At 69.6% G+C, this 54,026-nt stretch carries 65 protein-coding genes; 56 read left to right on the top strand and 9 right to left on the bottom strand.

Translation table 11 applies throughout. From position 1 onward, the window contains the following. Window positions 1-171 precede the first annotated feature (171 nt). The 10 genes from ABFJ78_RS41235 (at window position 172) to ABFJ78_RS41190 (ending at window position 11,288) form a co-directional block, all read left to right on the top strand. Window positions 172-840, top strand: a complete 669-nt coding sequence (locus tag ABFJ78_RS41235; RefSeq protein ID WP_436392890.1) for a Crp/Fnr family transcriptional regulator — start codon at window positions 172-174, stop codon at window positions 838-840. A gap of 140 nt (window positions 841-980) precedes the next feature. Further along, window positions 981-1,670: a hypothetical protein gene (locus tag ABFJ78_RS41230; protein ID WP_436392889.1), complete on the top strand. Its 690-nt coding sequence runs from the start codon at window positions 981-983 to the stop codon at window positions 1,668-1,670. Then, on the top strand, window positions 1,670-3,691 hold the full coding sequence (locus tag ABFJ78_RS41225; RefSeq protein ID WP_436392888.1) for a hypothetical protein: 2,022 nt from the start codon (window positions 1,670-1,672) through the stop codon (window positions 3,689-3,691). The genes ABFJ78_RS41230 and ABFJ78_RS41225 overlap by 1 nt, the downstream gene beginning before the upstream one ends. Then, entirely contained in the window at window positions 3,688-5,079 is a 1,392-nt protein-coding gene (locus ABFJ78_RS41220; protein ID WP_436392887.1) for a hypothetical protein, read from the top strand. Before ABFJ78_RS41225 ends, ABFJ78_RS41220 begins: the two co-directional genes overlap by 4 nt. Continuing rightward, window positions 5,069-6,409, top strand: a complete 1,341-nt coding sequence (locus ABFJ78_RS41215; RefSeq protein WP_436392886.1) for a DUF4407 domain-containing protein — start codon at window positions 5,069-5,071, stop codon at window positions 6,407-6,409. Before ABFJ78_RS41220 ends, ABFJ78_RS41215 begins: the two co-directional genes overlap by 11 nt. A gap of 310 nt (window positions 6,410-6,719) precedes the next feature. Then, the gene (locus ABFJ78_RS41210; RefSeq protein WP_436392885.1) at window positions 6,720-8,567 is read left to right on the top strand and encodes a hypothetical protein; all 1,848 of its coding nucleotides are present in this window, start codon (window positions 6,720-6,722) and stop codon (window positions 8,565-8,567) included. A 54-nt stretch (window positions 8,568-8,621) separates the two neighbouring features. Next, window positions 8,622-10,307, top strand: a complete 1,686-nt coding sequence (locus ABFJ78_RS41205) for a hypothetical protein (protein ID WP_436392884.1) — start codon at window positions 8,622-8,624, stop codon at window positions 10,305-10,307. Between the two features lie 26 nt (window positions 10,308-10,333). Beyond that, a complete protein-coding gene (locus tag ABFJ78_RS41200) occupies window positions 10,334-10,540 on the top strand; it encodes a hypothetical protein (RefSeq protein WP_360768190.1) in 207 nt (68 codons plus the stop codon). Window positions 10,541-10,554: 14 nt separating this feature from the next. Continuing rightward, complete coding sequence (locus ABFJ78_RS41195) at window positions 10,555-10,773, top strand: hypothetical protein (protein ID WP_436392883.1); 219 nt, start codon at window positions 10,555-10,557, stop codon at window positions 10,771-10,773. A 56-nt stretch (window positions 10,774-10,829) separates the two neighbouring features. Beyond that, window positions 10,830-11,288, top strand: coding sequence for a hypothetical protein (locus ABFJ78_RS41190; protein WP_436392882.1), 459 nt, complete (start codon window positions 10,830-10,832; stop codon window positions 11,286-11,288). Here the strand turns inward: ABFJ78_RS41190 and ABFJ78_RS41185 are convergent. Beyond that, entirely contained in the window at window positions 11,281-11,760 is a 480-nt protein-coding gene (locus ABFJ78_RS41185; RefSeq protein ID WP_436392881.1) for a GNAT family N-acetyltransferase, read from the bottom strand. The genes ABFJ78_RS41190 and ABFJ78_RS41185 overlap by 8 nt on opposite strands. A 58-nt stretch (window positions 11,761-11,818) precedes the next feature. On the opposite strand from ABFJ78_RS41185, the gene ABFJ78_RS41180 reads away from it, so the two are divergent. Further along, complete coding sequence (locus ABFJ78_RS41180; RefSeq protein ID WP_436392880.1) at window positions 11,819-12,043, top strand: hypothetical protein; 225 nt, start codon at window positions 11,819-11,821, stop codon at window positions 12,041-12,043. Here the strand turns inward: ABFJ78_RS41180 and ABFJ78_RS41175 are convergent. Genes ABFJ78_RS41175 through ABFJ78_RS41160 form a run of 4 tightly spaced genes read right to left on the bottom strand, consistent with a single transcriptional unit; the run spans window position 12,024 to window position 14,726 of the window. After that, on the bottom strand, window positions 12,024-12,638 hold the full coding sequence (locus ABFJ78_RS41175) for a hypothetical protein (RefSeq protein WP_436392879.1): 615 nt from the start codon (window positions 12,636-12,638) through the stop codon (window positions 12,024-12,026). The two genes, ABFJ78_RS41180 and ABFJ78_RS41175, sit on opposite strands and share 20 nt — an antisense overlap. After that, window positions 12,638-13,828: a hypothetical protein gene (locus tag ABFJ78_RS41170; protein ID WP_436392878.1), complete on the bottom strand. Its 1,191-nt coding sequence runs from the start codon at window positions 13,826-13,828 to the stop codon at window positions 12,638-12,640. Before ABFJ78_RS41170 ends, ABFJ78_RS41175 begins: the two co-directional genes overlap by 1 nt. Window positions 13,829-13,836: 8 nt before the next feature. Further along, the gene (locus tag ABFJ78_RS41165; protein WP_436392877.1) at window positions 13,837-14,178 is read right to left on the bottom strand and encodes an ESX-1 secretion-associated protein; all 342 of its coding nucleotides are present in this window, start codon (window positions 14,176-14,178) and stop codon (window positions 13,837-13,839) included. Further along, entirely contained in the window at window positions 14,178-14,726 is a 549-nt protein-coding gene (locus ABFJ78_RS41160) for a YbaB/EbfC family nucleoid-associated protein (protein ID WP_436392876.1), read from the bottom strand. The genes ABFJ78_RS41165 and ABFJ78_RS41160 overlap by 1 nt, the downstream gene beginning before the upstream one ends. Before the next feature lie 153 nt (window positions 14,727-14,879). On the opposite strand from ABFJ78_RS41160, the gene ABFJ78_RS41155 reads away from it, so the two are divergent. From ABFJ78_RS41155 to truA, 41 genes are all read left to right on the top strand, one after another. Next, the gene (locus tag ABFJ78_RS41155) at window positions 14,880-15,035 is read left to right on the top strand and encodes a hypothetical protein (RefSeq protein ID WP_086675507.1); all 156 of its coding nucleotides are present in this window, start codon (window positions 14,880-14,882) and stop codon (window positions 15,033-15,035) included. 588 nt (window positions 15,036-15,623) lie between these two features. After that, complete coding sequence (gene rpsL / locus ABFJ78_RS41150; protein WP_003102113.1) at window positions 15,624-15,998, top strand: 30S ribosomal protein S12; 375 nt, start codon at window positions 15,624-15,626, stop codon at window positions 15,996-15,998. Continuing rightward, complete coding sequence (gene rpsG, locus ABFJ78_RS41145) at window positions 15,998-16,468, top strand: 30S ribosomal protein S7 (protein ID WP_003102106.1); 471 nt, start codon at window positions 15,998-16,000, stop codon at window positions 16,466-16,468. The genes rpsL and rpsG overlap by 1 nt, the downstream gene beginning before the upstream one ends. A gap of 63 nt (window positions 16,469-16,531) precedes the next feature. Then, a complete protein-coding gene (fusA, locus tag ABFJ78_RS41140; protein WP_436392875.1) occupies window positions 16,532-18,631 on the top strand; it encodes an elongation factor G in 2,100 nt (699 codons plus the stop codon). A gap of 131 nt (window positions 18,632-18,762) precedes the next feature. After that, on the top strand, window positions 18,763-19,956 hold the full coding sequence (tuf, locus tag ABFJ78_RS41135; protein ID WP_360597555.1) for an elongation factor Tu: 1,194 nt from the start codon (window positions 18,763-18,765) through the stop codon (window positions 19,954-19,956). Window positions 19,957-20,366: 410 nt separating this feature from the next. Continuing rightward, window positions 20,367-20,672, top strand: coding sequence for a 30S ribosomal protein S10 (rpsJ, locus tag ABFJ78_RS41130; protein WP_003102098.1), 306 nt, complete (start codon window positions 20,367-20,369; stop codon window positions 20,670-20,672). A 31-nt stretch (window positions 20,673-20,703) separates the two neighbouring features. Further along, window positions 20,704-21,360 (top strand): 50S ribosomal protein L3, encoded by a 657-nt coding sequence (gene rplC, locus ABFJ78_RS41125; RefSeq protein WP_410574183.1) that lies wholly within the window; start codon window positions 20,704-20,706, stop codon window positions 21,358-21,360. After that, on the top strand, window positions 21,357-22,046 hold the full coding sequence (gene rplD, locus ABFJ78_RS41120; RefSeq protein WP_436392874.1) for a 50S ribosomal protein L4: 690 nt from the start codon (window positions 21,357-21,359) through the stop codon (window positions 22,044-22,046). Before rplC ends, rplD begins: the two co-directional genes overlap by 4 nt. Beyond that, window positions 22,043-22,354: a 50S ribosomal protein L23 gene (gene rplW / locus ABFJ78_RS41115; protein WP_003102087.1), complete on the top strand. Its 312-nt coding sequence runs from the start codon at window positions 22,043-22,045 to the stop codon at window positions 22,352-22,354. Before rplD ends, rplW begins: the two co-directional genes overlap by 4 nt. Window positions 22,355-22,369: 15 nt before the next feature. Then, window positions 22,370-23,203, top strand: a complete 834-nt coding sequence (gene rplB / locus ABFJ78_RS41110; RefSeq protein WP_257921854.1) for a 50S ribosomal protein L2 — start codon at window positions 22,370-22,372, stop codon at window positions 23,201-23,203. 18 nt (window positions 23,204-23,221) lie between these two features. Then, window positions 23,222-23,503, top strand: a complete 282-nt coding sequence (gene rpsS / locus ABFJ78_RS41105) for a 30S ribosomal protein S19 (protein WP_003102083.1) — start codon at window positions 23,222-23,224, stop codon at window positions 23,501-23,503. Between the two features lie 31 nt (window positions 23,504-23,534). Further along, window positions 23,535-23,951: a 50S ribosomal protein L22 gene (gene rplV / locus ABFJ78_RS41100; RefSeq protein ID WP_372671243.1), complete on the top strand. Its 417-nt coding sequence runs from the start codon at window positions 23,535-23,537 to the stop codon at window positions 23,949-23,951. Next, entirely contained in the window at window positions 23,951-24,778 is an 828-nt protein-coding gene (rpsC, locus tag ABFJ78_RS41095) for a 30S ribosomal protein S3 (protein ID WP_086842942.1), read from the top strand. Before rplV ends, rpsC begins: the two co-directional genes overlap by 1 nt. 3 nt (window positions 24,779-24,781) lie before the next feature. Then, window positions 24,782-25,201 (top strand): 50S ribosomal protein L16, encoded by a 420-nt coding sequence (gene rplP / locus ABFJ78_RS41090; RefSeq protein WP_004558864.1) that lies wholly within the window; start codon window positions 24,782-24,784, stop codon window positions 25,199-25,201. Next, window positions 25,201-25,446, top strand: a complete 246-nt coding sequence (gene rpmC / locus ABFJ78_RS41085) for a 50S ribosomal protein L29 (RefSeq protein WP_125306113.1) — start codon at window positions 25,201-25,203, stop codon at window positions 25,444-25,446. The genes rplP and rpmC overlap by 1 nt, the downstream gene beginning before the upstream one ends. Next, window positions 25,443-25,721, top strand: a complete 279-nt coding sequence (gene rpsQ, locus ABFJ78_RS41080; RefSeq protein ID WP_372671242.1) for a 30S ribosomal protein S17 — start codon at window positions 25,443-25,445, stop codon at window positions 25,719-25,721. Before rpmC ends, rpsQ begins: the two co-directional genes overlap by 4 nt. 89 nt (window positions 25,722-25,810) lie before the next feature. Continuing rightward, window positions 25,811-26,179 (top strand): 50S ribosomal protein L14, encoded by a 369-nt coding sequence (rplN, locus tag ABFJ78_RS41075; protein ID WP_004558867.1) that lies wholly within the window; start codon window positions 25,811-25,813, stop codon window positions 26,177-26,179. Then, window positions 26,179-26,493, top strand: coding sequence for a 50S ribosomal protein L24 (gene rplX / locus ABFJ78_RS41070; protein ID WP_086675498.1), 315 nt, complete (start codon window positions 26,179-26,181; stop codon window positions 26,491-26,493). The genes rplN and rplX overlap by 1 nt, the downstream gene beginning before the upstream one ends. After that, window positions 26,493-27,056, top strand: a complete 564-nt coding sequence (rplE, locus tag ABFJ78_RS41065) for a 50S ribosomal protein L5 (protein ID WP_125306115.1) — start codon at window positions 26,493-26,495, stop codon at window positions 27,054-27,056. Before rplX ends, rplE begins: the two co-directional genes overlap by 1 nt. Before the next feature lie 4 nt (window positions 27,057-27,060). Next, window positions 27,061-27,246: a type Z 30S ribosomal protein S14 gene (locus tag ABFJ78_RS41060; RefSeq protein WP_004558870.1), complete on the top strand. Its 186-nt coding sequence runs from the start codon at window positions 27,061-27,063 to the stop codon at window positions 27,244-27,246. Between the two features lie 86 nt (window positions 27,247-27,332). Then, window positions 27,333-27,731, top strand: a complete 399-nt coding sequence (gene rpsH / locus ABFJ78_RS41055) for a 30S ribosomal protein S8 (RefSeq protein WP_004558871.1) — start codon at window positions 27,333-27,335, stop codon at window positions 27,729-27,731. A gap of 16 nt (window positions 27,732-27,747) precedes the next feature. Then, on the top strand, window positions 27,748-28,287 hold the full coding sequence (rplF, locus tag ABFJ78_RS41050) for a 50S ribosomal protein L6 (RefSeq protein ID WP_436392873.1): 540 nt from the start codon (window positions 27,748-27,750) through the stop codon (window positions 28,285-28,287). 2 nt (window positions 28,288-28,289) lie between these two features. Further along, window positions 28,290-28,688, top strand: coding sequence for a 50S ribosomal protein L18 (gene rplR / locus ABFJ78_RS41045; protein WP_167379724.1), 399 nt, complete (start codon window positions 28,290-28,292; stop codon window positions 28,686-28,688). Between the two features lie 34 nt (window positions 28,689-28,722). Then, window positions 28,723-29,367, top strand: coding sequence for a 30S ribosomal protein S5 (rpsE, locus tag ABFJ78_RS41040; protein ID WP_004558874.1), 645 nt, complete (start codon window positions 28,723-28,725; stop codon window positions 29,365-29,367). Window position 29,368: 1 nt separating this feature from the next. Then, a complete protein-coding gene (gene rpmD / locus ABFJ78_RS41035) occupies window positions 29,369-29,554 on the top strand; it encodes a 50S ribosomal protein L30 (RefSeq protein ID WP_033291195.1) in 186 nt (61 codons plus the stop codon). Beyond that, entirely contained in the window at window positions 29,551-29,997 is a 447-nt protein-coding gene (rplO, locus tag ABFJ78_RS41030; protein WP_372671240.1) for a 50S ribosomal protein L15, read from the top strand. Before rpmD ends, rplO begins: the two co-directional genes overlap by 4 nt. Before the next feature lie 69 nt (window positions 29,998-30,066). Further along, window positions 30,067-30,609 (top strand): hypothetical protein, encoded by a 543-nt coding sequence (locus tag ABFJ78_RS41025; RefSeq protein ID WP_436392872.1) that lies wholly within the window; start codon window positions 30,067-30,069, stop codon window positions 30,607-30,609. Window positions 30,610-30,657: 48 nt separating this feature from the next. Then, window positions 30,658-31,680, top strand: a complete 1,023-nt coding sequence (locus ABFJ78_RS41020; protein ID WP_436392871.1) for a hypothetical protein — start codon at window positions 30,658-30,660, stop codon at window positions 31,678-31,680. Window positions 31,681-31,702: 22 nt separating this feature from the next. After that, window positions 31,703-32,326 (top strand): LysE family translocator, encoded by a 624-nt coding sequence (locus tag ABFJ78_RS41015; RefSeq protein WP_436392870.1) that lies wholly within the window; start codon window positions 31,703-31,705, stop codon window positions 32,324-32,326. 256 nt (window positions 32,327-32,582) lie between these two features. Beyond that, window positions 32,583-33,890 carry a preprotein translocase subunit SecY gene (gene secY / locus ABFJ78_RS41010; protein WP_436392869.1) on the top strand — a complete coding sequence of 436 codons (1,308 nt, stop codon included), beginning with the start codon at window positions 32,583-32,585 and terminating at the stop codon, window positions 33,888-33,890. Then, entirely contained in the window at window positions 33,887-34,441 is a 555-nt protein-coding gene (locus ABFJ78_RS41005; protein ID WP_086681357.1) for an adenylate kinase, read from the top strand. The genes secY and ABFJ78_RS41005 overlap by 4 nt, the downstream gene beginning before the upstream one ends. 44 nt (window positions 34,442-34,485) lie before the next feature. Beyond that, window positions 34,486-35,262, top strand: a complete 777-nt coding sequence (gene map, locus ABFJ78_RS41000) for a type I methionyl aminopeptidase (RefSeq protein WP_436392868.1) — start codon at window positions 34,486-34,488, stop codon at window positions 35,260-35,262. 265 nt (window positions 35,263-35,527) lie between these two features. Further along, entirely contained in the window at window positions 35,528-35,749 is a 222-nt protein-coding gene (infA, locus tag ABFJ78_RS40995; RefSeq protein WP_004558881.1) for a translation initiation factor IF-1, read from the top strand. Between the two features lie 33 nt (window positions 35,750-35,782). Next, a complete protein-coding gene (rpmJ, locus tag ABFJ78_RS40990) occupies window positions 35,783-35,896 on the top strand; it encodes a 50S ribosomal protein L36 (RefSeq protein WP_004558882.1) in 114 nt (37 codons plus the stop codon). A gap of 206 nt (window positions 35,897-36,102) precedes the next feature. After that, window positions 36,103-36,483: a 30S ribosomal protein S13 gene (gene rpsM, locus ABFJ78_RS40985; RefSeq protein WP_004558883.1), complete on the top strand. Its 381-nt coding sequence runs from the start codon at window positions 36,103-36,105 to the stop codon at window positions 36,481-36,483. Continuing rightward, a complete protein-coding gene (locus tag ABFJ78_RS40980; RefSeq protein WP_013222623.1) occupies window positions 36,480-36,665 on the top strand; it encodes a hypothetical protein in 186 nt (61 codons plus the stop codon). The genes rpsM and ABFJ78_RS40980 overlap by 4 nt, the downstream gene beginning before the upstream one ends. A gap of 18 nt (window positions 36,666-36,683) precedes the next feature. Further along, complete coding sequence (gene rpsK, locus ABFJ78_RS40975) at window positions 36,684-37,091, top strand: 30S ribosomal protein S11 (protein WP_004558885.1); 408 nt, start codon at window positions 36,684-36,686, stop codon at window positions 37,089-37,091. Window positions 37,092-37,114: 23 nt separating this feature from the next. Further along, window positions 37,115-37,720, top strand: coding sequence for a 30S ribosomal protein S4 (rpsD, locus tag ABFJ78_RS40970; RefSeq protein ID WP_013222624.1), 606 nt, complete (start codon window positions 37,115-37,117; stop codon window positions 37,718-37,720). A 102-nt stretch (window positions 37,721-37,822) separates the two neighbouring features. Then, a complete protein-coding gene (locus ABFJ78_RS40965) occupies window positions 37,823-38,893 on the top strand; it encodes a DNA-directed RNA polymerase subunit alpha (protein ID WP_004558887.1) in 1,071 nt (356 codons plus the stop codon). A gap of 41 nt (window positions 38,894-38,934) precedes the next feature. Next, a complete protein-coding gene (gene rplQ / locus ABFJ78_RS40960; protein WP_436392867.1) occupies window positions 38,935-39,492 on the top strand; it encodes a 50S ribosomal protein L17 in 558 nt (185 codons plus the stop codon). Between the two features lie 73 nt (window positions 39,493-39,565). Continuing rightward, the gene (gene truA, locus ABFJ78_RS40955) at window positions 39,566-40,399 is read left to right on the top strand and encodes a tRNA pseudouridine(38-40) synthase TruA (protein ID WP_436393035.1); all 834 of its coding nucleotides are present in this window, start codon (window positions 39,566-39,568) and stop codon (window positions 40,397-40,399) included. Window positions 40,400-40,819: 420 nt separating this feature from the next. Here the strand turns inward: truA and ABFJ78_RS40950 are convergent, their stop codons facing one another. Further along, complete coding sequence (locus tag ABFJ78_RS40950) at window positions 40,820-41,539, bottom strand: hypothetical protein (RefSeq protein ID WP_086681370.1); 720 nt, start codon at window positions 41,537-41,539, stop codon at window positions 40,820-40,822. Continuing rightward, a complete protein-coding gene (gene eccE / locus ABFJ78_RS40945) occupies window positions 41,536-42,771 on the bottom strand; it encodes a type VII secretion protein EccE (protein WP_436392866.1) in 1,236 nt (411 codons plus the stop codon). The genes ABFJ78_RS40950 and eccE overlap by 4 nt, the downstream gene beginning before the upstream one ends. 582 nt (window positions 42,772-43,353) lie before the next feature. On the opposite strand from eccE, the gene eccB reads away from it, so the two are divergent. From eccB to ABFJ78_RS40930, 3 genes are all read left to right on the top strand, one after another. After that, on the top strand, window positions 43,354-44,994 hold the full coding sequence (eccB, locus tag ABFJ78_RS40940) for a type VII secretion protein EccB (protein ID WP_436392865.1): 1,641 nt from the start codon (window positions 43,354-43,356) through the stop codon (window positions 44,992-44,994). A gap of 67 nt (window positions 44,995-45,061) precedes the next feature. Then, window positions 45,062-45,379, top strand: coding sequence for a hypothetical protein (locus ABFJ78_RS40935; protein WP_436392864.1), 318 nt, complete (start codon window positions 45,062-45,064; stop codon window positions 45,377-45,379). Beyond that, entirely contained in the window at window positions 45,379-46,512 is a 1,134-nt protein-coding gene (locus ABFJ78_RS40930) for a WXG100 family type VII secretion target (RefSeq protein ID WP_436393034.1), read from the top strand. Before ABFJ78_RS40935 ends, ABFJ78_RS40930 begins: the two co-directional genes overlap by 1 nt. A gap of 41 nt (window positions 46,513-46,553) precedes the next feature. On the opposite strand, the gene ABFJ78_RS40925 is transcribed toward ABFJ78_RS40930, so the two are convergent. After that, window positions 46,554-48,185 (bottom strand): type VII secretion-associated serine protease mycosin, encoded by a 1,632-nt coding sequence (locus tag ABFJ78_RS40925; protein ID WP_436392863.1) that lies wholly within the window; start codon window positions 48,183-48,185, stop codon window positions 46,554-46,556. A 20-nt stretch (window positions 48,186-48,205) separates the two neighbouring features. Further along, entirely contained in the window at window positions 48,206-49,570 is a 1,365-nt protein-coding gene (eccD, locus tag ABFJ78_RS40920) for a type VII secretion integral membrane protein EccD (RefSeq protein ID WP_436392862.1), read from the bottom strand. Between the two features lie 805 nt (window positions 49,571-50,375). Here eccD and eccCa point away from each other — a divergent pair. Next, on the top strand, window positions 50,376-54,026 hold a 3,651-nt coding region (gene eccCa, locus ABFJ78_RS40915; protein ID WP_436392861.1), incomplete at its 3' end, for a type VII secretion protein EccCa.

The raw sequence follows: 54,026 nt of genomic DNA, 5'->3' as shown, positions 1-54,026 counted from the left end.
TCCCGGCCGTCGACAACCGCCCTCGCAGCGGGTATTCGTCTTCAGGTGCGCGAGGGGGCTCGCGGGCACGAAACCGGATCGGAGAGCCGTTCCGGAACTCGCGGAGGAGGGTGCGGCGTGGTTGGCGACGGTCCGGGTGGGAATGGGGCGGAGTGGCCGGGGGAGACGGTGATGGCGCGCTTGCCGGCCGCGCTGGCCAGGGAATTGCTGGGATTGGGTAAGCCGAAACCTTGCTCCGCCGGGACGGTACTGCTGCGCCAGGGCGCGCCCAGCACGCACGTTTTTCTCTTGGGGCACGGGAAACAGCCGAGGCTGGCGTGCGTCAAGGTGACCGCGGCGGACCGAAACGGCACCGAGACCCTGCTGGGCATCAGGATCAGCGGTGACCTCGTCGGCGAGATGGGCGTGCTGCGCGAAGGTCCCCGCTCGGCGACGGTGACGACGTGCCGCGCGATGACGGTGCACTGGATCCCGCTCGAAAGCTTCCGGCTCTTCCTGCGGCGCCGGGAAGAAGCTTGGCGGGTGGTCTGCCACATGATCGCCGACCGGCTCGACTGGTCAAACCGGCGCCGGCTCGACTTCGCCGGGTACGACACGGCGGTGCGGCTCGCCCGGGTGCTGCTCGAACTGTCGGTGCAGCACGGCACCCCGGGCGAAGCCGGGCTGCGGCTGGGGATTCAGCTTTCCCAGCCGGAATTCGGCAAGCTCATCGGTGCAGGCCGAGACGCAACCCAATTGGCTGTCCGCCAATTGAGGGACAGGAACTATATTGCGTACAGATACCGGACAGTAACTATTCTTGACCTGAACGGGCTAGCCGCATTCGCTGATCCTGGCTAACGAAGAGGTTCAGATGGCGGAATTTTCCGGAGTCTTGGTCACGGAGTGCAGGCAGACTCTGCGCTCACCTCGTACCAGCTCCGAAAAGGACGTCGATCTTGACTCGCGGCAACGATTTTTCCCGCCACCTCCTCGTTTCCATGGACGTACAGGGTTACGGCAGCCGGGACGACCGGCAGCACGCCTCGATCCAGCACGGCCTGCTCGTGGTGGCCGACTCGGCCGCCGCCCGAAGCGGTCTGGACCGGACGACCTGGCACCGGCAGGGTGCCGGCGACGGTGAACTGGCCATTCTCCCCGCGGGTTCGCCGGAACCGGTCGTCGCGGACGACTACGTCCGCGAACTGGCCGCAGCGCTGGCCGACTACAACCACGACCTCGCACCCGATGCCCGGATGCGCGTTCGCATCGCGATCCACCACGGGGTCGCGATGCCCGGCCCGAACGGCTGGACCGGGCAGGGCGTCGTGGGCGTGAGCCGGCTCGTCGACGCCGACCCGCTCCGCGGGGCCCTCAAGGCGTTCCCCGACGCCCACCTGGCCGTGCTCGTGTCGCGGCAGGTCTACACCGACGTCGTCGCGCAGCGGCACACCTCGCTGAGGCCGGCCGACTTCCGGGAAGTCGTGGTGCGGCAGAAGGAGTACACCGACGTGGCGTGGCTGCGGGTACCCGGGCACGACGTGCATGGCGTCCGGCTCGAGGCCGATCCGCCAGAGCGTCCGCCCACCGTCGGGACCGCGGCCGGGCACACCTACCGCGCCGAGGCGATCACCGTGGTCAACGGGAGCGTCGACGCGACGCACGCGGTCTTCGGGATCAAGCGCGGCTGATGAGCGACGAAGAACCGGCGAAGAAGCCAGCGGAGGTGCCGGACCCGGCACCAGACCACGACTACACCGAACAGCTCGCCGGCGCGGTGAACCAGTTCAACGGCCCGATCTATGCCGACGGCGCCCAGTTCGGGCTCGGTCCGCAGCGGCCGGCGCGCGTCAAGGCTGCCACCGGGAAGCTCGACGACTCCGATGTCCGGGCCGAGCTGAGCCACTACATCACGCCCGCCTCCTACGACACGGCGCTCGGCGCACTGCGCAAAGACCACGTCGTCGGCTTGCACGCCGGTCAGGGGACCGGGAAGCGAGCCGGGGCGATCGCGCTGCTGCGCGAGGTCACCGACGGGCCGCTGTACCTCCTGTCCCCGATGAACCGGCTGAAGACCCTGGCTGAACGCGAATACACGGCTGGGAACGGCTACATCGTCGCCGACCGCATCGCGGAGCGGAAAGCCGCCGACGTCGACTTCACATGGCGGACGGTCCGCGACCGCGTACGCGACCAGGGGGCCTACCTCGTCGTCACGACGACCACGCCGGCCGGTCCCGGCGAAGTCGACGCCGTCGCCCAAGTGCGCTGGGAACCGCCCGACCCGCGCCGGGTGCTGCGCGTTCGGCTCGCCGGCATGGAGGGCGCCGACGAGGTGGTCGAGCAAGTCTTGCGCGCCTGGCCCGACGGCGGGCGGCTGACCGACCTCGTCGCCGTCGCCGACGACCTCGGTGACGGGACGCCAGTGGCGGAGGCACTGCCCAAGCTCGACGCGTCCCTGCAGGACCGCGTCCGGACGTGGTTCGACGAAGAGCGGGCTGAGCGGGACGTCCTGGCCGCCACCGCACTGGCGTTCCTCGACGGGGCGCGGCAGCGGACCTTCGAGTCGGCGCTGGGCAAACTCGAAGTCAAGCTCGCTGAGACAGTCGTGGGCGGTGAGCCGGACGCCGTCGACCGACCGCAGCCCGAGCTGCTGCGGCAACACCGGCTCAAGCTCTACGCGCAGGACAGCCTGATCAAGGTCGAACGAGTCGGCTCGGACGGCGTCGCGCGGCACTGCCCCCGGTTCCGCGAACCGCGGTACCGCCGGTTCGTGCTCGCCGAGCTGTGGGCGCGCGAAGAAGCGCCGTTTTGGGACGGCGTTGCCGCGTGGCTTGACGAGGTAATGCTCGACGAAGGCCTGCGGGTCGCAGCCGGGCTCGCCGAACTCGCGCGATACGCCTTCGACGAGGTCGACGACATCCTGGCGCCGTGGGCCGATGGGCAGCGCGGCTGGGCAGGCCAGACCACCGCGACCCACGTGCTGTGGCTGCTGAGCTACGACGAAGCCCTTGCCCCGGAGGCGCTCCAACTGGCCGCGCAGTGGGCCGGGCGCGGCACCCCGGCCGAACGGTGGACCGGCGCGGTCGCGCTTAGTGGCGAACTCGGCGCCCGCTACCCGCACGAAGCAGCCAATCGCCTCTGGCAGCTCATCCTGCAGAGCCACACGGTTACAGGGGACGCGCACGTTGCACTCGCCGCCCTGTTCGTCACCCTCACCCGACGCACCGAAGACGCCGGGGTCGTCTTGACGTTGCTCGACGGGAAAGCGCGGCGGCTGGACAACCCGGGGGTCAAACCCGAGTTCGTCCGCGCGGCTACACGCGCGATCCTCAGCGTGCTCGCCGCGCGCGACCGGACGTCCGGCAGGTACGCCGCCACCGCGTACCTCTGCCGCGCGCCTGACCGGGCCGCATCCATCGAAGGGCGACTGTGGGCCGCGGCTCTGCGGAACCGGCCGACTCGCAAACGGGCGCTGACCGTCCTGCGGTCGGCGCTCGACGACCTCAAACACCTCTGCGACGACCCCATCGCCGTCGCGACTTCGCTCGGGTTGGCCATTTCAGCGGCCCTGCCCCCCGGCGAAGCCGACCTTCTCCGCGCGGACTTCGCCGCGTTGGAGGCCCGTACCCACAAGGACAGTTCCCCGCTGGTCGAGCACCTGCTCGCCGCGATCTCCCACCTGCACCGAGAGGCTGCTGCACTGCCATGACCGAGCCCTACCCGATCGTCGAACAACGACCCCTGGATCCGGCGCAGACCAAAGGGAAGTTCTTCTGGCGCAGGGAATACCGCGAACACGGCGAACTTCCCCGGCCCAACGCGCACCAGGTGTTCGTCTACCGCGTCGACGGCGAGTACGTCCTCGACAGCGCCCAACGGCGCTTGGACGAGGAACAGGTCGTCAGGGCCACCCACGTCAGCCTGGTCGACCTGACCCGCGACGCCGAAGTGATCGTCGAGCTGGCCATCCCGTCCGCCGAAGCCGACGACTTCACCATGCGCGTCACCTTCGTCTGCACCGTGACCAACGCCGTCAGCGTCGTGCGCGAAGGCCGGGGCGACGCACAGACGCTGCTGCGGGCCTACCTCAAGAGCCACCACCGAATCTTCGAACTGGGCCTCGAGTACCGGCTCGGGCAGATCAACGATGTCCGCCGGGACGTCAACGCCCAGGTGAAGGCCTTCACCACGCTCAAGCCGCCGGTGATCTCCGGCATCGCCGTCGAATTGCGCAGCGTCGAAGTGCTGACCCCGGACGAGTACCGGCAGCTGATGGGCAACCGCCGCTCCATCGAGTACCAGCACGTGCTGGACACGACGCAGCAGCGGCTGGACCACTCGCTGACCACGGAACGCCAGCACAACGACCAGTACCTCGAATCCGACCGGGCCGGGCACGACCACCGGATCAGTGCCGATCGGCAGGCGCACGAACAGCGGCTGGAGTGGGACCGCGTTCACCACTCCGGGGTCGTCGGAATCGAGCAGCAGCGGTACGAGCTCGACCGGCTGGCCGACCGGAAGGCGTTCGACCGCCACCAGCGCGGGGAAGATCGCGAGGAGATGACCGCGCTGGCCGAGATCATCCGGAACAACCCGGACAGCGCACTGGCCAACGCGTACGTGGCCGGCTCGCTGGACGCGACCGAGATGGCCGAGCGGCTGCTCGTCGAGAACCGCTACCGCGGCGAGATCGAGCGCACCGAGCGGCAAGCCGAGTTCGACCGTCGGCACGAAGAGCGGCTCTATGAGATCGAGCGCCGCAACGAGCAACGCCGGTGGAACCAGGAGCAGTCCCGCGAGGAACGCAAGTGGCGACGCGAAGACAACGGCCTGGCCCGCGCGGAGACCCGGCGCAAGGAGGAGATCACCCTCGAGGTCATCCGGGAGCTCGGTAAACACGGTTACCTCGACATGACGAACCTCGACCCGAACCTGCTGATCACCAAGTTGACCGGAGCCGTGCCGCGCGAGCAGCTCGAGGGCGGCGGCACGACGGAGCTGCCTGGCGGCGACGAGGCGTCGCCCGCTCCGCAAGCCGGGCAGGAAGACACCGAAGACGACGACACCGGGGTGAGGGAAGAAGATGTCAGTTGACACCGAGGCGCCCGCGCGGAGCGCCTTGCCTCCGGACGTCCCGCTCGGCACGTACCGGCCGGTCGACCCGCACCGCGGGCTCGGCCGTCGGCTGCGGGCGCTGGCTGGGATCCGCGAGGAGATCCTCGACTGGGTACCGGAGGAGCGGCCGCGCTACACCCGGCTCGGTGCCATCATCTTCAACACCGGCCTGCTCGCCGGGGTCTCGTTGCTGGTGGCGTTGTCCGGTCTGTCCACGGTGCCGTGGATCTTCCTGGTGCCGGCTGGCGTGCTCTGGGCCTACGTCATCATCAGTTTCGACGGCTGGTTGATCTCCAGCACGCACGGCATGCTCGGTGGCGGCAAGGCCCGGGTGTTCCTCCCCCGGTTGGTGATCTCGCTGCTCATGGGCGCGGTGATCGCGGAGCCGTTGCTGCTGTGGATCTTCCAGCCCGCCATCCACAAAGAGGTTCTCGACGGCAGGCAGCACGAGCTGTCCGCCTACGAGAGCCAGTACCGGAACTGCAACCCCGCGGGTGCACAGGCGCTGAAGACCCCGGATTGCGCCGACTTCCAGCTGACCATCGCGAACTCGCCCGACGCGGCGCAACAGGAACTGGACAAGGCCGTAAAGAACCGCGACGCCGCGAAGAAGGAGTACGACAACCTCTACGCCCAGTGGGACGGGTTGGAAAAGCTGGCGCGCGCGGAGTGCAGCGGCACGCGGGGCGAAGGGCTCACGGGTGTGGCGGGCGACGGTCCCGAGTGCGACCGGAATCGGGATGTGGCGGATCGCTTTCGCACCGACAACCAGCTCGAGAAGCGGCAGGCCGACCTGACCGCGGCCAATGCGAACATCGACGGACTGACCACAAGACTGGGGAGCGCCCAGCAGACCGCCGGCCAGCAGATCAGTGCTGCCATCAAGGCGAAGGTCGACTCGATGCGCGAGCACCAGGGCACGATCGGCATCCTCGACGAGGACAAAGCCCTCGGGCGGTTGTCCGACGAGAGCGCGATGGTGTTCGCGGCCCAGTGGCTCGTGCGGCTGCTGCTCATCGCGATCGACTGCATGCCGGTGCTGACCAAGCTGATGAGCGGCTCGACGGCGTACGACGTGCTCGTCTCCCGGCAGGTCGAGGTTGCGCGCCGGCTGCACGACAAGCACGTCACGCTGCGGGAGCGACAGGACACCGCGGACAACGACGTCTGGCTGCAGCGCACCGAGTACAACCTGCGGACTCGGGTCGACAGCATCGAGGAAGCCGACCGCTCCGCCCGGGCGCGGCGGGAGTCGGATCTGGACGCCGAAATCGACCGGCTGGCCGCGACGCTGCGCAACCAGCAGTAGCAAAGTTCCCGGCATCTCATAACGAATGAATAACGAGCAGCCCCGGCGTTCAGGTGCCGGGGCTGCGCCATTGTGACCAACCGTGACACCGCCGGTTGGTCTAGCTGCTTCGCTCACTCGTTCGGCCCAGTGATGAGCGTCAAGTCGGCCCACTTCGTGGGAGATTGACCCTTTCGGGTCGGTTCTCATTCTTTGATCACGGCTGGACCCTTCGCCCGCTTGGCGCGAATATCCCGTCCAGGTCGGCTGACGTCGGCTTTCCGTTGTGTCCCAACGGTTTCCATCCGTGCGGAGAAGAACAGGGAGAACCATGCGATCAACTCCGTCGCGTCCGGGCCGGTGGCGAAAGGTGGTGACCGGCGCCGCGGCGCTCGCTCTCGCGGCCGGCGCGGTCACGTACACCGGTTCGTCCACCGGCGCCTACGCCGACGTCCAGACCGTCACCGACGCGAAGACCGCGTCCGACGGCAAGCAGTACTGGGTGCAAAACCACCTGGTGTCCAAGGATCTCGCGCGGTCGGAGAGCGGCACGCCCAAGAAGTGGCTGCTCGTCTGGGCCGGTGACGAGAACATCGCCGACACGCTCGTCAAGGACGTGAAGAACCTGCCGGGCACGCTCGGCGGCGGGCTCAACAAGATCAAGAACGCCCTGCCCGGCCCGGACTTCCTCGCCGTCATCGACGCGACGCAGGGTTCGCCGACGTACGGCAAGGTCGTGAACACCGCGACCGTCGGGCCGCTGGTCGAGAACGAGCCGCACCACATGCAGTACGTGTGGCACAAGGGCGACACGATCTACGCCGGGGCGCTGTTCGCGGCCGCGACGTACGCCTTCGACGTCAGCGCGCTGCCGCAGCTGAAGCTCAAGGGCGTCAGCCTGCCGACGAACACCCTCGGCGGGAGCGTCCCGGACGCCTACTGGGTGCTCAAGGACGGCACCGCATACGGCACGTACATGGGCGGGCCGGTCGTGCCCGGCCCGCACGCCTACGCCGACGGCTCCACGCAGATCGGCAACGGCTTCGCGGGCAGCCCCGGCGAGGTCGTCCACTTCGGACAGAACGCGCAGGTGCTCTCGGAGTCCCCGGCGGCGACCCCGCAGGGCGACAACAAGAAGCTCTGCGACAACCTGCCGCAGCTGGGCACGCCGACCTGCGCCAACCCGCACGGCATCCAGGCTCGGGAGGACCTGAACACGCTCGTGACGAGCGACTACGCCGAGCCTCGCAACATCATCCTCGACCCGGTGAAGCAGCCGTCGCCGTACCTGCGCCGGCCGACCGTGCGGACCTGGGACATCTCCGACCGCAACCACCCGAAGCTGAAGTCGGTGTCGTACCTGCAGGACGGCCCGCGCGCCGATCCCGCCGACCCGCTGCACGCCGAGAGCCGCGCGGTCATGGAGACGACCGTGACCAACCTGCCGGGGCACAAGGGCGCGTTCGCCCAGACCATGCAGGGCGGCGCGGTGTTCTACACGCCGGACATCACCGCGGCCGAGCCGCACTGGATCGAGGTGTTCGACGACGGCGCCGCGAACAAGTCGATCTACGCGAACAACGACTCGAACGGCGCCAGCTCCAACGGCGGCTGGATCCAGACGAGCCCGGACGACAAGTACCTCTACCGCGCGATCGTCGGGCGGCAGAAGGGCACCCTCTCGGCCGACGACCCCGGCACCACCGGCGGTGTCTACGTCCTCGACATCCAGAAGCTGGTCAACGCCGGCGACCGGATCGAGGACATCCAGGGCCGGGTCGACACCAAGGCGAAGGCGCAGCAGGGCGGGGGCGGCGACCTGCCGACCGTCGTCGGCGCGGCCCCGATCAACCCCGGCACGCCGGGCGCGGGCCCGCACTGGGGCGCCTACGACAACTTCGTGCTCGGTGACGACGGCTTCTACCACGAAACGACGTCGCCGCAGCACCTCGCGGTGTCGAACTACTTCGTCGCGCGGTCCGGTTTGGACGGTGACCACAAGGTGAACCTGCTGAACCTCGGCCCGGACGGGAAGGTCTCGGTCGACACGAACTTCCGGGACGAGTTCACCGGCCAGGTCGGCATCAACTTCAACCGCAAGTCGTGGCCGCACGGGGACTTCGGCAACGCCAAGCCGCACTCCGAGCTGTTCGTGGTCGCCGACGCGAACGTCAAGTAGCCGACGCGGGCGGGGCCGACCGCGGCCCCGCCCGCCTCTCCCCGGAAGGTCCCGATGGAACACGACCACTCCGCGCCCACCGGATCGTCCACTGTGGACATCCTGGCGCTGGTGCTCCGGCTGGCCCTGCTGCTGTCCACGGCGTTCCTCGCCGGTGGCGGCCTCCTGCGCCCGCCGGGGCAGCGGCCGCGGCTGACGCTGTACGTCCTCGGCGGGATTTCGGCGCTGCTCGCCGTGGTGTCGGCCTTCGCCGCCGAGGTCAACGTGGTCGCGCTGGCGATCCACGTCGTGCTCGCGGTCGCGGTGCCGGTCCTGCCGCGGGCCACCCGCTGGACGTCGGCCGCGCTGCTGGTGCTCGTCGTGCTGGAGACGTCGCTCGGCGGCACCGGCGTCGAGTTCGCGATCGACACGGTGTTCGTCGCCGCCGCGGCCGTGTGGTTCGGCTTCGCGCTGCTCGGGCCGGTGGCGACGGCGGCCGTCCGGCCCGGTCCCCTCGCGCTCACCCTCGGTGGGCTCTTGGTCCTCGCCGGCGCGGTGCGGTTCGGGGTGTCCGGCCTCGGGTTCGACCGGCGGCTCTACTCGACGCTCTTCGGGCTCGCGGTGGTCGCCGTCGTGGTGCTGCCGGTCGTGGCGAGCGTGCTCGCCGGGGTCTTCAAAGGCCGCGCTTACCGGTTCGGCGTGCTCGGCGTCGCGCTCGGGTTCGTCGCGTGGACCGCGCTGGGCGCGATTCCGGCGCCCCCGCCGCTGCCCGTGCCCGGCGTCCCGCTGCTCGCCGACGAGGCCGGGTTCCCGGTGCTCGTCAGCCCGCAGCGGCCGGGCCACAACGTCGTCCACTTCCCGGCGAGCGCGGGCGACGACCTCTCCGCCGGCGTGCGCGGGGGCCTGGTCACCAAGGCCGTCGCGCGGCCCGGCGCCGAGGGTACGTGGGCCGACGTCGACTTACCGCCCGGCCGCAGCGACCTGGAGATCCGCCGCGGCGACACGACGACGGTCGTCGAGGTCGACGCCGGGACCGCGCCCGGTCCCGCGATCACCGAGGCGGACGCGCCGGAATGCGCGTCCGCGGCCCTCGGCGGCCTGGTCGCCGGCCGCGCCGACGTGCTGAGCGCGTGCCCGTCCGACGCGCTGACGCCGGAGGACAGCGGCGCGCTGGTGAAGCTCGTCGAGTTCCTGGCCGGGCGGAAGCCGTCCGCGCTCACGCTGGTCGAGGACGACTCCCCGCGCGGGGTCGCGGCCGCGAAGCTGGTGCGCGAGACCGCGGCGCGGACCGGGCTGGCCGTGCGGCCGGACGCCGGGCCCGACACCGCGCTCGTCGTCGTCTCCGGCTGGGCCGCCGGGTACACCGCGATGACGCGGGCGGCCGAGCTGCAGCGCCTCGAACCCACCCACCAGTACGGGCTCTACCTGGCGCCGTGGCTGCTGACCGGGCCGATCGTCAACGCCGCCGCGAGCGCGTCGCTGCCGCTGCGGTTCGACCCGCGGGAGGCGACCGCGGTCGGGTACGCCGTGGCGGTCGGTGACCGCTTCGGCGGCGAAAGCCCGACGCTCGGCGGCTTCCGGACCTGGCTGGGCGCCGACCGCGCCGCGGGGGACGTGCAGATCTTCGCCGCCGCCCAGGTCAACGCCATGCCGATGTACCCCACCGAACCCCACGCCACCGGAATGGTGATGGACCGCGACTACGCGGGCCAGTGGGTCCCCGACGGAACCATCGTGCCGATCACGTCGGTTCTCCGCTGAAAAACCCTTACTGCGAAAGGAAAAGCATGAAGCGTCTTGCTGCCCGCGTGCTGCTGCCGCTCGTCGCGGCGACGGCGTTCACCGGCCTGGCCGCCGGGGTCGCCTCGGCCGACCCGACCGACGGTTCCGTCTGGCTGGTGCCCGGCGTCGACCTCGGCAGCGTGCTCGGCCCGCTCGGCCAGCCCGTCGACCTGCTCGCCCCCGTCTTCGACCTGATCACCGCTGTTTCCTGAAAGGCAGAGAACCCATGAAGAAGACCCTCGCTGTCGCGATCCTCACCGGTGCGGCCCTGTTCGGCGCGGCGGCGCCCGCGCTCGCGGCCGACGCACCCGGGGTCGTCGTGGTCGACGAACCCGACACCAGCGGCCTGAACAACATCTGGACGTTCGCGCCGCTCGGCGTCCCGGTGCTCGGCCTGATCCAGTCGATCAACGGTGTGCCGGGCAAGCTCCTGCCCTCCTTCTGACCCGACGGCGGCCCCTCGTTCCGCGAGGGGCCGCCGCTTTCCCCTGGGGAGTTCCCATGAACCGGCAGCTGGTGGGCAGGCTCGGCATCGCCGTGATCGCGATCGCGGCGGTGACGGCGGGCATCTTCATCCTCGGCGACGACGGCTCGCCGCGGCCTTCACCCTCGGTCGCGGTGGTGGGGGAGCCGGCGCTGTCGTCGGTGCCGCCGCGCACGATCATGGCGACGGCGACGTACACCTCGAACCCGCCGGCGCCGTCCGGCTACCAGGTGACCTACGAGCTGACCGGCACCGGCACGGCGACGGTCGTCTACGACTCGAACGGCCTCGGCCTGGTCCACCAGGAGTTCGAGGTCCCGCTGCCGTGGCGCAAGGAACTCAGCTGGGCGGCGCCCGGGTCGATCCAGCTGCTCGGGCAGGGGAGCGGCGCGGTCGAATGCCGTGTCACGGTCGGCGGGCGGGTGGTGAAGACGCAGAAGTCGGCGCCGGGCGAGGTCGCCGCCTGCGTCAGCTGAGGGCTTTGGCGAACCAGTGCTCGGCGAACTGCCCGTCGTTGAACGGCTCGACCTCGGCGTAGCCGACCTTCGCGTAGAGCGCGCGGGCTTCGACGAGGTCGTGGCGCGTGTCGAGCCGCATGAGCCGGGAACCGAGCCGCCGGGCGGCTTCCTCGGCGGCCGCCACCAGCGCGGGCGCGCCGCCGGTGCCCCGGTGGGCCGGCTTGACGAAGACCTTGGTCAGTTCGCTGATCCCCGGCGCGACGACCCGGGTCCCGGCGCAGCCGCCGATTTCCCCGCCGAGGTGCCCGACGAGGAAAGCTCCGGTGGGCGGGACGAGGTCGGTGCCCGGTTCTTCGGCCACGTAGTGCGTGAGCTCCGCTTCGGTGATCGGGCGCCCGAAGTAGCGCGAAGCGACTTCGTCCATGTAGTCGCGCATGATCGCGACGGCGTCCGGGTGGGCGACGTCGATCTGGGTGATCTTCCAGTTCACGTCCTCATCCTGCGGTCGCTGTCCAGCGAATTCGCCGGGCCCCGGGCACGATGGGGGCATGACGACTGTCACGAAGCGCCTGACGGCGGTGGCCGTCCTGCTGATCACGGCAGGCGCGATCCTGCTGTCGGTGGGCGCGATCGGGTTCCGGTCGACGTCCGATCAGCCCGACGCCAACATCGGCGCGGGCTTCGCCCTGCTGGCGGGCCCGTACATCGTGGGTCTGGGGCTGGTGTTCGCGTTGTCGGCGGGGCTGACCCACCTCACGACGCGCCGCCGCTGACGCTCCACAGCGCCGCGGGCAGGCTGTCCGCCAGATCGGCGAGGTAGCCGGCCTCGGCCACGATGTTCTGCCGGGTCGCGCAGCCCTGGCCCCACGTCCGCGCCGAGCCGTGCTCGACGACGACGTCCCGCCGGCCGAACCGCGGGTTGGCCGCCAGCCACCGGGCCAGCTCGCCTTCGAGCCGCGCGTCGGCGGGCATCGACACCCGCCCCGCGGTGATCCGCAGCTCCGGGCACGGCGGCACCCGCACCTGCGTGACGTGGATGTCGCGGAAGTAGGTGTGGTCGTCGAAGTGCCGGTACGGCTCCTGGGCGTCGATCGCGATGACCGGGCGGTCCCGGTGGCGGAACTCGACCCACGTCGTGTGGCTCCCGGCCAGCGGGCGGCCGCTCGGGTGGCGCACCCCGAACGTCGGCGTCGCCCGCGGGTCGCTGGGCACGCCGCTGTCGAAGACCCCGCCGCGCTCGGCCGCGAACGCCTTGAACCAGTGCTCCTTGCGGCCTTCGACGAACTTCGCGTGCGACCGCCACCAGATCGCGGCCGCGCCCGCGAACACCACCGCGATCAGGACGATCACCACCACCACCACGAGCATCAGAAGTCCAGGTCCTCGCGCGTTTCGTCGTCCGACTGGCTGCGGCCGGTCTCGCCGTAGTCGCTCGCCTTCTTGGCGTTCTTGACGTGGCTGTTGAGCTTGCCGAGGTGGTCGTTCAGCGTCTTGGCCGGGTTGTCGCCGGGCTTGGCCGGGTTGAACCCGAAGACGCCCTTGGCCGCGGCCTCGCCGCCCTTCTTCGCGATCTCCGACAGGGCGTTCTTCCCGGCCCGCTTGCCGATCATCCCGTCGGCGCCGGTGAGCTTGTCGACCAAGCTCTTGCCCGCGTCGCGTTCGGCGATCTCGCCCAGCTTCTTCGCGGTCTTGCCGTCGGCGAACACCTTGCCCAGCTTCGTCGCGGCCAGCTTGGCCTTCATCTTCTGCAGCCAGTCGAGGATCTTCTGCAGCAGCTCGCGGACCTTCGACACCTTCTGCGTCGTCTTCGCGGTGGTCGTGCCGAGCTTGACCTCCGACGCCGTGCCCGCGGTGGCGACCGACGCCCCGCAGGTGGGCACCGCGGCGGCCAGCGCCGGGATCCAGATCATGACCAGCCAGGTGACCAGCTCGGTGAGGATCGCCTTGATGAGGTCCTCGACGAAGCTCATCAGCATGCTGCTCAGCTGCAGCATCTGCGCCAGGTCGCCGGACTTCGCGGAGACGCCGCCGATGCCGTGGGCGAACTCGCCGAGCGACCGGCGCGCGGCGTCGCCGGCGTCGCCCTGCCAGCCCTGGAGAGAGCTGTCGGCGACCTCGGCGAAGTTCTTCGCCAGCTGGTCGAGCCCGGTGGCGATGGCGTTGAAGTTGTCGGCGGCGATGGCGAGCGCGGGCCCGTCGCCGCTGACGAAGTGGATCGCGTCCTGGATCGGCTGGACCGCGCTGATCAGGAAGTTCAGCCCCTGCCCGACGAGCCAGCCGAGCGGGTCGGTGGCGATGTCGGTGATCGTGCTCGCGCTCGACTGGATGAAGGACGTCGTGTCGGTCGCGATCGTGCCGAGCCCGAGGGCGATGTCGACGCCGTCCGGGTGCGGCGCGGCGGCGGCCTTGACCACGGAAACGACGTCCTTGCCGACGGTCACCGCGCTGCCCACGAAGGGCGTCGCCTTGACGGCGTTGCCGACGTTGACGCCGAGCACGGTCGTCGGGTCGTCGCTCTTGACGCTGACGCCGCTCGCGACATCCTGGAACTCCGCCATCGATCCCCCTACGGCTTCTTCGGGCCGTCGAGCAGGACCTCGACCTGGCCGAAGAACGCCTTGTGGTCGTCCTCGGTGCCCTGGTAGACGTTCGCCGCGTCGGTGAACTTCGCCTGCGCCGACGTCAGGCCCTCGGCCATCGACGCCAGCAGGTCGCGCAGCTCGTGCAGCGTCTCGTCGTACCCGTGCTTGGTGAACAGGCCGACCACGCCCCACGACTTGTCGCCGACGTCGGACTGGCCGACCTTTTCGGTGAACTCGGCACCCTGGTCCCGGTACCTGCCGAGGTCGCCGGCGTACTTGCGCAGCGCGTCGACCTCCACCCGGTAACCGCCGGCTCCGTCGGGCATCAGTCCTCCTCGTCGAACAGGTTCTTCAGGAAGGTGTCGCCCGCCGATCCGCCGCTCGCGGGCTTCCGCGGTGGCGGTGGCGGGGCGTCGTCGGCTTGGCGCAGGACCCGCTGGTCCTCGAAGTCCTCCGGCGCCGCTTCTTCCCGCGTGAGCTTCGACCGCAGTTCCTCGACGGTGGTTCCGAAGGCTTCGGCCTGGGTCTCGAGGACCTGGTCGACCAGGCCGAGCTCGTCGCCGAGGTGCTCCTGGACGAGCACGACCTGCCGGCGCGCGGCCTCGCCGACGGCTTCCCGGAGCGTCGACATGAGGGCCGAGGAGAGGGCTTGCGGGCCCTTCGCGAGCGCGGCGTCGGTGAACTTGACGTCGAGGACCGCGCCGCCGGGCCCGGTGACGACGGTCACGCCCCCGTCCGGCGAGGACGCGCTCGCCCGCAGCTCGGTCAGCTGCCGCTGCATCGCGCCGAGGCCGGCGAACCGGTCGTCGACGTTGCGGATGCCCGACTGGAACCGCTCGAACTCGGCTATCAGCTGGTCGAACTCGGCCGCCATGCCCCTCGTTCCCTCCCGTTCGCGTGCTGTCCGCCACCCATCGTGGCGTGTGACGCACGGAACGCCGGATCCGATCCCACTGCATCACCCGGTCGGGTAATGGGTAGGTTGCGGCCGCAAGGGGAAGCAGGGGAACAGCGCTAGGAGTGCGTGATGAGCAGCAGCGAAGGGGCCGGCCGGCCCGACGAAGAGCCGAAGTCGACGGGCAGCCACGCGGCGCCGGAGGGCGCCGGGGTGCACCCGCTGATCGACCTCTCGCGCGACCCGAACCCGGGCAAGCCGGACCACGCCAAGCCCGACGAGGACTGAGCAGGGGCCGGAAGCCGGCCGCAGCCCGAACCGGTCCGGGCCGGGGACGTCATGAACGACTCTTTCCTGGCGTCCGGCGAGGTGAACGGGTCGTTCATCGCGCGCCCGGCCGCGGGGCGGCCGGCTCGGGGAGGCCCGCCGGCCGCGGAACATTCCCGAGGCCGGCGGTGTTGCAATCGGTGCGGGGGGAGTCCGCGCCGGGAGCACTCCGCGTCGAAGACCCGAGGAAACCGGCGCCGGTGGGCGGGGAAACCACGCCACCGTGACCGGACTCCGGAACATCCCCCGGCCGGGCGGTGCCGAGAGGTAGGCTGGAGGTTCGCCGACCTTCAGACCCCCCGCCGCGTTCCGTCCGGACCCGGGCGGGTATCTTTGGAGACCGTGCCCGGCAGGCGTCGGGCCGCTCCGCGTGCCGTGCGCATGGGCGGGGTGCTCAGGCACCCGGTCACCGGCTTCGGCAGGTCGGGGTTCCGACGGAAAATCCCTCCGGGAAGTTACCGGTCGAGAGACCGTGACGCGGGCCGACACGCCCGACCGCGGGGGCCGGTGAAGACACGAAGAAGCAGATCACGACAGGAAGCTGGTCCATTGCCCACGATCCAGCAGCTGGTCCGCAAGGGCCGCCAGGACAAGGCTGCCAAGCAGAAGACCGCGGCCCTCAAGGGGAGCCCGCAGCGGCGTGGCGTGTGCACTCGCGTGTACACCACGACCCCCAAGAAGCCGAACTCGGCGCTGCGCAAGGTCGCGCGTGTGAAGCTGACCAGCGGCATCGAGGTCACCGCCTACATCCCCGGTGAGGGCCACAACCTGCAGGAGCACTCGATGGTGCTCGTGCGTGGTGGTCGTGTGAAGGACCTTCCGGGTGTCCGTTACAAGATCATCCGCGGTTCGCTCGACACGCAGGGAGTCAAGAACCGCAAGCAGGCGCGCAGCCGGTACGGCGCGAAGAAGGAGAAGAGCTAATGCCCCGCAAGGGTCCGGCCCCGAAGCGGCCGCTGATCTCCGACCCCGTCTACGCCTCCCCGCTGGTCACCCAGCTGGTGAACAAGGTGCTGAAGGACGGGAAGCGGTCCCTGGCCGAGCGCATCGTGTACGGCGCGCTCGAAGGCGCTCGCGAGAAGACGGGCACCGACCCGGTCGTCACGCTGAAGCGCGCCCTCGACAACGTGAAGCCCACCATCGAGGTGAAGAGCCGCCGCGTCGGTGGTGCCACCTACCAGGTGCCGATCGAGGTCAAGCCGGGCCGCTCGACGACCCTGGCGCTGCGCTGGCTGGTCTCCTTCTCGCAGGCCCGCCGCGAGAAGACGATGATCGAGCGCCTGCAGAACGAGCTCCTGGACGCGTCGAACGGCCTCGGGGCCTCCGTGAAGCGTCGCGAGGACACGCACAAGATGGCCGAGTCCAACCGGGCCTTCGCGCACTACCGCTGGTGATTTCCGCCCGGCATCAGATGCAAGCCATGCCGGGCCCCACGCTTGAGACAGGGGAACATTCTCGTGGCACGTGAAGTGCTGACCGACCTCAACAAGGTCCGCAACATCGGCATCATGGCGCACATCGACGCCGGCAAGACCACCACCACCGAGCGGATCCTGTTCTACACCGGGGTCAACTACAAGATCGGTGAAGTCCACGACGGCGCCGCCACCATGGACTGGATGGAGGAGGAGCAGAAGCGGGGTATCACCATCACCTCGGCTGCCACCACCACCTTCTGGAACGACTACCAGATCAACCTGATCGACACCCCCGGGCACGTCGACTTCACCGTCGAGGTGGAGCGCAACCTGCGGGTGCTCGACGGCGCGGTCGCCGTCTTCGACGGCAAGGAGGGTGTCGAGCCGCAGTCCGAGCAGGTCTGGCGGCAGGCGGACAAGTACGACGTCCCGCGCATCTGCTTCGTCAACAAGATGGACAAGCTGGGTGCGGACTTCTACTACACCCTGAAGACGATCACGGAGCGCCTCGGCGTCAAGCCGCTGGCGATCCAGCTGCCGATCGGCGCCGAGAACGACTTCGAAGGCGTCGTCGACCTGGTCCGCATGAAGGCGCTGACCTGGCGCGGCGAGGTCCAGAAGGGCGAGGACTACTCGGTCGAGGACATCCCCGCCGAGCTGGCCGACCGCGCCGCGGAGTACCGCGAGAAGCTGATCGAGGCCGTCGCCGAGACCGACGACGCGCTGATGGAGAAGTTCCTCGAGGGCGAAGAGCTGTCGACGGACGAGATCAAGTCCGGCATCCGCAAGCTGGTCATCACCCGCGAGGCGTTCCCGGTCCTGGCCGGCTCCGCCTTCAAGAACAAGGGCGTGCAGCCCATGCTCGACGCGGTGATCGACTACCTGCCGTCGCCGCTGGACGTCCCGGCCGTCGAGGGCCTGCTGTCCGACGGTGAGACCGTCGTGACCCGCAAGGCCTCGGTCGACGAGCCGTTCGCCGCGCTCGCGTTCAAGATCGCCGCGCACCCGTTCTTCGGCAAGCTGACCTACATCCGGGTGTACTCGGGCAAGGTCGCCGCCGGCGCTCAGGTCATCAACGCGACCAAGGAGCGCAAGGAGCGCATCGGGAAGATCTTCCAGATGCACTCCAACAAGGAGAACCCGGTCGACGACGCCCAGGTCGGCCACATCTACGCGGTCATCGGGCTGAAGGACACCACCACGGGTGACACCCTGGCGGACCCGCAGAACCCGATCGTGCTGGAGTCGATGACGTTCCCCGAGCCGGTCATCCGGGTCGCGATCGAGCCGAAGACGAAGGCCGACCAGGAGAAGCTGTCCCTGGCGATCCAGAAGCTGGCCGAAGAGGACCCGACGTTCCAGGTCAAGCTGGACGAGGACACCGGCCAGACGATCATCGCGGGCATGGGCGAGCTGCACCTCGAGGTGCTGGTGAACCGGATGAAGTCCGACTACAAGGTCGAGGCGAACATCGGCAAGCCGCAGGTCGCCTACCGCGAGACGATCAAGAAGACGGTCGACAAGCTCGACTACGTCCACAAGAAGCAGACCGGTGGTTCCGGCCAGTTCGCGAAGGTCATCGTGAAGCTGGAGCCGCTCGAGCGCACCGACGGCGCGCTCTACGAGTTCGACAACAAGGTGACCGGTGGCCGGGTGCCGCGGGAGTACATCCCGTCGGTGGACGCCGGTGCGCAGGACGCCATGCAGTACGGCGTGCTGGCCGGATACCCGCTCGTCGGGTTGAAGTTCACCCTGTTGGACGGTGCGTACCACGAGGTCGACTCTTCGGAGATGGCGTTCAAGATCGCCGGTTCCATGGCGATGAAGGAAGCCGCGAAGAAGGCCGGCCCGGTGATCCTGGAGCCGATGATGGCGGTCGAGGTGACCACGCCCGAGGACTACATGGGTGACGTCATCGGTGACCTCAACTCCCGCCGTGGTCAGATCCAGGCCATGGAGGAGCGGTCGGGCACCCGCGTCGTGAAGGCGCTGGTCCCGCTGTCGGAGATGTTCGGCTACGTCGGCGACCTGCGGTCCCGCACCCAGGGCCGGGCGAACTACTCCATGGTGTTCGACTCCTACGCCGAGGTTCCCGCGAACGTCGCGAAGGAAATCATCGCGAAGGCGACGGGGGAGTAAAGCCCCTCACCGCGCGCGGGCATTAAGGGACTCTCCTGAACGTCCGCTAGCACCGACGAAGGAACATTCGGGGGCTGGCAGCCACGCCGGCCCCCGAGCACAAAGCGAAACCAGTCCAGGAGGACATTCCAGTGGCGAAGGCGAAGTTCGAGCGGAGCAAGCCGCACGTCAACATCGGGACCATCGGTCACGTCGACCACGGCAAGACCACGCTGACCGCGGCGATCACCAAGGTTCTGCACGACAAGTACCCCGAGCTCAACGAGTCGCGTGCGTTCGACCAGATCGACAACGCGCCCGAAGAGCGCCAGCGCGGTATCACGATCAACATCTCGCACGTCGAGTACCAGACCGAGAAGCGTCACTACGCGCACGTCGACGCCCCCGGTCACGCGGACTACATCAAGAACATGATCACCGGTGCCGCCCAGATGGACGGCGCGATCCTGGTCGTGGCCGCGACCGACGGCCCGATGCCGCAGACCCGTGAGCACGTGCTGCTCGCCCGCCAGGTCGGCGTGCCCTACATCGTGGTGGCGCTGAACAAGGCCGACATGGTCGACGACGAGGAGATCCTCGAGCTCGTCGAGCTGGAGGTCCGCGAGCTGCTGTCCTCGCAGGAGTTCCCGGGCGACGACGCCCCCGTCGTGCGCGTCTCGGGCCTCAAGGCCCTCGAGGGCGACGCGAAGTGGGCCGAGGCCGTTCTCGAGCTGATGACCGCCGTCGACGACAACGTGCCGGACCCGGTGCGTGAGCTCGACAAGCCGTTCCTCATGCCGATCGAGGACGTCTTCACCATCACCGGTCGCGGCACCGTCGTCACCGGCCGCGTCGAGCGTGGCGTGGTCAACGTGAACGAAGAGGTCGAGATCGTCGGCATCAAGGAGAAGTCGCAGAAGACGACTGTCACCGGTGTCGAGATGTTCCGCAAGCTGCTCGACTCGGGCCAGGCGGGCGACAACGTCGGCCTCCTGCTCCGCGGCATCAAGCGCGAGGACGTCGAGCGCGGCCAGGTCGTCGTGAAGCCGGGCACCACCACCCCGCACACCGACTTCGAGGGCCGGGTCTACATCCTGTCGAAGGACGAGGGTGGCCGTCACACCCCGTTCTTCAACAACTACCGCCCGCAGTTCTACTTCCGCACCACCGACGTGACCGGCGTCGTGACCCTCCCCGAGGGCACCGAGATGGTCATGCCGGGCGACAACACCGACATCTCGGTGCAGCTGATCCAGCCGGTCGCCATGGACGAGAACCTGCGCTTCGCGATCCGCGAGGGCGGCCGCACCGTCGGTGCGGGTCAGGTCACCAAGATCATCAAGTGATTTAGACGCCCCGGCCCGGGCAATACACCCCCGGGTCAGGGGCGTCAAATCACGTGTGCGACACTATTCAGGTTGCTCGTCCTGGGGCGGCCGATCCCTGTCAGGGGTCCGGCCGCCCTGGTGCGAGTGGCCACGGTCCGCCGAGCTCTTCCTTCGGGTTGCAGGCGAGCGGGCAAAGGCAGTGAGACGGTGTTCTTGCAAAAGCGCAGCCGGCTCATAGCCTCCTCACGTTGAGGAAGACCAGGCAAGACGACGATCCCGCGGGATCCGTCTGTGCGTCGGGCGCGACACGCCCGACCGCGTGGACCGGGGACAGGGCCGTTGAACTGCGGAAACCCAGGCTCAGGGTGGAAACACCCGGCGGGGTTTGTGAGATAGCGGCACGAGACGACAAGGAACGAGCAGCCACCATGGCGGGACAGAAGATCCGCATCCGGCTCAAGGCCTACGACCACGAGGCGATCGACACCTCGGCGCGCAAGATCGTGGAGACGGTCACGCGCACCGGCGCCCGGGTCGTCGGGCCGGTGCCGCTGCCCACCGAGAAGAACGTTTACTGCGTCATCCGCTCGCCGCACAAGTACAAGGACTCGCGCGAGCACTTCGAGATGCGCACGCACAAGCGTCTGATCGACATCCTCGACCCGACGCCGAAGACGGTCGACGCGCTCATGCGCATCGACCTGCCGGCGAGCGTCGACGTCAACATCCAGTAGCGGCTGGCGAGCGGCGGAGAGTAAGAGACTCATGTCTGACAGGCAAATGAAGGGCATCCTGGGCACCAAGCTCGGCATGACCCAGGTCTTCGACGAGCAGAACCGGGTCGTCCCGGTCACCGTCGTGAAGGCCGGCCCGAACGTGGTGACCCAGGTTCGGACCCAGGACAAGGACGGCTACAAGGCCGTGCAGCTGGCGTTCGGCGCGGTCGACCCGCGCAAGGTGAACAAGCCGCGCACCGGCCACTTCGACAAGGCGGGCGTGACGCCGCGCCGGTTCCTCGCCGAGCTGCGCACCACCGACGCCGAGACCTACGAGGTCGGTCAGGAGATCACCGCCGAGGTGTTCGCCGCCGGCGTCGAGGTCGACGTGACCGGTACCAGCAAGGGCAAGGGCTACGCGGGTGTCATGAAGCGCCACGGCTTCAAGGGCCAGGGCGCGAGCCACGGTGCCCAGGCCGTGCACCGCAAGCCGGGCTCGATCGGTGGCTGCGCCACCCCCGGCCGCGTCTTCAAGGGCCTGCGCATGGCGGGCCGGATGGGCAACGACCGGGTCACCACGCAGAACCTGACCGTGCACGCCGTGCGTGCCGAGGACGGCCTGCTGCTGATCAAGGGCGCTGTGCCCGGTCCCAAGGGCGGCGTGCTGTTCGTTCGCAGCGCCGCGAAGGGTGGTAACTCCGAATGACAAGCGTCGAGCTGAAGACCCCGGCCGGTAAAGCCGACGGCACCGTGGACCTCCCCGAGGAGATCTTCGACGTGCAGGCCAATGTCGCGCTGATGCACCAGGTGGTGGTGGCCCAGCAGGCCGCCGCGCGCCAGGGCACGCACGACACGAAGACCCGTGGTGAGGTCTCCGGTGGCGGCAAGAAGCCGTACCGGCAGAAGGGCACCGGTCGTGCCCGCCAGGGTTCGACCCGCGCGCCGCAGTTCGTCGGCGGTGGCGTCGTCCACGGCCCCACGCCGCGTGACTACTCGCAGCGCACCCCGAAGAAGATGAAGGCCGCCGCCCTGCGTGGCGCCCTCTCCGACCGGGCGCGCGCCGGCCAGCTGCACGTCGTCACCGAGCTGGTGACCGGTGAGAAGCCGTCGACCAAGGCCGCCAAGACCGCCCTCGCCGCCGTCACGGCCGCGAAGCGCGTGCTCGTGGTGCTGGACCGGGCCGACGAGCTGAGCTGGGTTTCCCTCCGGAACCTGCCCGAGGTGCACCTGCTCTGGGCCGACCAGCTCAACACCTACGACGTCCTGGTCAACGACGACGTCGTGTTCACCAAGGCCGCGTACGACGCGTTCGTCGCCGGCCCCGTCCGCGGTAAGTCCGTCAAGGCTTCCGCGCGGTCGGGCGAGGTCACGGAAGGGAGTGACGAGAAGTGAGTTCGGTCGCCATTCCGGACCCCCGCGACATCCTGCTCGCGCCGGTCATCTCCGAGAAGTCCTACGGGCTGCTCGAGGACCACAAGTACACGTTCATCGTCCGCCCGGACGCCAACAAGACCCAGATCAAGATCGCGGTCGAGAAGGTGTTCGGCGTCAAGGTGGTCAGCGTCAACACGGCCAACCGCCAGGGCAAGCGGAAGCGGACTCGCGCGGGCTTCGGCAAGCGCAAGGACACCAAGCGCGCCATCGTGACTCTTTCGCCTGAGAGCAAGGCGATCGAGATCTTCGGCGGACCCACCGCGTAAAGGACTGAGCTGACAATGGGCATCCGCAAGTACAAGCCGACGACCCCGGGTCGTCGCGGTTCGAGCGTCTCGGACTTCGCCGAGATCACCCGCTCCACCCCGGAGAAGTCGCTGCTTCGTCCGCTGAGCGGTTCGGGCGGTCGCAACTCGTCCGGCAAGATCACCACCCGGCACAAGGGTGGCGGCCACAAGCGCGCTTACCGCGTCATCGACTTCCGTCGCAATGACAAGGACGGCATCCCCGCCAAGGTCGCGCACATCGAGTACGACCCCAACCGGTCCGCTCGCATCGCGCTGCTGCACTACGCCGACGGCGAGAAGCGCTACATCATCGCGCCGGAGAAGCTGAAGCAGGGCGACACCGTCGAGAACGGCCCCCGGGCCGACATCAAGCCGGGCAACAACCTGCCGCTGCGCAACATCCCGGTCGGCACCGTGATCCACGCGATCGAGCTCCGCCCCGGTGGCGGCGCGAAGATGGCGCGGTCCGCCGGCGCGAAGGTGCAGCTCGTCGCCAAGGACGGTCCGTACGCCCAGCTGCGTCTCCCCTCGGGCGAGATCCGCAACGTGGACGTGCGCAACCGCGCCACGGTCGGCGAGGTCGGCAACTCCGAGCACGCCAACATCAACTGGGGCAAGGCCGGCCGCAACCGCTGGCGCGGCAAGCGCCCCACGGTCCGCGGTGTCGTCATGAACCCGGTCGACCACCCGCACGGTGGTGGTGAGGGCAAGACCTCCGGTGGTCGCCACCCGGTCAACCCGAACGGTAAGCCCGAGGGCCGTACGCGCCGGCGCAAGCCGTCCGACGCCCTCATCGTCCGCCGCCGGCGTACCGGCAAGAAGCGCTGAGCAGGGAGGTAGAAGCACATGCCACGCAGCCTTAAGAAGGGCCCGTTCGTGGACGACCACCTGCTCAAGAAGGTGGACGCGCTGAACGAATCGGGCAAGAAGACGGTCATCAAGACCTGGTCGCGCCGCTCGACGATCATCCCGGACTTCCTGGGTCACACGATCGCCGTGCACGACGGCCGCAAGCACGTCCCGGTGTTCGTCACCGAGGCCATGGTGGGTCACAAGCTGGGCGAGTTCGCCCCGACGCGGACCTTCAAGGGCCACATCAAGGACGACCGCAAGTCGCGCCGCCGCTGAGCGGGCACGAGAAAAGACAAGGGAAGTAGCGATGAACGCCCAGAACGACGCGACGGTCGAGGCCCTGCCTACGGCTTACGCGCGGGCTCGCTTCGTCCGGGACTCGCCGACCAAGGTGCGCCGGGTGATCGAGCTCATCAAGGGACGTAGCGCCGCCGACGCCTTGGCCGTGCTCCGGTTCGCCCCGCAGGCGGCCAGCGAGCCGGTCGCGAAGGTGCTCGCCAGCGCCGTGGCCAACGCCGAGAACAACCTTCAGCTGGACCCGGAGACGCTCTGGGTCAAGAACGCGTACGCCGACGAGGGCCCCACCCTCAAGCGCATCCGCCCGCGGGCCCAGGGCCGCGCGTACCGGATCCGCAAGCGGACCAGCCACATCACCGTCGAGGTGGAGTCGCGTCCGGCCGTCGCGCCGAAGGCTCAGAGCAAGAAGAAGGCAGGTGGCCGGTAGTGGGCCAGAAGATCAACCCGCACGGTTTCCGCCTGGGTATCACCACGGACTGGAAGTCGCGCTGGTACGCCGACAAGCAGTACGCCGAGTACGTGGCCGAGGACGTCAAGATCCGCAAGCTCCTCGCCACCGGCATGGAGCGCGCGGGCATCTCCAAGGTCGAGATCGAGCGCACGCGTGACCGCGTCCGCGTCGACATCCACACCGCCCGGCCGGGCATCGTCATCGGCCGCCGCGGCGCGGAGGCCGACCGGATCCGCGGCGCGCTGGAGAAGCTGACCAAGAAGCAGGTCCAGCTGAACATCCTCGAGGTCAAGAACCCCGAGGCCGACGCCCAGCTGGTCGCCCAGGCGGTCGCGGAGCAGCTCTCCAACCGCGTGGCGTTCCGCCGCGCGATGCGGAAGGCGATCCAGACCTCCATGCGCTCGCCGCAGGTCAAGGGCATCCGCGTGCAGTGCGGCGGTCGTCTCGGCGGTGCCGAGATGTCCCGCTCCGAGCACTACCGCGATGGCCGCGTCCCGCTGCACACGCTGCGCGCCGACATCGACTACGGCTTCTTCGAGGCCAAGACGACGTTCGGTCGCATCGGCGTCAAGGTGTGGATCTACAAGGGTGAGCTCGTCGGTGGCCTGAAGGCCCGCGAAGCGCGTGACGCCGCCGAGCGCGCGCCGCGTCGCGACCGTGACCGCAGCGACCGGCCGTCCCGCCCGCGTCGTTCCGGCGCGTCGGGCACGACCGCCACCTCGACCGAAGCCGGTCGCGCCGCCGCTGCCGCCACGACCGAGGCGGCCCCGGCCACCGAGACCGCAGAAAAGACGGAGGGCTGAGACGTGCTCATCCCGCGCAGGGTCAAGCACCGGAAGCAGCACTCCCCGAAGCGCCACGGCGCCGCCAAGGGTGGCACGAAGGTCAGCTTCGGCGAGTACGGCATCCAGGCGCTTGAGCACAGCTACGTGACGAACCGGCAGATCGAGTCCGCTCGTATCGCCATGACCCGTCACATCAAGCGTGGTGGCAAGGTGTGGACGACCATCTACCCGGACCGCCCGCTGACCAAGAAGCCGGCCGAGACCCGGATGGGTTCCGGTAAGGGTTCGCCCGAGTGGTGGATCGCCAACGTGAAGCCGGGCCGCGTGATGTTCGAGATCTCGTTCCCGAACGAGGAGACGGCCCGCGAGGCGCTGCGCCGCGCGATCCACAAGCTGCCCATGAAGTGCCGCATCGTGACCCGTGAAGGTGGTGAGTTCTGATGGCGAAGGCAGGTGCCCTGGCATCGGAGCTGCGTGAGCTCACCGCGGAAGAGCTCGTCCTGCGTCTCAAGGAGTACAAGGAGGAGCTCTTCAACCTCCGCTTCCAGATGGCGACCGGGCAGCTCGACAACAACCGCCGTCTGCGCACCGTCCGCACGGACATCGCGCGGATCTACACGGTCATGCGCGAGCGCGAACTCGGCCTGTCCGTTGCCCCCGACGCCGAGAGTGAAGGTGCCGCATGAGCGAGCCCACCACCGAGACGCCGGCCCGGAACGACCGCAAGGTCCGCGAGGGCTACGTCGTCTCGGACAAGATGAACAAGACGATCGTGGTCGAGCTCGAGGACCGCAAGAAGCACCCCCGCTACTCGAAGGTCGTCCGGAGCACCACCAAGGTCAAGGTGCACGACGAGAACAACGAGGCGGGCGTGGGCGACCGGGTCACCCTGATGGAGACCCGCCCGCTGTCGGCATCGAAGCGGTGGCGCCTGGTGCAGATCGTGGAGAAGGCCAAGTAAGCAGGGCTCTTCGGAGTCTTTAGTTCCGCAAGGCTCGCCAATGTGAACTCACAAGCGGGCGAGAACCGGCGCGACATACAGGAGTTGACGTGATCCAGCAGGAGTCGCGGCTTCGGGTAGCCGACAACACGGGTGCGAAGGAAATCCTCTGCATCCGCGTTCTCGGTGGTTCCGGGCGGCGCTACGCCGGCATCGGCGACATCATCGTCGCCACCGTGAAGGACGCCATCCCGGCCGCCGGGGTGAAGAAGGGCGACGTCGTCAAGGCCGTCATCGTCCGCACGGTCAAGGAGCGTCGTCGTCCGGACGGTTCCTACATCCGGTTTGACGAGAACGCCGCCGTGCTCATCAAGAACGACAACGAGCCCCGGGGCACCCGCATCTTCGGCCCGGTGGGCCGCGAGCTGCGCGACCGAAAGTTCATGAAGATCATTTCGCTCGCGCCGGAGGTGCTGTGATGAAGGTGAAGAAGGGCGACACGGTCGTCGTCATCGCCGGCAAGGACAAGGGCGCCAAGGGCAAGGTCATCCAGGCTTACCCCGAGCGCGACCGCGTGCTGGTCGAGGGCGTGAACCGGATCAAGAAGCACACGCGGATCACCCAGACCCAGCGCGGTGCGCAGTCCGGTGGCATCGTCACGCAGGAGGCCCCGATTCACGTCTCCAACGTGATGGTCGTCGACTCGGACGGCAAGCCGTCCCGGGTGGGTTACCGCATCGGCGAGGACGGCAAGAAGGTCCGGATCTCGCGCCGGAACGGTAAGGACATCTGATGACCACCGCAGAGAAGGTCGCGCCGCGCCTCAAGGTGCGCTACCGCGACGAGATCAAGGGCCAGCTGCAGGCGGAGTTCTCCTTCGCCAACGTCCACCAGATCCCGGGCGTGGTGAAGGTCGTCGTGAACATGGGTGTCGGTGACGCCGCCCGCGACAGCAAGCTGATCGAGGGCGCGGTCAAGGACCTCGCCCTGATCACGGGCCAGAAGCCCGAGGTCCGGAAGGCCCGCAAGTCCATCGCACAGTTCAAGCTGCGCGAGGGCCAGCCGATCGGCGCGCGCGTCACGCTGCGCGGCGACCGCATGTGGGAGTTCCTCGACCGGCTGCTGACCATCGCGCTGCCGCGTATCCGCGACTTCCGCGGGCTTTCGCCGAAGCAGTTCGACGGCCACGGCAACTACACCTTCGGTCTCAACGAGCAGTCGATGTTCCACGAGATCGACCCCGACTCCATCGACCGCCCGCGCGGCATGGACGTCACCGTCGTCACGACCGCTACGAACGACGACGAGGGCCGGGCGCTGCTGCGCAAGCTCGGCTTCCCGTTCAAGGAGAACTGAGCCGATGGCCAAGAAAGCACTGGTCCACAAGGCCGCGAAGAAGCCGAAGTTCGCCGTGCGCGCCTACACCCGCTGCCAGCGGTGCGGCCGCCCGCACGCCGTGTTCCGCAAGTTCGGGCTCTGCCGGATCTGCCTTCGCGAGATGGCGCACGCGGGCGAGCTGCCCGGCGTCCGCAAGTCCAGCTGGTAAGAGCTTCTTTAAAAACTCCACTTCGCCACAGGCCCCGCCCCTCTTTTGGGGCGGGGAACCAGGGCGAGAAAGGTTGACAGGTCACCATGACGATGACCGACCCCATCGCAGACTTCTTGACGCGTCTGCGCAACGCGAACTCGGCGTACCACGACGAGGTCAAGCTCCCGCACTCGAAGCTCAAGGCGAACATCGCCGAGATCCTCAAGCGCGAGGGCTACATCGCGGGTTACCACGACGAGCCGGGCGAGAAGCACAAGAACCTGGTCGTCGAGCTCAAGTACGGCCCCAACCGTGAGCGGAGCATCGCCGGCCTGCGGCGCGTCTCCAAGCCCGGTCTGCGGGTCTACGCAAAATCGACCGAACTGCCGTCCGTTCTCGGTGGGCTGGGCATCGCGATCATCTCGACGTCCGGTGGCCTGCAGACGGACCGTCAGGCCAAGCGCAACAGCGTGGGCGGCGAAGTCCTCGCCTACGTCTGGTAAGGAAGGGGGCACAGACATGTCACGCATCGGAAAGCTGCCGGTCGCCGTCCCCTCCGGGGTCGAGGTGACCATCAACGGTCAGCACATCAGCGTCAAGGGCCCCAAGGGGACCCTGGAGCACACCGTCGCCGAGCCGATCTCGGTCGAGCGCGACGACGACGGCACCCTGCTGGTCAAGCGCCCGGACGACGAGCGCACCAGCAAGGCTCTGCACGGCCTCACCCGCACCCTGGTGAACAACCTGGTCGTGGGTGTGACGTCGGGCTACGAGAAGAAGCTCGAGATCCACGGTGTCGGTTACCGCGTGCAGGCCAAGGGCTCGGACCTCGAGTTCGCCCTCGGCTACAGCCACCCGGTGAAGATCGAGGCCCCGGAAGGCATCACCTTCAAGGTGGAGAGCCCGACCCGGTTCTCGGTCTCCGGCATCGACAAGCAGAAGGTCGGCCAGATCTCGGCGGTCATCCGCCGGCTGCGGCGCCCGGACCCGTACAAGGGCAAGGGCCTGCGGTACGAGGGCGAGAAGATCCGCCGCAAGGTCGGAAAGACGGGTAAGTGATCATGAGCGACACGACTACGAAGCGCAAGCCGGTGGGCAAGGACATCTCGACCCGCCGCCGCGTCGCGAAGGCCCGTCGGCACTTCCGCCTCCGCAAGAAGGTCTCGGGCACGGACCAGCGTCCGCGCCTGGTCGTCAAGCGGTCCTCGCGGCACATCGCCGTGCAGGTCATCGACGACCTGGCCGGCCACACGCTGGCCTCGGCGTCCACCCTCGAGGCGGACGTCCGGGCGCTCGACGGCGACAAGAAGGCCAAGGCCGCCAAGGTCGGGGAGCTCGTCGCCGCGCGTGCCAAGAACGCCGGGATCTCGGCTGTGGTGTTCGACCGTGGGGGCAACGCCTACCACGGCCGCATCGCCGCGCTCGCCGACGCCGCCCGCGAGGCGGGGTTGGAGTTCTGACGATGCAGAAGCTTGTTAACGGAAGGAAAGCCTGATGCCGGGACGTACACGGCAATTCGGCGGCGGCCAGGGTGGACCCGGCGGGCAGGGCGGCAACGACCGCGGTGACCGTCGCGACCGCCGTGACCGGCGCGACAGCGGTCGTGGCGGGGCGGCCCAGGACAAGACCCCGCACCTCGAGAAGGTCGTGACGATCAACCGCGTCGCCAAGGTCGTCAAGGGTGGTCGTCGCTTCAGCTTCACCGCCCTGGTGGTCGTCGGCGACGGCGACGGTCAGGTCGGCGTCGGCTACGGCAAGGCCAAGGAAGTTCCCGCGGCCATCGCCAAGGGCGTCGAGGAAGCGAAGAAGAACTTCTTCCGCGTTCCCCGCGTCGGCGGCACCATCCCGCACCCGATCCAGGGTGAGGAGGCCGCCGGTGTCGTGCTGCTCCGTCCGGCGTCCGCCGGTACCGGCGTCATCGCCGGTGGCCCGGTGCGCGCGGTGCTGGAGTGCGCGGGTGTCCACGACGTGCTGTCGAAGTCGCTCGGCTCCGACAACGCGATCAACATCGTGCACGCGACCGTGGCGGCCCTGAAGGGCCTGCAGCGTCCCGAAGAGGTCGCGGCCCGCCGCGGTCTCCCGCTCGAGGACGTCGCGCCGGCCCGGATGCTGCGCCAGCGCGCGGGCCAGGGGGTCTGACATGGCTCAGCTCAAGGTCACCCAGGTCAAGAGCAAGATCGGCACGAAGCACGCTCACCGCGAGTCGCTGCGCACCCTCGGGCTGCGCAAGATCCGCCAGAGCGTCGTGCGTGAAGACACCCCCCAGGTGCGCGGCCTGATCCACACCGTCCGCCACCTGGTGGAGGTCGAGGAGGTCAAGGCATGACGGCCATCAAGATCCACCACCTGCGTCCGGCTCCGGGCGCCAAGCGCGAGAAGATGCGCGTCGGTCGTGGTGAGGGCTCGAAGGGCAAGACGGCCGGTCGCGGTACGAAGGGCACCAAGGCCCGGAAGAACGTGCCCGCCGGGTTCGAGGGTGGGCAGATGCCCATCCACATGCGGCTGCCGAAGCTGCGTGGCTTCAAGAACCGCTTCCGCACCGAGTACCAGCCGGTGAACGTGGGCGACATCGCCCGCGTCTTCCCGGACGGCGGCACCATCGGTGCCGACGAGCTGGTCAAGGGCGGTCTGGTCCGCAAGGGCAAGCTGGTGAAGGTCCTCGGCAACGGCGACGTGAACGGCGTCAAGCTGAACGTCACCGCCGACGCGTTCTCCGGTTCCGCCAAGGAGAAGCTCGAAGCGGCCGGTGGCTCCGCCACCACCAACTGAGTAAGTTTCAAGCCGAAGGCCCGTCTGGTTCACCAGGCGGGCCTTCGGCGTTTCTCGAGGGGGTTGGTTGTGCGGGCTTTGCTGGTCTTGGCCGCGACGGCGTTGACGGTGGTGGGGACCTTCCTGCCGTTCCTCCGCACCGAGCAGGCCGTGGGGCTGGAACCGTCGGGGATCGCGCAGACGACGCTGCGGGCCTGGCGGATCGACTTCACGTTCCCGGGCCAGGGGGAGATCAGCTCGCCGTCGGCGCCGGTGGGCGTCCCGCTGCTGCTGGCGGCCGCCATCCTGCTGGCGGCGGCAGTCCTCGGCTTAGTGCGGCGCAGGCCCGCCCGGCGCACGACGCTGGTGGGCGCGGCCTTCCTGGCGGGGGCGGTGTGCACGGTCGCCGTGCAGGGCATGCGCAGCCTGGTCGACGACAGAGGGCCGCAGGTTTCGACCACACCACTGGCCGGGACGTGGGTGCTGCTGGCGGCGGTGGCGGTGGCCGCGGGGGCGGCCGTGCTGAGCCACTGGGGCACGCCCAACTGGGCGGATCCCGAGGCGGCGTACGCGGACACGCCGACTCCGCCGTCGGGTGTGGTGATCACGGTGCTCCCACCCAAGGACGACTGACCGGACAGATTCCTTGCCGCGGTGCGGGTCCGGACGGAGGATCGAGGGGTGGACAGACCGTCGCAGGAGCCACCCGAGCCTCCCGGATCGCCGTTGAGCTTCCCGGTGGAGGCGCCGAAGGTCGCGGGCGTGGAGCCGGGAGCGGGATCGCCGCCGGACGGGGAGCCGCTCGGGTTTCCGGCTGAGGCTGGGCGGCCGCCGGAGCTCGGTTCGCCGGCGGGCCCGCTCGGGTTTCCGGCCGAGGCTGCGCGATCGCCGGAGCTTGGTTCGCCGGCGGATCCGCTCGCCTTCCCGGCTGAGGCTGCGCGATCGCCGCAGCTTGGTGCGTCGGCGGGCCCGCTCGGTTTTCCCAGCCAACCTCCCCCACCCCAACCTCCGCCGGCCACCCCGCTGCCGTTCCCGGTCGCGCAGCTGCCCGGCACCGCCCCTACCGCCGCTCAGCCGGCCCACGCCCAACCCGAAGCCGCACCCACTCCGGAAACCCGCGCCCCGCGCCTCCTGCGCTTCCTCCCGCCGGCCCTCACCGCCGCGGCCGCGCTCCTGGCCACCGGCGGCCTCTTCTTCCCCCTCTTCCGCCTCCAGCAGCACGTCAGCGTCCGGCAGCGGGTCTTCGAAGCCCGGCTCACCGTCACCCAGACCGCCTGGGGCAGCCGGATCGAAATCCCCGGTCAGGAGGCCGTCGACCAGGGCGCCGCGCCCGTCGGGATCCCGGTGATCCTCGCCGTCCTTCTCCTCGCCGTCGCCGCTTTCACCGCCTTCGCGCGGTCCCGGCGCGGGCGGTGGCTGATCGGGGCCGGCGCCTTCTTCACCGGTGGGGTCGTCGTCACCGTCGGGATGATCGGGCCCGGCTGGTCCGCCATGGCCGACGGCCTGGACTTCGAGGTCGTCACCACCGCCGGCATGTGGCTGCTGATCGGGGCCGCCGCCGCGGCCGCCGCCGCGGCGGTCATCGCCGCGCTGCCGGGCAAGACCCGCGACTGGGCCGACCCCACCCTCGCCTACGCCGACACCCCGACCCCGCCCAGCGGCGTCGCCATCACCGTGCTCCCACCGGAGCAACAACCCGGTTGACCCCGGCGGTTACCGTGGGGACGTGTCGTGGCTGCTGGTCTTCTTCGGGGCGTCGGTCCTCATCGCGCTTACGCCCGGCGCGAACAACCTGCTCGGCCTCCACCACGGGATGACGCAGGGTGTCCGCCGCGGCCTCGCCGGGCTGGCCGGCCGGCTGGCCGCGTTCACCCTGTTGATCACCGCCGTCGCGGCCGGGCTGGGGCAGCTGCTGGCCGCGTCCGAGACCGCCTTGACGATCATCAAGTGGGCCGGCGCCGGCTACCTGCTCTACCTCGGCCTGCGCCTGCTGTGGTCGACTTTCCGGGGCAAAACGGACGTCCCCGAACCGGACGCGCAGCCGGCGTCGGCCTGGCGCGTGACGCGCAAGGAGTTCGGCGTCGCGATCACCAACCCCAAGGCGATCCTGATCTTCACCGCGTTCGTCCCGCAGTTCATCGACGCAGCTCACGGGCCGTTTCCGGCGCAGATCGCGCTGCTCGGCGCGGTCTACCTGCTCGCCGAGTTCCTGGCCGGCTCGGTCTACGTCGGCGTCGGCGCCGGCCTGAAGTCGATCAAGCTGACCCGGCGGACCCGCCGGAACGTGGACCGGGGGACCGGCGTGGTCCTCGTCGGCCTGGCCGGCGTGCTCGCGACGTCGAACGCGTGAGCCGGAATCTGTCAAGGAATACGGCCAAGACGGCGATGTGGATCAACCCGCCGGAGCAACCTTGGTACGGAAAACGCACACGGACTGCGGACACGCCCTGTGAAGCTGTTAGAGTCGGCGACACGCTTCGGGACGAGTGTGCCCCGAAGCGTTCCTGGCTTGCCTGCCAGTAGTGCTGTGTGTTCCTGCCGGCCCCCGTGCCGGCCAAGCCGATCGTCGGTTGAGGACGGCCGACGACGCCGAGGAGGTCCCCCGCGTGTTCAGCGCCTTCCGCTCGGCTCTCGCGACGCCGGATCTACGCAAGAAGATCCTGTTCACGCTAGCCATCGTCGCGGTCTACCGAATCGGTGCGACCATTCCGGCACCCGGGATCTCCTACGGGGCGGTACAGGCCTGTAGCTCCCAGGCGCAGCAGGAAGGCGTCTACCAGCTGCTGAACCTGTTCAGCGGCGGTGCGCTGCTGCAGCTGTCGCTCTTCTCGACCGGCATCATGCCGTACATCACGGCGAGCATCATCATCCAGCTGCTCACCGTGGTCATCCCGCGGTTCGAGGAGCTGAAGAAGGAAGGCCAGTCCGGCCAGGGCAAGCTGACCCAGTACACCCGGTACCTGACGATCGCGCTGGCGATCCTGCAGGCCACCGGCGTGGTCGCGCTCGCGGACCGCAAGCAGCTCTTCCCCGACTGCGACCAGCCGATCATCCCGGACAACAGCGTCTACTCGCTCGCCATCATCGTCATCACCATGACCGCGGGCACCGCCGTCATGATGTGGCTGGGCGAGCTGATCACCGAACGCGGCGTCGGCAACGGCATGTCCGTCCTGATCTTCCTGAACATCGCCGCGCGCATCCCGGTCGAGGGCGGGAACATCCTGTCCAACGGCGGTGGCATCGCGCTGACGATGATCTGCATCTTCGGGCTCGTGATCATCGCGAGCGTCATCTTCGTCGAGCAGGGGCAGCGCCGGATCCCGGTGCAGTACGCCAAGCGCATGATCGGCCGCCGGATGTACGGCGGCACGTCGACCTACCTGCCGATCAAGGTGAACCAGGCCGGCGTCATCCCGGTCATCTTCGCGTCGTCCCTGCTGTACCTGCCGGACCTGATCAGCCGCCTCGTCGGCGACCAGAACGCCAACTCCGGCTGGCAGGTCTTCATCAAGAACTACATCGTGAACCAGTCCAGCTGGGTGCACATCGCGCTGTACTTCGCCCTGATCATCTTCTTCACGTACTTCTACATCACGATCACGTTCAACGTGGACGAGCGTGCGGAAGAGATGAAGAAGTTCGGCGGGTTCATCCCGGGCATCCGCCCGGGCCGCCCGACGGCCGAGTACCTGAGCTTCGTCCTGGGCCGGATCACCCTCCCCGGTTCGCTGTACCTGGGCATCATCGCGATCCTTCCGAACTTCTTCCTGTCGGTGACCGGTAGCGGGAACAACCAGAACTTCCCGTTCGGTGGCACGGCTGTGCTGATCATGGTCGGTGTCGGGCTCGACACCGTGAAGCAGATCGAAAGCCAGCTGATGCAGCGCAACTACGAAGGGTTCTTGAAGTGACGCGGCTGGTTCTCGTGGGTCCGCCCGGCGCGGGCAAAGGTACGCAGGCGGTGGCTCTGTCGGAGCAGCTGCGCATCCCGCACATCTCCACGGGCGAGCTGTTCCGCGCGCACGTCGGCCAGGAGACCCCGCTGGGCCAGGAAGCGAAGCGCTACCTGGACTCCGGCGAGCTCGTGCCCGACTCGGTGACGAACGAAATGGTCCGCGAGCGCCTGGCGGAGCCGGACGCGAAGGCCGGCTTCCTGCTCGACGGCTTCCCCCGCAACACCAAGCAGGCCGAGGTGCTCGGGGAGATCCTGGGCGACGCCGACGTCTCGCTCGACGCCGTGATCCAGCTGCAGGTGCCCGAGGACGTCGTCGTCGGGCGGCTCATGTCCCGCGGCCGCGCGGACGACACCGAAGAGGTCATCCGCCGCCGCCAGCAGATCTACGTGTCGGACACCGCGCCGCTGCTCGAGTACTACGCCGACATCCTGGTGACCGTCGACGGCGTCGGCAGCGTCGAGGAGATCTCCGGCCGGGTGCTGAAAGCGCTGCGCGACCGCACGTGAACCTCGGAGGATTGCGTGTTCTGCAAGTGCTCCGCCGTGGGCGCATGATCGAGGTCAAGACCCCGGACGAGCTGCAGGCGATGCGGGCCGCGGGGCTCGTCGTCGCCCGCACGCTCGCGGCGGTCCGAGCCATCGCGAAACCCGGCGTCAGCACGGCCGAGCTCGACGAGCTGGCCGAGCAGACGATCCGGGACGCCGGCGCGGTGCCGTCGTTCAAGGGCTACCACGGTTTCCCCGCGTCGATCTGCGCGTCGGTGAACGAGCAGATCGTGCACGGCATCCCGGCGAAGACGCAGGTGCTGGCCGACGGCGACATCATCTCCGTCGACTGCGGCGCGATCCTCGACGGCTGGCACGGCGACTCCGCCGTCACGCTGGCGATCGGCGCGGTTTCCGACGCCGACCTGGCGCTGTCCGCGGCGACCGAAGCGGCGATGTGGGCCGGCATCGAGGCGGTCAGCGCCGGCGGCCGGTTGACCGACATCTCCTACGCCGTCCAGTCGGCCGCCGAACGCGCGGGCCGCGACGACGGCGTCGAGTACGGGATGATCGTCGAGTACGGCGGCCACGGCATCGGCCGCCAGATGCACATGGACCCGTTCCTGCCGAACGTCGGCAAGCCGGGCAAGGGCCCGCGGCTGAAGCCCGGCATGGCCCTGGCGATCGAGCCGATGCTGACCGGCGGCGGCGGCGAGACCCGCGAGCTGGACGACGGCTGGACGGTCGTCACGGCCGACGGCTCCCGCGCGGCGCACTGGGAGCACACCGTCGCGATCACCGAAGAGGGCCCTTGGGTGCTCACAGCACCCGAAGAAGCCTGACCTGCGCGTTCACCCACAAGCGGTGATCGTCGTCACGTCCACCTGCACGGTCCTTTAGCATGGTCACCCCCGGTTTGGGGGTCGCGACACGACATGCGTACACTGTCAAGTCGGCGCACTTATCGCGCCCGGATCCTGCGCGCTCGTGAATTCACGGTCTGAGGGAGTCGGGCACCAGTGTGCCACGCAACACCCGACCCAGCACTAGTGCTCGAGTTGATCAGGTGTGGCGACAGACGGTTGATGACAAGGAAATGCGGAGGACATGGCGAAGAAAGACGGGGCCATCGAGGTCGAAGGCCGCGTAGTCGAGCCGCTCCCCAACGCGATGTTCCGCGTCGAGTTGGAGAACGGTCACAAGGTCCTGGCACACATCAGCGGCAAGATGCGGCAGCACTACATCCGCATCCTGCCCGAGGACAGGGTTGTCGTGGAGCTCTCGCCCTACGACCTCTCTCGTGGTCGCATCGTCTACCGCTACAAGTGATCACGAAGAGCAGCTACTAGGAGAGCAGAAGACGTGAAGGTCCAGCCGAGCGTCAAGAAGATCTGCGACAAGTGCAAGGTGATCCGCCGGCACGGCCGGATCATGGTGATCTGCGAGAACCTGCGGCACAAGCAGCGGCAGGGCTGATCGCCAAGCACTCGACCAGAGTGGATTGACGGCTACACAACCTCCCCGCACCTGCCGGGCCACGCGAGTGGTCCGGTTCACCCCCGGACTTCAGGCCGGGGCCGGGACACCCGAAGCGCAAGCCGAGGGCACGACAGGCGAGTCGGTCCCGGAACCGGACGGGGAGCAGACCTGAAGAGGAAACCTACGAAGGAGCATCAGCGCCAATGGCACGACTCGCTGGCGTAGACCTCCCCCGCGAGAAGCGGTTGGAGATCGCGCTTACGTACATCTACGGCATCGGCCGTACCCGCTCGAAGCAGCTCATCAAGGCTGCCGAGCTCAACGCGGACACCCGCGTCAAAGACCTCAGCGATGACGACCTCGCGAAGCTGCGTACGTACATCGAAGAGAACTTCAAGGTCGAGGGTGACCTTCGCCGCGAGGTGAACGCCGACATCCGTCGGAAGATCGAGATCGGGTGCTACGAGGGCCTTCGCTGGCGCCGCGGACTTCCCGTCCGTGGTCAGCGCACGAAGACCAACGCCCGTACCCGCAAGGGTCCGAAGAAGACGGTCGCCGGCAAGAAGAAGGCTGGCAAGAAGTGAGCGTCCAGGGCAAGAAGGTCGTGCAGATGGGTGGCGTTCAGCGCCGCGGCTCGGCTTGTGTCTCGCCCAAGGCGCTCTACGCCCGCCCGATGGCGCTCCGCAACCTGTACACCGACGCCGGTTCGATCATCCGGCGCGGCCAGGCCGAAGCGGTCGCCGCTCACCAAGAGAACGCGCGCTAACAGGAGAACCCTCAGAACATGCCACCGAAGTCTCGTACTGCGGCCGGGGCCAAGAAGGTCCGCCGCAAGGAAAAGAAGAATGTCGCGCACGGTCACGCGCACATCAAGAGCACCTTCAACAACACCATCGTCTCGATCACGGACCCGACCGGTGCCGTGATCGCGTGGGCGTCGAGTGGTCACGTGGGCTTCAAGGGCTCGCGCAAGTCCACCCCGTTCGCCGCGCAGATGGCCGCCGAGAACGCTGCCCGCAAGGCCGCCGAGCACGGCATGAAGAAGGTCGACGTCTTCGTGAAGGGCCCGGGTTCGGGCCGCGAGACGGCGATCCGCTCGCTGCAGGCGGCCGGCCTCGAGGTCGGCACCATCCAGGACGTGACCCCGCAGCCTCACAACGGCTGCCGCCCGCCCAAGCGGCGCCGGGTCTGAGGAACGGGGAGGAGTAAGAAGAAATGGCTCGTTACACCGGCCCCGCGACGCGTATTTCGCGTCGCCTCAAGGTTGACCTCATCGGCGGCGACCAGGCTTTCGAGCGTCGCCCCTACCCGCCGGGCCAGCACGGCCGCGGGCGCATCAAGGAGTCCGAGTACCTCCTGCAGTCGCAGGAGAAGCAGAAGGCTCGCTACACCTACGGCGTTCTCGAGCGTCAGTTCGTCCGGTACTACAAGGAAGCCGTCCGGCGTCCCGGTAAGACCGGTGAGAACCTGCTGCAGATCCTCGAGTCCCGCCTGGACAACGTGATCTACCGCGCCGGCATCGCCCGCACCCGCCGTCAGGCGCGGCAGCTGGTGAGCCACGGCCACTTCCTGGTCAACGGCGTCAAGGTCAACGTCCCGTCGTACCAGGTCACCAAGTGGGACATCATCGACGTGCGGCCGAAGTCGTTCTCGATGCTGCCCTTCGTCGTGGCCAAGGAGTCCTTCGGCGACCGCCCGATCCCGGCGTGGCTGCAGGTCGTCCAGTCCAACCTCCGCGTGCTGGTCCACCAGCTCCCGGAGCGTGCGCAGATCGACGTTCCGGTTCAGGAACAGCTGATCGTCGAGCTTTACTCGAAGTAGTCCGGCCCCGGTCGGACCGGGCGGCGGCGCAACAGGTGCGCCGCCGCCGCGCCATCCCTTCGACGTCATATGGCGGGCGTCGTCTGGAAAGGAAAACAAGGAATGCTGATTTCCCAGCGGCCGGCTCTCGGCGAAGAGACGGTCAACGAGACCCGCTCCCGGTTCACCATCGAACCGCTGGAGCCCGGCTTCGGCTACACGCTCGGCAACTCGCTGCGTCGTACGCTGCTGTCGTCCATCCCGGGCGCGGCCGTGACGAGCATCCGCATCGACGGCGTGCTGCACGAGTTCACCACCGTTCCCGGGGTGAAGGAAGACGTCACCGACATCATCCTGAACCTCAAGGAGCTCGTGGTGTCCTCGGAAGAGGACGAGCCGGTCACCATGTACCTGCGCAAGCAGGGCCCCGGTGAGGTCACGGCGGCCGACATCGTGCCGCCGGCGGGTGTCACCGTGCACAACCCGGACCTGCACATCGCGTCGCTGAACGGCAAGGGCAAGCTCGAGATCGAGCTCGTCGTCGAGCGCGGCCGCGGTTACGTTCCGGCCCTGCAGAACAAGCAGGCGGGCGCGGAGATCGGCCGGATCCCGGTCGACTCGATCTACTCGCCGGTGCTCAAGGTGACCTACAAGGTCGAGGCCACCCGTGTCGAGCAGCGCACCGACTTCGACAAGCTGATCCTGGACGTCGAGACCAAGCCGTCGATCACGCCGCGCGACGCGGTCGCGTCGGCCGGCAAGACGCTGGTGGAGCTGTTCGGTCTCGCCCGCGAGCTGAACGTCGACGCCGAGGGCATCGAGATCGGCCCGTCGCCGCAGGAGGCGGACACCATCGCCGCCTACGCGATGCCGATCGAGGACCTGGACCTCACCGTCCGGTCGTACAACTGCCTCAAGCGCGAGGGCATCCACACGGTGGGCGAGCTCGTCTCGCGCAGCGAGGCGGACCTGCTCGACATCCGCAACTTCGGCGCCAAGTCGATCGACGAGGTCAAGCTCAAGCTCGTCGGCCTCGGCCTCGCGCTGAAGGACAGCCCGCCCGGGTTCGACCCGACCGCCGCGGCCGCCAGCTACGACGGTGAAGGCTGGTCGGAGGGTGTCGGTGGCATCGCCGACGGGATTTCGGACGGCCACGACGATGGCCAGGACTACGCAGAGACCGAGCAGCTCTGAGGCTCTGTGCCCGGACGCTGTGAGCTGAACTAGGAGAACCAATGCCCACCCCTACCAAGGGAGCCCGGCTCGGCGGGTCGTCCGCGCACGAGCGGCTGATCCTGGCCAACTTGGCCACGCAGCTGTTCGAGCACGGCAAGATCACCACCACCGAGGCGAAGGCGAAGCGGGTCCGTCCGCTGGCCGAGAAGCTGATCACCAAGGCGAAGCGGGGCGACCTGCACAACCGCCGTCAGGTGCAGCGCGTCGTCCGTGACAAGGACGTCGTCCACAAGCTGTTCGCGGAGATCGGCCCGCACTTCGCCGAGCGCGACGGTGGCTACACCCGGATCACCAAGACGATGCCGCGCAAGGGCGACAACGCCAAGATGGCGGTCATCGAGCTGGTGGCGGAGAAGACGGTGACTTCGGAAGCCGAGCGCGCTCGCAAGACGAAGTTCGCGAAGGACGAGAAGCCCGCCGCCCCGGCCGCGGAGGAGACCACCACCGAGGCTCCGGCCGAGGAGGCTCCCGCCGCTGCCAAGGAGGCCAAGGCTGAGGACACGACCGCCGAGACCGAGGCTCCGGCTTCGGACGACGCGGACGCCAAGAAGGACTGACGTCCTGACGGCAGAGTCGACACCGGACGAGCCCGCCACTCCCGCTGGGGAGGGCGGGCTCGTTCGTCTGCGCCTGGACGTCTCCTACGACGGCACGGACTTCTCGGGCTGGGCCCGTCAGCCGGGCCGCCGGACGGTCCAGGGGCTCCTGGAGGAGGCCCTGCAGCGGCAGCCGCCCGGGGCTTCGGTGCCCAAGTCCGTGGTCGTGGCGGGCCGCACGGACGCCGGGGTGCACGCGACGGGCCAGGTGGTGCACGTCGACGTCGTGCCGCTGTCTCCGGCTGCTGAGGGCCGCGTCCCGGTGTCGCCGGAGGGCATCCCGGACCTGGTTCGCATGACGGGCCGCTGGAACCGCCTGCTGCCCGGCGACGTCCGGGTGCTGGGCGCGAGGGTCGCCCCCGAGGGGTTCGACGCCCGGTTCTCGGCCATCCGCCGGCACTACCGCTACCGCGTTTCGGACGCGCCGTGGGGCGTGGACCCGTTGCGCCGCCACGACACCTTGGCGTGGAACCGTCCACTGTCGACGGACGCGATGAACGCGGCGGCCGCGGAACTGCTGGGCCTGCACGACTTCGCGGCGTACTGCAAGCAGCGCGAGACGGGCACGACGATCCGCGAGCTGCAGCGCCTGGAGTGGGCGCGGGTCGACGAGCACTTGCTGGAGGTCCGGGTCTCGGCGGACGCGTTCTGTCACTCGATGGTCCGCAGCCTGGTGGGGGTCCTGCTCCTGGTCGGCGACGGCCGCCGCAGCGACGCCTGGCCGGCGAAGGTGCTGGAGAGCGGGATTCGCGACAGCGCGGTGGCCCCGGCCCACGGCTTGACGCTGCTCGGCGTGGACTACCCGCCGGACGAGGAGCTCGCGGCCCGGGCGGAGCAGACGAGGAACGTCCGCACCCCCATGACGTGAATGACTCATTCATGTCGTCAGGTGACATGAATGGGTCATTCATGGCGTTTGGGGCGGGGGCGGGGACAGCTGTCCTGTCGAAGCGCCTTCCGGCACCCCGAAGCTGTCATTGTGACTACGGCCGGCAACACCGCGTCAAGGCGGGAAAGATGCCTTGACCCGGCGTTGCCGGCCGTGTTCTGGCTTCGGATCGGGGTGCGGGGGGAGTCTGGGTTCTCGTCGGTGTCTGTTCTCGGGGGCCTCTCGCCTTCGGCGGCGAGGCTGCCGGCAGTCAGCCGTCGGCGGATGGCATGAACGAGTCGTTCACCTCGTCAGATGCGATGAACGAGTCGTTCATGACCACCGAAAACTCGGCATCCCGCCGAAACGCCTCTTCGGCCCGGCGCCCCGCGGGTGGAGGTGCCCCTCGAAGGCAAAACCTCAGTCGCCGCGGCGGACCGGGCCGAGCAGCTGCTGCTCCTTGCCCGTCGTCACCAGCCTCAGCGGCCGCCACAGGTTGCGGCCCAGGGCCACCACCTGGTCGTCCTGCAACGTCGTCAGCTGGCGCATCATCTGGGGCGGCAGGCGCCAGATCCGCGCCGCCAGCTCGGCCTGGCCCGCCGGAAGGCGCTGCATCAGGACCAGGTCCGCCGCGTTCGCCGTCGCGCCCGCCTGCGGGTGCAGGTACGGGAGCACGTATACCGTCGTCTGCCAGGGCGACCGCGGCGGGAACAGGTCCTGCGGGGTCGGGCCGCCGTCCGTGACGACCAGCAGCGGGGCGTCCTCCGACGGCCGCGGCAGCTCGACCGGGGACAGCCGACGGATCTGGACCAGCGGCGACGGCCGCCCGTCGCGGGTGCCGGCCGCGCGGGACAGCACCTGCCACTCCGTCGGGCGTCCGGTCGCCACCACGACCCACGCGCCGACCGCCATCGCGCGCATCGCCACCTGGCGGGCCAGGTACAGCCCGCCCACCAGCACGATGCGCGTCGGCGTCGAGCGCAGCGCCGAGATCGTCAGCGGCTCGCCCTTGAGGCCCGAGCCGAGCACGATGCCACCGCGGTCACCCGACGGGCTGACCGCGTCGAGCATCGCCGGGTCCACGGTGAACTCCGGTGCCACCCCGAGGTTCTGCCCGGCGTCACGCATCCGCGAGCTCATGCTGTTCCTCCGATCGGCAGCGTCGCGGCGAACGCCGACACCTGCAGCCCGCGCAACGGGGTCAGGTCGACGCCCAGCCGCTCGGACAGGCCGTGCAGCCGCTGGTCGGCGGCTTCGAGCTCACGCGGGTTGCGCGCGCTCAGCCGGACCACGCCGCGCAGCCCGATCTTGCCTTCGTCGGACGCGGGGGAGATCGACATCGCCAGCGTCGCCGACAGCGCGCGGACGCTCGTCAGCGCGTTCAGGCTGCTGGTGATCTTGCCCTTCGGCCAGCCGGTGATCGCGTAGCTCGCGTGCCCGATGCCCGCCGCCGTCACGCCGGACCAGCGCTCCTGCAGCGTCACCTTGCTCGGCGAACCGGCGACGGACGTGAGCTCCGCGGCCGAAATGCTCGCGCGCAGCAGCTCGTCGGGGTCGAGCGGCCGGGTCGGCACGCCCTGGGACTCCAGCGCGTTGCGCACCCGCGAAAGCGCGCCGATCAGCGCGCGGTGGGCGCCGACGACGCCGCCGCCGCGCTCGCGGATCGCCGCCGGGCAGCGCTTCGGGTCGAGCCGGATCGCCACCCACGTCGTCCGCCGCGCCGCCGCGGGCAGCGGGCCGAGCACCTCCATGTAGGAGCTGAGCGCGGGCGAGTCCGCCGGCAGCGCCGCGCTGCCGGGGTAGCAGTGCCAGATCGTCTGGATGGAGTCGAGCACCACGCCGCGGTCCTCGAGGCACGGCGCGAGCGCCGACAGCGGCAGGCTCGGCGCGCCGCCGGCCTGGGTGATCAACGCGGGCGTCGGCTCGACGAGCAGCACCGCCGTCCACGTGCCGTCGTTCCACGCGAGGCCGACCTGCTGGCGCTCGTGGTCGACGCCGTGCGCCACGACGAGGTCCGGGACGGCCACGCGCAGCAGGTTGACGCGGGCGTCGTCCGGGCCGGTCACCGTGGTCTCCTCGGCGGCCAGTTCCTCGACGGTGCTCGGCGGCAGCGGTTCGGCGACGCGGTCGTGGGACCGGAAGGAGTAGCGCAGCGTCAGGCCGATCCACTGGGTGAACCAGCGGCCGCGCCAGCGCAGCAGCGCGACGATGAGGGCGAAGCCGACGATGCCGACGCCGACCCACTTGAGCGACATGTTGATCGCGAGGAGCACGAGCCCGACGGCGAGGCCGACCTCGAGCACGACGAGGTTCGCGACGGGCAGCGGGCCGAGGTTCACGCCCGACGAGCGCCGGCGCGCGGGCGGTGCCATCCGCACCGGGCTGGGCGGGGGAGTGGCCGGGCCGTCGTCGGGCCCCTGGGGACCGCTGGGACCACCGCCACCGGGACCACCGGGACCACCGGGACCGCCGGGACCGCCGGGACCGCCGGGACCGCCACCGCCGGGTCCACCCGGGCCACCGGGACCGCCACCGCCGGGGCCGCCGGGCCCACCCGGTCCACCGGGACGTCCACCCGGGCCACCGGGGCCGGGTCCGGGGCCGCCGGGACCGCGCGGGGGCATGCCGGGTCCGCCGGGGCCGCCACCGGGTCCGCCGGGGCCACCAGGACCGCCCGGGACACCTCCGGGACCGCCGGGGCCACCGGGTCTCACCGGACGGGGCGGCGGGCCCGGCTGACGGCCGGGCGGCGGGGGCCCGGGCGGGCCAGGCGGACGTGGAGGGTTGGTGACGGACATCCGCGCTTTCTCTTCCCCTCGTGCTTGCTGCGTACCCGGAAGCCGGGTCCCGGGGTGTCCGACACTAGCTTGAGTTGGTAGAAACCCCACACCAGACGGTCCCCGTACGGCTATCCTGCGGAACCGTACCGCGACGGGGAGAGCTGTAGGTCGAGAATGCCATCAACACCCACGACTAAGTCTCAGGTTCAGGCGTATCAGTTCGTCCTACGGCGGATGCAGTCGGCGCTGGTCCGGCGGGACGCCGTGATGCTGCACGACCCGATGCGCACGCACACGAGGGCGACCATCGTGGGCGTCGTGCTGGGCGCGCTCGGCATGATCGTGTTCGTCGTCTGGGGCCTGCTCAGCCCGGCGCCGTCGGTGCCCGAGGCCGGGAACATCGTGATCGGCGAACAGTCCGGCACGGTGTACGTGGTGATGGGGAACCCGAAGACACTCGTCCCGACGTTCAACCTCGCGTCGGCGCGGCTTCTCCTGCTGGCCCAGCAAAAGCAATCGAGCGCCGGTAGCGCCGGCGGGGCGACGGCGGCCCCGGCGCCGGCCGGGCCGAGCGCCGCGGCTGTGAAGAATCCCACGGTCGTTTCCGACGAGCAGCTGAAGGACATTCCGCGCGGAAAACTGACCGGAATTCCGGACGGGCCGCAGCTGATGCCGTCCGATTCCCAGCGCATTTCCCCCAACTGGGCGGTGTGCGACCAGGTTCTGCTCGACCCGACGCAGCCGAACCCGGACATCGGCAAGACCGACACCTACGTCTTCGGCGGCGTCGCCCCGAGCGGCCTCGGCACCGAACTGGGTGAGAAGGAAGCGTTGCTGGCGGCCGCGGACAACGGCAAGACGTACCTGATCTACCGCCTGCCGAGCACGCAGAACCGCCCGAACGCCAACACCGTCCGCGCCGAGATCGACACCACCGATCCGCACAACGCGGTCTCGACGGCCTTGCAGCTGCTGAACCAGAAGCCGCGGAAGATCACCCAGGGCCTGCTGAACGCGATCCCCGAGGTTCCGCGCCTGAGCCCGCCGAACATCCCGGACGGCGCGCCCCCGGCCGACCTCGACGGCCTGGCCGCGGGCGACGTCTTCTCCACGCAGCCCACGGGTGAGCAGCCGCAGTACTGGGCCATCACCACGAACGGCATCCAGCAGGTGTCGCAGGCGGTCGCCGACGTCATGCGCGTCGCGAAGCACGGCTCCGCGAGCAAGCTGCGGACGCTCGGCCTCGACAAGCTGTCCGGGGTCAACGTGCTGCGGTCCGGCGACCCCGGCTACATCGAAGTCGACCACTTCCCGCGCGCGGTGCCGACGATCCTCGACGCGACCAAGAACTCCGCGGTCGCCTGCCTCGGCTGGTCGGTGGTCGGCGACGGCGCCAACCGCGACGGCCACACGTCGGTGTACATCGACACCCAGCTGCCGGGCCAGAACAGCCACGGCGCCAAGTTCGCGACGACCCGGGTCACCACGCCGGGCCCGAACCGCGTGCCGATCACCGGCTTCTACCTCCAGCCGGGCTTCGCCGCGGTGGTGCAGTCGGCCACCGGCCAGGCCAGCTTCGGCAAGGGCGCGATCCAGCTGATCTCCGACCGCGGCGTGCGCTACAGCGTCCCGGACGCCGCGACCGCGGACGCGATCGGGCTGAACAACCGGCAGCCCGCGCCCGAGTCGATCATCGGCCTGCTCCCGACCGGCGCCTCGCTGAACACCCAGGACGTGCTCAAGCAGTTCGACTCGGTGCCGATCGACCCCAGCGCCGGCTCGTTCCCGGCCCCGACGCAGCAGGCGGGCGGCTGAGGCGGAACCATCGGGCGGCGGCGGACGTCACACGCCCGAAGGATCTTCCGGCGAGCGGAGAGGTGCCATGGCCGGCTTGAGGATGGACGGCGTGGTCGTCGCCGAGTACGCCCGGACCGCCGAGGAGGCCGCTGACGACCTGCACGCGGCCGCCGCGGACGTGGGCGGCGGGGGCGTCTCCGGCGAGTCCTACGGCCCGCTGGGGGCGCAGATCGGCCTCGGCGAGTCGTACGGCCGCGCGGCGGACGCGTTGCGGCGTCAGCTGGTCGACGGCGCCGAGGCGCTGAAGTCGGCCGCGGAGGCGTTGCGGCACGTCACGGTCCGCCACAGCGGGCAGGACGCGGAGGCCGCGGAGCTGATCAAGCGCGCGGGCAGGCCGGAATGATGTTCGCCGAGCCGGAGGGCTCCACCGACTCCATCCCGCACCCGCTGGCGAAGCGGACGGCCGCCCCGGTGGCCACCGCGCCCGCGGTGGCGTTCGCGCCGGACGCCGAGGGCGCCGACATCGCCGCCACCGCCGAGCCGTACCTCGCCTACCTCACCGACGTTTCCCGGCAGCTGGGGCTGATCGACCCCGTCGAGACGTACTTCCGGCCGCTGATCGGCCGCTGGGGCGACCTCGGCGCCGAAGCCGGGCGGCTGCGCTCGGCGGCGGCCGCGGCGGCCGAGGTGTCCGCGCGGCTCGACGACCGCCTCGGGCGGCTCGACGCCGGCTGGGCGGGCCGGGACGCCGACGCGTTCGTCGCGTACATGCGGGAGATCGGCGCCGCGGGCGGTGACCTCCAGGAGGCGCTCACGGTCCTCGCGGGCGCGCTCGACGAGCTGGTGACGACGCTGCGCCACGTCGTCGTCGACCTCGCCGAGGTCCTGGTCGACGCCGCGGACCTGATCTCCGAGACGATGACGCTGCCCAGCGGGGGCACCAAGCGGGCGCGGGCGCAGCTGCGGGAGACGCAGGATTCGGCGAAGGCGTTGTACGAGACCGCGCGGGACGTCCTGGAGGCGTTCGACCGGCTCTGCGACGGTGTCGACGACCCCGACGCGACCATGCGCAGCATCGAGATCGCGCACCGGTACCCGGACGAGCGGTTCCGGCTGCACGAACCGGAATCCGGCGTGCCGGCCGGTTCCGGTTCCGGTTCCGGCGAGACCACGGCGGCCGCCGTCGGCTCCGACGAAGTGATGACGCCGTCGTCGGCGAGCGGGGACCCGGCGGAACCGAAGCACACGGGCGCCGGCACGCCCGACGCGGCGCAGCCCGCCGACGCGGCCCCGCAGGCGGCGCCGGCCCAGGACGGCTCGGCGAACCACAGCGCGTCGGGCATGCCGATGATGCCGATGATGGGCTTCGGCGCGTTCGGTGGCGGCGGAGGTGGCGGCCGTCGCCAGTCGAAGACGCGGCCGACGACGACGCCGGCGGAGTTGCTGGGGGAGCCCGGTTTGGTGGCCCCGCCGGTGATCGGCGAGGACGAAAACGAACAGCAGAAGAAGAAACCGCCGGCGCCACCGGCGAAGTGACTTCCTCCCGGCCCGCGGTTCGCCGCGGGCCGGGTTTCGTTTCAGCGGCGGGTGGGGCCGGTCTCGGCCGGGCGGTTGCGGCGGATCGTGCGCATCACGAACAGCGTGATCAGCAACGCCACCAGGCCGCCGCCGGTGCCGGCCAGCGCCACGACCATCGGGGTCTTGTTGTTGTCGCCCGCCGGCGGGAGCTGGGCCAGCTGCGGGGCCGGGATCGGCGCCTGGTTACCCACCTCGGACGGCAGGCTCTGGGTCAGCGCGGCCACCGGGTCGATGACGCCGTAGCCGACGAAGTTGTCGCGCCCGCCCGGCGCCGCCGGGTGCTGGGCCGTCTCCTTGATGCGGTTGATGATGCCCTTGGCGTCGAGGTTCGGGAACTTGGCCTTGACCAAGGCCGCGAGGCCCGAGACGTACGGCGCCGCGAAGCTGGTGCCCTGGATCGCGCTGGCCTTGTCGCCGCTCTCGAACGTCAGGTTCGCCAGGCCGTCGGAGCCTTCGGCGGGGTCGAGCGAGATGATCTGCGTCCCCGGTGCCGCGACGCCGACCCACGGGCCGTGCACGCTGAACGGGGCCACGCTGCCGGTCTCGTCGATCGCGCCGACCGACAGCACGTCGTCGGCGAACCACGGCGGCGTCACGATCGTCTTCGGCTTCTTCGCGTCCGGCTGGTCGTTCTGCGGGCAGGTGTCCGTCGCGTTGCCCGCGGCGGCGATGACCACGACACCCTGCGACGCGGCGAAGTGGACGGCGGCCTGGACCTGCTGCTCGCCGTCGGTGATGCGCCCGTCGGCGGTGCGGCAGTTGTCGACCGACATGTTGATGATGTCGGCTTCGTGCCGTTCGGCGATGCCGCGGATGATCTCGGCCAGCGTCTTCAGCGTGCCCGCCGTGCCGGCCTTCTCCAGCTGGCGCCCGCCGTTCGACTGCCCGGGGGACGTCCGGTCGCCTTCCCCGGAACCGCCGCCACCGCCCTCGGTGCTCGGCGGCAGCGAAGACTCCGAGCCGGCGGGCGGGTTGGTGCTCGACGACGGTGTCCCGCTCGAGCTGGCGGGCGGGTTCGGGGTCGAGGTCGAGGTGTCGGGCTCGTAGTTCTCGCTCAGCTGCCGGTAGGACACGATCGTGGCGTCCGGGGCGACGCCGACGAAGCCGACCTCCGGGTTGTCCGGCCGGGCCGCGATGATGCCGGCGACCTCGGTGCCGTGGCCGTCGCAGTCCTCGAGGCCGTCGGGCTTCCCGTTCGGCTTCGCGACGTACTCGCCGCCGGACTGGAGGCGGTCCTGCAGCCAGGGGTGCTTCGTCACGCCCGTGTCGACCACGGCGACCTTGACGCCCTTGCCGGCGCCGCCGTTCGTGGCGGCCCGGACGATCTCCTGCGCCTTCGAGATCTGCAGGTAGTCCTGGCCCCACGGCCGGTTCTTCAGCACGATGTTCTGGCCGAGCGTGCTGCGCTGGACGCAGCCCTTCGACTGCTTGTATTTCTTGTCCGGCTGCCGGGAGTCCGGGATCAGCTTGGTCATGTCCACCGGCGGCGGCGTCGCGAAGTAGCCGTCGGCCGGGGCCGACTGGGCCCACACCGGGACCGTCGCGCCCACCGGGGCCAGGATGCCGAGCGTGCCGGCGATCAGGGCCGTCGTGGTTCGCCGGGTCGTGCCGAAACGGCGTCCTGGAGCCATCCGAGATTCACCCGATCCGGTCACTTGAAGTTCAGGTGCCGCAGGGTGGTGTACAGGTCCATCACACCCAGGGCGAGCGGGAGCACCGACGCGATGCAAATCGCCTCGATGATCTCCACCGTGCGCCGCAGCGGCGGCGAGAAGCGCTGGTTCGGGAAGATCACGCCGACCACGAGCGCGCCCGCGGCGAGCAGGACCAGCGCGCCGAAGACGTAGAGCAGGCGGTTCTGCGCGCTCGCCGTGACGAGCCAGCCGATCCCGATGCCGGTCGCCGCGACCAGGCCGTTGGTGAGCAGGGCGATGGCCTGGCTGCCGTTCGCGTACGCGCGGGCGCGCAGGAGCAGCACGAGCGTCGCGACGACGCCGAGGATGATCCCGAAGGCGCCGGGCGCGGTGGCGGCGATGATCGCGGACACCGCGACCGTGGCGCCGCAGCCGATCATCAGGCCGGTCATGTAGTTGTGCGCGACCGCCGTGCGGCGCTCGATCGCCCGGTAGTCCGGGAAGCCGGAGTCTTCCTTGAGCTCCTCGGCGTTGCTCGGGACGTGCGGCAGCGGCAGCTTCGCGAGCCAGATCGTGGCGCGCGGCAGGATCGAGATGCAGGCGAGGGCGACCGCGACCGTGCCGGCCGCGATGCCGGCCGCCGGGTGCGCGACGAGCGTGCCGAAGAGGAAGGCCAGCGCGCCGAAGGTGCCCGCGGTGGCGGCGGCGATGAACGTCGTGATGCCGGCGCCGATGACCATGATGCAGACCGACGCGACGATGATCACGAGGACCGCGCCGAGCAGCAGGTTCGCCCGCATGGAGAGGCCGGGCACGATGTAGAAGCCGCTGACGAACGCCAGTGGCAGCCCGCCGGCCGCGGCGATCAGGACCCCGGTGGCTTCGGCCTGGTAGGCCTTGGCGAGGGTGGCGCCGACCGCGACGCAGGCGATGGCGCCGATACCGCCGGCGATGGCGGCGCCGAGCGCGCTGCCGCCGTAGAGTGAGCCGCTCATGAACAGCGCGATGGCGGCGGCGACCAGCGCCAGCCCGCCCGCGACGTGCCCGAAGCGGTTGGCCGTCTCCTTGGTCCACGGCCGGAAGCTGTCGGGCGAGGACTCGGCGATGGCGTCGACGACGTCGTCGTACAGCGGCGGCGGCGGGTTTTCGTTGCGCTTGCGCAGCTGCAGCAGCTCACCGTCGACGACGCCGAGCGAGGCGAGCGTCCGGCTCGGGTCGAGCGGGGCGTCGCCCAGCTTGGCGAGCGCCCAGCCGCCGTGCCGCGCCCCGCCGTCCGGCGACGACTCCTTGGCCATGTCCAGCAGCATCGGCAGGAGATCGGCCACCGCGACGTCGGCGGGCAACGCCACGTCGATCCGGGTGGACGGCGCGACGACCGTCACCCTGCTGAAAACTGTCGTGCCCGTAGCCACTGCACTGCCCCCGCTCGGTCGAGACTGCTCCCGGGGGAACTTATACCGAACCCCGGCGCGGGCATCACCGAACGTCCGAAAATCACCGGCAGCGGCAGGTCAGGTCACCGACGCGAGGGGCGCGCGCGTGAGTCGCGCGGGTTGTCGACCGGGCGGCGGGACGTAGTGAATGAGTCATTCATGTCGCCAGACGACATGAATGACTCATTCATGTCACCTGGCGACAGGGTCCCGGCAAAGTCAGGTCAGCGCGGCCGATCCGGTCGCCCGCACGTCATGAACGGGTCGTTCACCTCGTCAGACGACATGAACGACCCTTTCATGACATCGCCGCGACGCCGGGCAGACCGCGCGGCCACGACTTTGCCGGAGCCCTGTCACCTGGCGACGTGAATGGGTCACTCATGTCGTTCGCCCGGCGAGGGCAAACGGGTCGCTCGGGCCGGCGGGAGCACCGCGGGGCGGCGAGGTCGCCGGCGGCGGAAGGAGCGCGGCCGCCCACCCGCCACCAGCGACCGGGCGGCGGGACGTAGTGAATGACTCATTCATGTCGTCCGAACCGCCGCGAACCGGCCGGGCCAACCAAGTCACCCGGGCCCGGACGTGGCATCACTGTCGGTGCCGGGTCGTACACTCGCGGACGAGGATGGGGCAAAGCTCACGAGGTGGTTCCGGCATCCGCCGGAATTACCCCGCGGCGTTCGATAGGTTGATGCGCGCACCTCGCGCACCAAGCGGTGGCCGCCATCGTCGAGTTTGAATGAGGGGTCCTTCGATGAGCACGCTGCAGTTCAAGAAGTCGCCGCGGCTGGCGGCACCGCGCCCGCCGGGCGGTGAGGTGCATCTCGAGCCGCCGCCCGAGGTGCCGCGCGTCATCCCCGGGAACATCGTCATGAAGGCGCTTCCGGTCGTCATGATCGTCGCGTCGCTCGGGATGATGGTCTTCATGTTCCAGGCCTCCAACCGGAACCCGATGATGATGGCCATGGGCGGCATGATGGTCGTCGGCACGCTCGGGATGATGGCCGGCGGCGGGGGCAAGGGCGGCGGTGCCAAGCGCGCCGAGATGGACGAAGACCGCAAGGACTACCTCCGCTACCTGGGCCAGATGCGCGACCGCGCCCGCGAGGCGATGGTCGACCAGCGCGCCGCCCTGGAATGGGTGCACCCCGACCCCCAGTCCCTCTGGTCGCTGGCCGCCACCCGCCGCATGTGGGAACGCCGGCAGAACGACCAGGACTTCCTGCACCTGCGCGTCGGGCGCAGCTCGCACCGCCTCGCGACGCGGCTGGTCCCGCCGCAGACCGGGCCGGTCGACGAGCTGGAGCCGATCGCCACCCTCGCGCTGCGCCGGTTCGTGCGCGCGCACTCGATCGTGCCGGACCTGCCGACCCAGATCACCCTCCGCGGGTTCGCCGCGGTCAGCATGCAGGGCGACCGCGCCCTGACCCGCGGCCTCACCCGCGCGATGCTCGCGCAGCTGGTCACCTTCCACAGCCCCGACGACGTCCTGATCGCGATCGCCACCGCGGGGCGCGCGAAGGAGGAGTGGGAGTGGGCGAAGTGGCTGCCGCACGTGCAGCACCCCACCCTGTCCGACGGCATCGGCCAGCTCCGCATGATGGCCGGTTCGCTGGCCCAGATCGAAAACTGGCTCGACGACGAGCTGCGTGACCGCCAGCGCTTCTCCCGCAACGCCACTCCGGCGCCGGACCAGCCGCACGTCGTGATCATCGTCGACGACGCCGAGGTCACCCGCGAGGAGCAGATCATCCTCGAGGAGGGCCTGGTCGGCGTCACGCTGGTCGACCTGTCCGACTCCATCGGCAACCTCGCCGCCCGCCGCGGCCTGCGGCTGGTCGTCGAGCCCGACCGCCTCGGCGCGCGCAGCGCCGGCGGTGTCGAGTGGTTCGGCCGCCCGGACACCCTGTCGGTGGTCGAGACCGAGTCGCTGGCCCGGCTGATCTCGCCCTACCGCGTCGGTGGCGCGGCCGGGCAGGACGTCGGCGACGAAGAGCCGCTGCTGTCCAACCCGTCGCTGCTGGAACTGCTCGGCATCCCTGGCGACCCGATGACGTTCGATGTGCAGCAGGCGTGGCGGCCCCGCCCGATCCGCGACCGCTACCGCGTCCCGTTCGGGGTCGGCGAGTACGGCCAGCCGGTGGAGCTGGACATCAAGGAAGCCGCCGCCGAGGGTATGGGCCCGCACGGCCTGTGCATCGGCGCGACCGGTTCCGGCAAGTCGGAGTTCCTGCGGACGCTGGTGCTGGGCATGCTCGCCACGCACTCGTCCTCGACGTTGAACTTCGTCCTGGTCGACTTCAAGGGTGGCGCGACCTTCCTCGGGCTGGACAAGGCCCCGCACGTCTCCGCGGTCATCACCAACCTCGCCGACGAGGTGACGCTGGTCGACCGGATGAAGGACGCGCTGGCCGGGGAGATGAACCGCCGCCAGGAAGCGCTGAAGAACGGCGGTAACTTCAAGAACGTCTGGGAGTACGAGAAGGCCCGCGAGAACGGCGCCGACCTCGACCCGCTGCCCGCGCTGTTCATCGTCTGTGACGAGTTTTCCGAGTTGCTGGCGGCGAAGCCGGACTTCATCGACTTGTTCGTCGCGATCGGCCGGCTGGGCCGGTCGCTGCAGATGCACATGCTGCTCGCCTCCCAGCGGCTGGAGGAGGGCAAGCTGCGCGGCCTGGACTCGCACCTGTCCTACCGGATCGGCCTGAAAACCTTCTCCGCGGCGGAATCGCGCGCGGCGATCGGGGTGCCGGACGCGTTCGAGCTGCCCTCGGTCCCCGGTGGCGGGTATCTGAAGTACGACACCTCGACGCTGGTGCGGTTCAAGGCCTCCTACGTCTCGGGCCCCTACCGCCCGGCCGGCATCCAGGCGGCCGGGCCGGCGGCGACGGTGGTCCGCGCGGACAAGCGGCCGCAGCTGTTCGTCCCCGACTTCGTCGAGCTGCCCAAGGAGCCGGAGCCGCAGCAGATCGAGGCGGCCCCGGTGGCGGCGGCGCCGCAGTCGGAGGAGGCGGTCGAACCCAGCGAGCTGGATGTGATCGTGTCGCGGCTGGTCGGGCAGGGCCCGCCGGCGCACGAGGTGTGGCTGCCGCCGTTGAAGGACCCGAACTCCCTCGACACCCTGTTGCCGAACCTGAACCCGACCGACGACCGCGGGCTGTCCCCGGTCGGGTTCTTCGGCAACGGGCGGTTGCAGGTGCCGTTGGGGATCATCGACCGGCCGTATGAGCAGCGGCGCGACCCGTTGTGGGCGGACTTCTCCGGCGCGGCCGGGCACGGGGTGATCGTGGGCGGGCCGCAGTCGGGCAAGTCGACGATGCTGCGGACGTTGATCATGTCGATGGCGTTGACGCACACGCCGGAGGAGGCGCAGTTCTACTGCCTGGACCTCGGTGGTGGCACCCTGGCCGGGCTGGCGGACCTGCCGCATGTGGGTGGGGTGGCGGTGGCGCGGCGGGAGCCGGACAAGGCGCGGCGGATCGTGGCCGAGCTGACCACGCTGCTGACCGAGCGGGAGGGCCGGTTCGGGGCGATGGGCATCGACTCGATGACCGAGTTCCGCAACCGCAAGCGCCGCGGGGAGATCCGGGCGGATCAGGACCCGTTCGGGGACGCGTTCCTGATCGTGGACAACTGGCGGGCGTTGCGGGATGACTTCGAGGAGCTGGAAACCACGATCACGCGGCTGGCGACGCAGGGTCTGTCCTACGGCGTGCACGTGATCATCGCGGCGAACCGGTGGGCCGACATCCGCCCGGCGATCAAGGACATGATCGGCACCCGGTTCGAGCTGCGTCTGGGTGACCCGACCGAGTCCGACATCGACCGGCGGGTGGCGGTGAACATCCCGGCCGGGCGCCCGGGGCGGGGGTTGACGCGGGAGAAGCTGCACATGCTGGGCGGGCTGCCGCGGATCGACGGCTCGAGTGATCCGGAGACGATCGCGGCCGGGGTGGCCGACGCCGTGGCCAAGATCAAGGGCGCGTGGCGGGGCCGGGTCGCGCCGCAGGTCCGGTTGCTGCCGGAGATGATCACCTACGAGGAGGTGCTCAAGCTCGACGCGCACCGGGATTCCAAGCTGATCCCGATCGGGGTGAACGAGGAGGACCTGCAGCCGATCTATCTGGACTTCAACGCCGAGCCGCACTTCTACGCCTTCGCCGACGGGGAGTCGGGCAAGACGAACCTGCTGCGTCAGATCGCCCGGGGTATTTCCGAGCGGTTCACCGCCAAGGAAGCGCTGATCCTGCTGGTGGACTACCGGCGCACGATGCTGGGGTTCGTCCAGGGTGATTCGCTGCTGGGGTATGCGGTGTCGGCGGCGCAGCTGGAAAGCATGGTCGGCGACGTGTTCAACTCGATGACGCGGCGGCTGCCGGGCCCGGACGTGACGCAGGAGCAGCTG

This window comes from Amycolatopsis sp. MEPSY49 (assembly GCF_051337345.1).
In the GTDB taxonomy this organism is placed as follows: Bacteria; Actinomycetota; Actinomycetes; order Mycobacteriales; family Pseudonocardiaceae; genus Amycolatopsis.
The sequence above is the reverse complement of the archived record's forward strand: the minus strand, read 5'-3'. Positions and strand labels throughout refer to the sequence as shown.

What these genes read in the sequence shown, in the direction of transcription:
- rpsH (WP_004558871.1), top strand. Translation starts at nt 27,333, where the DNA reads ATGACGATGACCGACCCCATCGCAGACTTCTTGACGCGTCTGCGCAAC.
- rpsD (WP_013222624.1), top strand. Translation starts at nt 37,115, where the DNA reads ATGGCTCGTTACACCGGCCCCGCGACGCGTATTTCGCGTCGCCTCAAG.
- ABFJ78_RS41220 (WP_436392887.1), top strand. Translation starts at nt 3,688, where the DNA reads ATGACCGAGCCCTACCCGATCGTCGAACAACGACCCCTGGATCCGGCG.
- rpsS (WP_003102083.1), top strand. Translation starts at nt 23,222, where the DNA reads ATGCCACGCAGCCTTAAGAAGGGCCCGTTCGTGGACGACCACCTGCTC.
- rplX (WP_086675498.1), top strand. Translation starts at nt 26,179, where the DNA reads ATGAAGGTGAAGAAGGGCGACACGGTCGTCGTCATCGCCGGCAAGGAC.
- ABFJ78_RS41210 (WP_436392885.1), top strand. Translation starts at nt 6,720, where the DNA reads ATGCGATCAACTCCGTCGCGTCCGGGCCGGTGGCGAAAGGTGGTGACC.
- ABFJ78_RS41205 (WP_436392884.1), top strand. Translation starts at nt 8,622, where the DNA reads ATGGAACACGACCACTCCGCGCCCACCGGATCGTCCACTGTGGACATC.
- ABFJ78_RS41190 (WP_436392882.1), top strand. Translation starts at nt 10,830, where the DNA reads ATGAACCGGCAGCTGGTGGGCAGGCTCGGCATCGCCGTGATCGCGATC.
- rpsM (WP_004558883.1), top strand. Translation starts at nt 36,103, where the DNA reads ATGGCACGACTCGCTGGCGTAGACCTCCCCCGCGAGAAGCGGTTGGAG.
- rplC (WP_410574183.1), top strand. Translation starts at nt 20,704, where the DNA reads ATGTCTGACAGGCAAATGAAGGGCATCCTGGGCACCAAGCTCGGCATG.
- rplQ (WP_436392867.1), top strand. Translation starts at nt 38,935, where the DNA reads ATGCCCACCCCTACCAAGGGAGCCCGGCTCGGCGGGTCGTCCGCGCAC.
- ABFJ78_RS41175 (WP_436392879.1), bottom strand. Translation starts at nt 12,638, where the DNA reads ATGCTCGTGGTGGTGGTGGTGATCGTCCTGATCGCGGTGGTGTTCGCG.
- ABFJ78_RS40965 (WP_004558887.1), top strand. Translation starts at nt 37,823, where the DNA reads ATGCTGATTTCCCAGCGGCCGGCTCTCGGCGAAGAGACGGTCAACGAG.
- rplV (WP_372671243.1), top strand. Translation starts at nt 23,535, where the DNA reads ATGAACGCCCAGAACGACGCGACGGTCGAGGCCCTGCCTACGGCTTAC.
- ABFJ78_RS40930 (WP_436393034.1), top strand. Translation starts at nt 45,379, where the DNA reads ATGTTCGCCGAGCCGGAGGGCTCCACCGACTCCATCCCGCACCCGCTG.
- ABFJ78_RS41180 (WP_436392880.1), top strand. Translation starts at nt 11,819, where the DNA reads ATGACGACTGTCACGAAGCGCCTGACGGCGGTGGCCGTCCTGCTGATC.
- ABFJ78_RS41200 (WP_360768190.1), top strand. Translation starts at nt 10,334, where the DNA reads ATGAAGCGTCTTGCTGCCCGCGTGCTGCTGCCGCTCGTCGCGGCGACG.
- ABFJ78_RS41215 (WP_436392886.1), top strand. Translation starts at nt 5,069, where the DNA reads ATGTCAGTTGACACCGAGGCGCCCGCGCGGAGCGCCTTGCCTCCGGAC.
- ABFJ78_RS41235 (WP_436392890.1), top strand. Translation starts at nt 172, where the DNA reads ATGGCGCGCTTGCCGGCCGCGCTGGCCAGGGAATTGCTGGGATTGGGT.
- ABFJ78_RS40950 (WP_086681370.1), bottom strand. Translation starts at nt 41,539, where the DNA reads ATGAGCTCGCGGATGCGTGACGCCGGGCAGAACCTCGGGGTGGCACCG.
- rplB (WP_257921854.1), top strand. Translation starts at nt 22,370, where the DNA reads ATGGGCATCCGCAAGTACAAGCCGACGACCCCGGGTCGTCGCGGTTCG.
- rpmD (WP_033291195.1), top strand. Translation starts at nt 29,369, where the DNA reads ATGGCTCAGCTCAAGGTCACCCAGGTCAAGAGCAAGATCGGCACGAAG.
- map (WP_436392868.1), top strand. Translation starts at nt 34,486, where the DNA reads ATGATCGAGGTCAAGACCCCGGACGAGCTGCAGGCGATGCGGGCCGCG.
- ABFJ78_RS41165 (WP_436392877.1), bottom strand. Translation starts at nt 14,178, where the DNA reads ATGCCCGACGGAGCCGGCGGTTACCGGGTGGAGGTCGACGCGCTGCGC.
- ABFJ78_RS41230 (WP_436392889.1), top strand. Translation starts at nt 981, where the DNA reads ATGGACGTACAGGGTTACGGCAGCCGGGACGACCGGCAGCACGCCTCG.
- ABFJ78_RS40925 (WP_436392863.1), bottom strand. Translation starts at nt 48,185, where the DNA reads ATGGCTCCAGGACGCCGTTTCGGCACGACCCGGCGAACCACGACGGCC.
- rplO (WP_372671240.1), top strand. Translation starts at nt 29,551, where the DNA reads ATGACGGCCATCAAGATCCACCACCTGCGTCCGGCTCCGGGCGCCAAG.
- eccB (WP_436392865.1), top strand. Translation starts at nt 43,354, where the DNA reads ATGCCATCAACACCCACGACTAAGTCTCAGGTTCAGGCGTATCAGTTC.
- rpsE (WP_004558874.1), top strand. Translation starts at nt 28,723, where the DNA reads ATGCCGGGACGTACACGGCAATTCGGCGGCGGCCAGGGTGGACCCGGC.
- ABFJ78_RS40935 (WP_436392864.1), top strand. Translation starts at nt 45,062, where the DNA reads ATGGCCGGCTTGAGGATGGACGGCGTGGTCGTCGCCGAGTACGCCCGG.
- eccE (WP_436392866.1), bottom strand. Translation starts at nt 42,771, where the DNA reads ATGGCACCGCCCGCGCGCCGGCGCTCGTCGGGCGTGAACCTCGGCCCG.
- ABFJ78_RS41160 (WP_436392876.1), bottom strand. Translation starts at nt 14,726, where the DNA reads ATGGCGGCCGAGTTCGACCAGCTGATAGCCGAGTTCGAGCGGTTCCAG.
- infA (WP_004558881.1), top strand. Translation starts at nt 35,528, where the DNA reads ATGGCGAAGAAAGACGGGGCCATCGAGGTCGAAGGCCGCGTAGTCGAG.
- rplD (WP_436392874.1), top strand. Translation starts at nt 21,357, where the DNA reads ATGACAAGCGTCGAGCTGAAGACCCCGGCCGGTAAAGCCGACGGCACC.
- rplR (WP_167379724.1), top strand. Translation starts at nt 28,290, where the DNA reads ATGAGCGACACGACTACGAAGCGCAAGCCGGTGGGCAAGGACATCTCG.
- rpmC (WP_125306113.1), top strand. Translation starts at nt 25,201, where the DNA reads ATGGCGAAGGCAGGTGCCCTGGCATCGGAGCTGCGTGAGCTCACCGCG.
- ABFJ78_RS41155 (WP_086675507.1), top strand. Translation starts at nt 14,880, where the DNA reads ATGAGCAGCAGCGAAGGGGCCGGCCGGCCCGACGAAGAGCCGAAGTCG.
- rpsQ (WP_372671242.1), top strand. Translation starts at nt 25,443, where the DNA reads ATGAGCGAGCCCACCACCGAGACGCCGGCCCGGAACGACCGCAAGGTC.
- rplE (WP_125306115.1), top strand. Translation starts at nt 26,493, where the DNA reads ATGACCACCGCAGAGAAGGTCGCGCCGCGCCTCAAGGTGCGCTACCGC.
- ABFJ78_RS41060 (WP_004558870.1), top strand. Translation starts at nt 27,061, where the DNA reads ATGGCCAAGAAAGCACTGGTCCACAAGGCCGCGAAGAAGCCGAAGTTC.
- ABFJ78_RS41170 (WP_436392878.1), bottom strand. Translation starts at nt 13,828, where the DNA reads ATGGCGGAGTTCCAGGATGTCGCGAGCGGCGTCAGCGTCAAGAGCGAC.
- ABFJ78_RS41195 (WP_436392883.1), top strand. Translation starts at nt 10,555, where the DNA reads ATGAAGAAGACCCTCGCTGTCGCGATCCTCACCGGTGCGGCCCTGTTC.
- rpsG (WP_003102106.1), top strand. Translation starts at nt 15,998, where the DNA reads ATGCCCCGCAAGGGTCCGGCCCCGAAGCGGCCGCTGATCTCCGACCCC.
- rpsK (WP_004558885.1), top strand. Translation starts at nt 36,684, where the DNA reads ATGCCACCGAAGTCTCGTACTGCGGCCGGGGCCAAGAAGGTCCGCCGC.
- ABFJ78_RS41225 (WP_436392888.1), top strand. Translation starts at nt 1,670, where the DNA reads ATGAGCGACGAAGAACCGGCGAAGAAGCCAGCGGAGGTGCCGGACCCG.
- rpsJ (WP_003102098.1), top strand. Translation starts at nt 20,367, where the DNA reads ATGGCGGGACAGAAGATCCGCATCCGGCTCAAGGCCTACGACCACGAG.
- rplF (WP_436392873.1), top strand. Translation starts at nt 27,748, where the DNA reads ATGTCACGCATCGGAAAGCTGCCGGTCGCCGTCCCCTCCGGGGTCGAG.